This is a genomic window from Psychrobacter sp. UBA3480 (assembly GCF_002377945.1).
GTDB lineage: Bacteria > Pseudomonadota > Gammaproteobacteria > Pseudomonadales > Moraxellaceae > Psychrobacter.
In genome coordinates this window covers 173,014-224,538 of sequence record NZ_DFQV01000033.1, presented here as the reverse complement: position 1 = coordinate 224,538, position 51,525 = coordinate 173,014, and the positions used below count along the sequence as shown (strand labels likewise).

45 protein-coding genes and 1 pseudogene (1 of these 46 only partly in view) are annotated in these 51,525 nt (G+C 43.1%); 21 read left to right on the top strand and 25 right to left on the bottom strand.

Annotation, left to right across the window (positions count from 1 at the left end):
- Positions 1–93, top strand: a pseudogene (locus tag B2863_RS14645) (TerD family protein); the annotation flags it as partial.
- A 121-nt stretch (positions 94–214) separates the two neighbouring features.
- Here B2863_RS14645 and B2863_RS13885 read toward each other — a convergent pair.
- Positions 215–1,489: a TerD family protein gene (locus B2863_RS13885; RefSeq protein ID WP_296211585.1), complete on the bottom strand. Its 1,275-nt coding sequence runs from the start codon at positions 1,487–1,489 to the stop codon at positions 215–217.
- A 294-nt stretch (positions 1,490–1,783) separates the two neighbouring features.
- Here B2863_RS13885 and B2863_RS13880 point away from each other — a divergent pair, with 294 nt between their 5' ends.
- Positions 1,784–2,935, top strand: coding sequence for an ATP-grasp domain-containing protein (locus tag B2863_RS13880; protein ID WP_296211583.1), 1,152 nt, complete (start codon positions 1,784–1,786; stop codon positions 2,933–2,935).
- A gap of 128 nt (positions 2,936–3,063) precedes the next feature.
- Here B2863_RS13880 and B2863_RS13875 read toward each other — a convergent pair whose 3' ends face one another.
- Both B2863_RS13875 and B2863_RS13870 read right to left on the bottom strand, forming a co-directional pair.
- Positions 3,064–3,804, bottom strand: a complete 741-nt coding sequence (locus tag B2863_RS13875) for an MHYT domain-containing protein (RefSeq protein ID WP_296211581.1) — start codon at positions 3,802–3,804, stop codon at positions 3,064–3,066.
- Between the two features lie 124 nt (positions 3,805–3,928).
- On the bottom strand, positions 3,929–4,636 hold the full coding sequence (locus B2863_RS13870; RefSeq protein ID WP_296211579.1) for a hypothetical protein: 708 nt from the start codon (positions 4,634–4,636) through the stop codon (positions 3,929–3,931).
- 729 nt (positions 4,637–5,365) lie between these two features.
- Here B2863_RS13870 and B2863_RS13865 point away from each other — a divergent pair.
- From B2863_RS13865 to B2863_RS13845, 5 genes are all read left to right on the top strand, one after another.
- Positions 5,366–6,592 carry a S1 family peptidase gene (locus B2863_RS13865; protein WP_296211577.1) on the top strand — a complete coding sequence of 409 codons (1,227 nt, stop codon included), beginning with the start codon at positions 5,366–5,368 and terminating at the stop codon, positions 6,590–6,592.
- Positions 6,593–6,634: 42 nt separating this feature from the next.
- Positions 6,635–7,951 (top strand): phosphoribosyltransferase domain-containing protein, encoded by a 1,317-nt coding sequence (locus B2863_RS13860; protein ID WP_296211575.1) that lies wholly within the window; start codon positions 6,635–6,637, stop codon positions 7,949–7,951.
- Positions 7,952–7,993: 42 nt separating this feature from the next.
- Positions 7,994–8,824, top strand: coding sequence for an HAD hydrolase family protein (locus B2863_RS13855; protein ID WP_296211573.1), 831 nt, complete (start codon positions 7,994–7,996; stop codon positions 8,822–8,824).
- 65 nt (positions 8,825–8,889) lie between these two features.
- Positions 8,890–10,071 carry a cysteine protease StiP domain-containing protein gene (locus B2863_RS13850; RefSeq protein ID WP_296211571.1) on the top strand — a complete coding sequence of 394 codons (1,182 nt, stop codon included), beginning with the start codon at positions 8,890–8,892 and terminating at the stop codon, positions 10,069–10,071.
- Between the two features lie 65 nt (positions 10,072–10,136).
- Positions 10,137–11,201, top strand: coding sequence for an HpcH/HpaI aldolase/citrate lyase family protein (locus B2863_RS13845; RefSeq protein WP_224737724.1), 1,065 nt, complete (start codon positions 10,137–10,139; stop codon positions 11,199–11,201).
- Between the two features lie 154 nt (positions 11,202–11,355).
- Here B2863_RS13845 and B2863_RS13840 read toward each other — a convergent pair whose 3' ends face one another.
- Positions 11,356–12,168, bottom strand: coding sequence for an alpha/beta fold hydrolase (locus B2863_RS13840; RefSeq protein ID WP_296211569.1), 813 nt, complete (start codon positions 12,166–12,168; stop codon positions 11,356–11,358).
- A 338-nt stretch (positions 12,169–12,506) separates the two neighbouring features.
- Between B2863_RS13840 and B2863_RS13835 the strand changes: the two genes are divergently transcribed.
- The gene (locus B2863_RS13835; RefSeq protein WP_296211567.1) at positions 12,507–13,304 is read left to right on the top strand and encodes an enoyl-CoA hydratase/isomerase family protein; all 798 of its coding nucleotides are present in this window, start codon (positions 12,507–12,509) and stop codon (positions 13,302–13,304) included.
- Positions 13,305–13,374: 70 nt separating this feature from the next.
- On the opposite strand, the gene B2863_RS13830 is transcribed toward B2863_RS13835, so the two are convergent.
- From B2863_RS13830 to acnB, 3 genes are all read right to left on the bottom strand, one after another.
- Entirely contained in the window at positions 13,375–13,815 is a 441-nt protein-coding gene (locus B2863_RS13830) for a PACE efflux transporter (RefSeq protein ID WP_160020982.1), read from the bottom strand.
- A 206-nt stretch (positions 13,816–14,021) separates the two neighbouring features.
- On the bottom strand, positions 14,022–14,465 hold the full coding sequence (locus B2863_RS13825; protein ID WP_290164513.1) for a DUF805 domain-containing protein: 444 nt from the start codon (positions 14,463–14,465) through the stop codon (positions 14,022–14,024).
- Positions 14,466–14,684: 219 nt separating this feature from the next.
- Positions 14,685–17,288 carry a bifunctional aconitate hydratase 2/2-methylisocitrate dehydratase gene (acnB, locus tag B2863_RS13820; RefSeq protein ID WP_057760857.1) on the bottom strand — a complete coding sequence of 868 codons (2,604 nt, stop codon included), beginning with the start codon at positions 17,286–17,288 and terminating at the stop codon, positions 14,685–14,687.
- Between the two features lie 419 nt (positions 17,289–17,707).
- Here acnB and B2863_RS13815 point away from each other — a divergent pair, with 419 nt between their 5' ends.
- Both B2863_RS13815 and lipA read left to right on the top strand, forming a co-directional pair.
- A complete protein-coding gene (locus tag B2863_RS13815) occupies positions 17,708–18,118 on the top strand; it encodes a carboxymuconolactone decarboxylase family protein (RefSeq protein ID WP_296211563.1) in 411 nt (136 codons plus the stop codon).
- 148 nt (positions 18,119–18,266) lie between these two features.
- Positions 18,267–19,310, top strand: coding sequence for a lipoyl synthase (lipA, locus tag B2863_RS13810; protein ID WP_057760861.1), 1,044 nt, complete (start codon positions 18,267–18,269; stop codon positions 19,308–19,310).
- A gap of 167 nt (positions 19,311–19,477) precedes the next feature.
- Here lipA and B2863_RS13805 read toward each other — a convergent pair whose 3' ends face one another.
- From B2863_RS13805 to B2863_RS13795, 3 genes are read right to left on the bottom strand one after another with little or no spacing between them, the layout of a single operon-like run.
- The gene (locus B2863_RS13805; RefSeq protein ID WP_296211829.1) at positions 19,478–21,481 is read right to left on the bottom strand and encodes a TRAP transporter permease; all 2,004 of its coding nucleotides are present in this window, start codon (positions 21,479–21,481) and stop codon (positions 19,478–19,480) included.
- Positions 21,482–21,491: 10 nt separating this feature from the next.
- Positions 21,492–22,055, bottom strand: a complete 564-nt coding sequence (locus B2863_RS13800) for a DUF1850 domain-containing protein (RefSeq protein WP_102092356.1) — start codon at positions 22,053–22,055, stop codon at positions 21,492–21,494.
- A complete protein-coding gene (locus tag B2863_RS13795) occupies positions 22,033–23,052 on the bottom strand; it encodes a TAXI family TRAP transporter solute-binding subunit (RefSeq protein ID WP_296211560.1) in 1,020 nt (339 codons plus the stop codon). Before B2863_RS13795 ends, B2863_RS13800 begins: the two co-directional genes overlap by 23 nt.
- 467 nt (positions 23,053–23,519) lie before the next feature.
- Between B2863_RS13795 and mtnP the strand changes: the two genes are divergently transcribed.
- Complete coding sequence (gene mtnP / locus B2863_RS13790) at positions 23,520–24,413, top strand: S-methyl-5'-thioadenosine phosphorylase (protein ID WP_296211558.1); 894 nt, start codon at positions 23,520–23,522, stop codon at positions 24,411–24,413.
- Between the two features lie 162 nt (positions 24,414–24,575).
- Here mtnP and B2863_RS13785 read toward each other — a convergent pair whose 3' ends face one another.
- The 6 genes from B2863_RS13785 to B2863_RS13760 all read right to left on the bottom strand — a co-directional run bounded on the left by B2863_RS13785 (position 24,576) and on the right by B2863_RS13760 (position 30,722).
- The gene (locus tag B2863_RS13785) at positions 24,576–25,619 is read right to left on the bottom strand and encodes a methyltransferase domain-containing protein (protein WP_296211555.1); all 1,044 of its coding nucleotides are present in this window, start codon (positions 25,617–25,619) and stop codon (positions 24,576–24,578) included.
- 280 nt (positions 25,620–25,899) lie between these two features.
- A complete protein-coding gene (locus B2863_RS13780; RefSeq protein WP_296211553.1) occupies positions 25,900–26,562 on the bottom strand; it encodes a TIGR04282 family arsenosugar biosynthesis glycosyltransferase in 663 nt (220 codons plus the stop codon).
- Positions 26,563–26,644: 82 nt separating this feature from the next.
- On the bottom strand, positions 26,645–27,352 hold the full coding sequence (locus tag B2863_RS13775) for a TIGR04283 family arsenosugar biosynthesis glycosyltransferase (RefSeq protein WP_296211551.1): 708 nt from the start codon (positions 27,350–27,352) through the stop codon (positions 26,645–26,647).
- Positions 27,353–27,397: 45 nt separating this feature from the next.
- Positions 27,398–28,219 (bottom strand): DUF547 domain-containing protein, encoded by an 822-nt coding sequence (locus B2863_RS13770; RefSeq protein WP_160020971.1) that lies wholly within the window; start codon positions 28,217–28,219, stop codon positions 27,398–27,400.
- Positions 28,220–28,311: 92 nt separating this feature from the next.
- Positions 28,312–29,304 (bottom strand): arsenosugar biosynthesis radical SAM (seleno)protein ArsS, encoded by a 993-nt coding sequence (gene arsS, locus B2863_RS13765; RefSeq protein WP_296211548.1) that lies wholly within the window; start codon positions 29,302–29,304, stop codon positions 28,312–28,314.
- 221 nt (positions 29,305–29,525) lie between these two features.
- A complete protein-coding gene (locus B2863_RS13760; protein ID WP_296211547.1) occupies positions 29,526–30,722 on the bottom strand; it encodes an FAD-dependent oxidoreductase in 1,197 nt (398 codons plus the stop codon).
- 377 nt (positions 30,723–31,099) lie between these two features.
- On the opposite strand from B2863_RS13760, the gene B2863_RS13755 reads away from it, so the two are divergent.
- The 6 genes from B2863_RS13755 (at position 31,100) to B2863_RS13730 (ending at position 36,733) form a co-directional block, all read left to right on the top strand.
- Positions 31,100–32,044, top strand: a complete 945-nt coding sequence (locus tag B2863_RS13755) for an alpha/beta fold hydrolase (RefSeq protein WP_296211545.1) — start codon at positions 31,100–31,102, stop codon at positions 32,042–32,044.
- 224 nt (positions 32,045–32,268) lie between these two features.
- Positions 32,269–33,090 (top strand): 2,3,4,5-tetrahydropyridine-2,6-dicarboxylate N-succinyltransferase, encoded by an 822-nt coding sequence (gene dapD / locus B2863_RS13750; RefSeq protein WP_057760881.1) that lies wholly within the window; start codon positions 32,269–32,271, stop codon positions 33,088–33,090.
- Between the two features lie 225 nt (positions 33,091–33,315).
- Positions 33,316–34,047: a 7-carboxy-7-deazaguanine synthase QueE gene (gene queE, locus B2863_RS13745; RefSeq protein WP_296211543.1), complete on the top strand. Its 732-nt coding sequence runs from the start codon at positions 33,316–33,318 to the stop codon at positions 34,045–34,047.
- Positions 34,048–34,108: 61 nt separating this feature from the next.
- Entirely contained in the window at positions 34,109–35,260 is a 1,152-nt protein-coding gene (locus B2863_RS13740) for a multidrug resistance efflux transporter family protein (protein WP_296211541.1), read from the top strand.
- 100 nt (positions 35,261–35,360) lie between these two features.
- Positions 35,361–35,996, top strand: coding sequence for a trimeric intracellular cation channel family protein (locus B2863_RS13735; RefSeq protein WP_296211539.1), 636 nt, complete (start codon positions 35,361–35,363; stop codon positions 35,994–35,996).
- Positions 35,997–36,067: 71 nt separating this feature from the next.
- Positions 36,068–36,733: a trimeric intracellular cation channel family protein gene (locus B2863_RS13730; protein ID WP_057760888.1), complete on the top strand. Its 666-nt coding sequence runs from the start codon at positions 36,068–36,070 to the stop codon at positions 36,731–36,733.
- 81 nt (positions 36,734–36,814) lie between these two features.
- On the opposite strand, the gene recJ is transcribed toward B2863_RS13730, so the two are convergent.
- On the bottom strand, positions 36,815–38,653 hold the full coding sequence (gene recJ / locus B2863_RS13725; protein WP_296211537.1) for a single-stranded-DNA-specific exonuclease RecJ: 1,839 nt from the start codon (positions 38,651–38,653) through the stop codon (positions 36,815–36,817).
- A 317-nt stretch (positions 38,654–38,970) separates the two neighbouring features.
- Between recJ and B2863_RS13720 the strand changes: the two genes are divergently transcribed.
- A complete protein-coding gene (locus tag B2863_RS13720) occupies positions 38,971–39,486 on the top strand; it encodes a hypothetical protein (protein ID WP_057760892.1) in 516 nt (171 codons plus the stop codon).
- Between the two features lie 184 nt (positions 39,487–39,670).
- Positions 39,671–40,060, top strand: coding sequence for a hypothetical protein (locus B2863_RS13715; protein WP_201567403.1), 390 nt, complete (start codon positions 39,671–39,673; stop codon positions 40,058–40,060).
- Positions 40,061–40,158: 98 nt separating this feature from the next.
- On the opposite strand, the gene B2863_RS13710 is transcribed toward B2863_RS13715, so the two are convergent.
- The 3 genes from B2863_RS13710 to uvrB all read right to left on the bottom strand — a co-directional run bounded on the left by B2863_RS13710 (position 40,159) and on the right by uvrB (position 44,312).
- Positions 40,159–40,536, bottom strand: a complete 378-nt coding sequence (locus B2863_RS13710) for a hypothetical protein (protein ID WP_165597842.1) — start codon at positions 40,534–40,536, stop codon at positions 40,159–40,161.
- 300 nt (positions 40,537–40,836) lie between these two features.
- Entirely contained in the window at positions 40,837–41,889 is a 1,053-nt protein-coding gene (locus B2863_RS13705) for a pyridoxal phosphate-dependent aminotransferase (RefSeq protein WP_296211532.1), read from the bottom strand.
- A gap of 311 nt (positions 41,890–42,200) precedes the next feature.
- On the bottom strand, positions 42,201–44,312 hold the full coding sequence (gene uvrB, locus B2863_RS13700; RefSeq protein ID WP_296211531.1) for an excinuclease ABC subunit UvrB: 2,112 nt from the start codon (positions 44,310–44,312) through the stop codon (positions 42,201–42,203).
- Positions 44,313–44,795: 483 nt separating this feature from the next.
- Here uvrB and dps point away from each other — a divergent pair, with 483 nt between their 5' ends.
- A complete protein-coding gene (dps, locus tag B2863_RS13695; RefSeq protein ID WP_296211529.1) occupies positions 44,796–45,278 on the top strand; it encodes a DNA starvation/stationary phase protection protein Dps in 483 nt (160 codons plus the stop codon).
- Positions 45,279–45,435: 157 nt separating this feature from the next.
- Here dps and B2863_RS13690 read toward each other — a convergent pair whose 3' ends face one another.
- The 4 genes from B2863_RS13690 to B2863_RS13675 all read right to left on the bottom strand — a co-directional run bounded on the left by B2863_RS13690 (position 45,436) and on the right by B2863_RS13675 (position 48,774).
- Positions 45,436–46,524, bottom strand: a complete 1,089-nt coding sequence (locus B2863_RS13690) for a cation diffusion facilitator family transporter (RefSeq protein WP_296211527.1) — start codon at positions 46,522–46,524, stop codon at positions 45,436–45,438.
- 197 nt (positions 46,525–46,721) lie between these two features.
- Positions 46,722–47,282: an acyl-CoA thioesterase gene (locus B2863_RS13685; RefSeq protein ID WP_057760906.1), complete on the bottom strand. Its 561-nt coding sequence runs from the start codon at positions 47,280–47,282 to the stop codon at positions 46,722–46,724.
- Positions 47,283–47,433: 151 nt separating this feature from the next.
- On the bottom strand, positions 47,434–47,844 hold the full coding sequence (locus B2863_RS13680; RefSeq protein WP_057760908.1) for a DUF2177 family protein: 411 nt from the start codon (positions 47,842–47,844) through the stop codon (positions 47,434–47,436).
- 39 nt (positions 47,845–47,883) lie between these two features.
- Positions 47,884–48,774, bottom strand: coding sequence for a LysR family transcriptional regulator (locus B2863_RS13675; protein WP_296211521.1), 891 nt, complete (start codon positions 48,772–48,774; stop codon positions 47,884–47,886).
- Between the two features lie 105 nt (positions 48,775–48,879).
- On the opposite strand from B2863_RS13675, the gene B2863_RS13670 reads away from it, so the two are divergent.
- Complete coding sequence (locus B2863_RS13670; RefSeq protein WP_296211519.1) at positions 48,880–50,052, top strand: MFS transporter; 1,173 nt, start codon at positions 48,880–48,882, stop codon at positions 50,050–50,052.
- A gap of 86 nt (positions 50,053–50,138) precedes the next feature.
- Here the strand turns inward: B2863_RS13670 and B2863_RS13665 are convergent, their stop codons facing one another.
- Positions 50,139–51,525, bottom strand: the 3' portion of a protein-coding gene (locus tag B2863_RS13665) for an SAM-dependent methyltransferase (RefSeq protein ID WP_296211517.1). 65 nt of this gene lie beyond the right edge of the window; the window shows 1,387 of its 1,452 coding nt (coding positions 66–1,452); its start codon lies beyond the right edge, outside the window; it ends in the stop codon at positions 50,139–50,141.

The window sequence follows — 51,525 nt, the reverse complement described above, 5'->3', positions numbered from 1 at the left end:
CATAACAATGAATGGAAAATGCATGCGATTGGCGAGACAGCTTCTGGCCGCACCTTCCACGACTTAATGCCTGCTATCACACCGCATGCGTAATTGACTTTAGACTTTAACTGGATTATTAACAATCTAGTTAAATAGTCTATTTCAAAAAAGAGCGGCCCATCTATCAATAGATGGGCCGCTCTTTTATGTTTATTACTTATAATTAAGAATACTATTTACGTCCACGCTTCCAGCTAAAGCCCCAGTTAAATGCTTTGTCCATTTCTTGGTGACCTTTAAAGTATTGGTTGATACGCTCAACATTGATACTGCCTTGCTGATTGACCAAACGGGCAATGGCACACATTGGTAGATTACCCGCACCTTCGGTCAAACGTGTCTCAATCGGTGATTGCTCTGGCACATGGATAGTCACAACCCCATCAGTTTTTTCCCAGTTAGGTGCGCCTTCGTAAATAAATGCAAAGATAAATACCTCTTCAATCTGCGACCATTGTTGACCGTTAATATCTAGCCATTCACCGCCGCTTACCTGCCCCGTTCTATCATCCGCACGTAGGCAGACGTAAGGCGCTGATTGCAAGCTACCAAAACGATTGCCCAGCGCTTGAATCAGGGTTTTTTCACCATTTTTTAGATGAATCATAGCGCCGACATCTAGATCGATACCGCTTGATTGATGCTGCTTAAACAGATCTCCCAGTATCCCTTTCTTGGGCGCTGCTTTATCACTTGGCGGGCGTTGGTTCCAGTCTAAATTGACTGATATTTTGCCAAAATCATCACGTTTTTTAAGATTAATGCTAGATTGGTTTTTTGTTAAGGTTATTTTACTTAAGTTAATCGAAGGGTTAGCAGGAATCGGTGGCGGCTTGTTAGCTTGAGAGGTGTTGCCTGCTTTTTGCGTATTGATTGATCGCTGCGTGTTGATAGGTTGAGGTTGGCTTTGTTCAGGGTTCTGATTTTGGGCAGGTACGTCATCAGCGATTTCCACACCGAAATGCTCAGATAAAGGTTTTAACCCTCCCTCAAATCCTTGGGCGATAAAACGAAATTTCCAGCTTCCTTGTCTGCGATAGCATTCAGCCAATATAATGGCTTTTTCATTACGGCCTGCGCTACTCAGCTGACAGGTCATCAGTACTTGACTGCCCTGCAAAACTTGAATGTCCACATCGCCAACTTGCGACAGTGTTTGCGCACTAGAGAACGCTAGGGCAATTTTCTCAATAGTTGCAGGCTGTGCAGACAAATTAACATCAAAAAACCCATCACTGTCATGACCACGGAAGCTAACGCTACCATCATCGCTACGTGTCTGACCATAAAATATCATGTCTCCATCACCGCGTACTTTTCCGTCATTAGTCAGGCGATAAGCGGCACAATCGATGGCATTTTGGCTTAAAATACGAATACTAATATTGTCAGTTGGTAATGGCGCATTGGCACCTGCAATTAGTTTTTGAGGTTGGTTTTGACTCATCATACGTCCTTTAGATTATTTATTATGCTGTTGTCATTGTCATGCCGACTATCATCATATAGTAGCATGGATATTATGAAAGTTTTGAATCAGGCAATCGTGATATAAGCGATAAAGTCATCCTTACAAATCCCTATGACTATTTTATTAGAGGCGTTTATAACGCATATCATTTGTATATAATACGTCCTATTAAACCGTATACCTTTGCTAATATTACTACTAGATTTGCAGTAGCAATATTGACTTACCCATTCCCATTCCCCTACACCTAACGATAACGCTGAGAGAATTATGAATAATCTTGCTGACAATAGTAACCCTTCAATACCAGTAGCAGCGTGGTTAGCTGAAGGTCAATCTAGCCAGCGTGATATGTTGGAGAGTTTACAAAGTCTAAAGAGCAAATCAAGCAGTCCTTCAAACAACCCTTTTCAAGTTATTGCCTCACACCGTCATGATAGACCTGAGATTTTCGAATTCGCTGATATGGCTTATCGTGAGCCAACTGACTCGATTGTAGATACTGACACCCAAATGACTAGCGAACCTGCTATACCACGCTGGCAGTTCGTATTGGAACAAGCTCAAAAGCATAACGTAAAAGTACTACTGACTGGGCGCAATGGTATTGATTATGAAGTGCATCGTGATAAATTTGTCGCTGCGGGTATTCGCTTATTGACGGGAGCAACCAGCGTAGCGGCACTAGAATCAATCGATGATAAATTTGCTTTTATGCAGCATTGTCACACTCATAACATTCCAGTGGCAGACGCATGGCGTTTTGATAATACGGCGGAGCTTGAGGTTTTATTAGCCGAGCATGGTGACCAGCCTCTATGTGTCAAACCTGTCGTCGGTATTTTCGCCCAAGGGTTTTGGCGACTAGACACGGGTAAAGCAGATAGTACTGCGTACGATAGCTTTGAGCACTTATATTTCACTGAAGAGAAAAAAATAAATACAGCCCAATTTGTGAATGCCTATGCTAACAGCGAAATGGTACACGATCGCCCTATTCCAATGTTGCTTATGCCTTATCTGTCAGGGCAAGAGTACTCTATCGATGTAGTTTGTGAATATGGTGAAGTCCTAGCTGCTGTCACTCGTCATAAAACCGGAAAAATACAACATGTTGGTTATGAGCAGTCTGTCATGGATGTCGTAATCCCATTGATTAAGGCTTTTGGCTGTGATGGTATCGTCAGTGTACAGACCAAAGCTGATGATAGCGGTCAGCACCGTGTTCTTGAGATCAATAGTCGTCCATCAGGTGGTATTGGTTATACTTCTCATAGTGGAACTGACCTGACGCAAGTCGGCTTTTCTTATTGGTTGGGGTTATCAGAGAGACCTAACTTAGAGACCAATATTCAGCATATTGAACCATGCCAAGTACGCTCTATTATGATGAGTGTCAAAATTGAAAAGGATGACGAATAAATAGTCCGCTAAGCATGCATATGATTAGTAAATGATTTGAACAAACACGAAAAAAGGTTTTTAGATATTAATCTAAAAACCTTTTTTTGGCTTCGTTTCTAAGGTGTATTAAAAACGAACGCTTTGAATTATTCACCAAACGCTAGTGTTGTTTGCTTAGGTGCGTTTTTAGAAGCAATGAACCATAACAAGCTCAATACAACGGCTGAACCGATGAAAATCATAATAGATGAAGAAATTGCACCTGCCTGTGTATAGTCCATCGGCATCACATGGTCAGTCATTGTCATTTCCATCGCGGCTATACCAGTGTAATGCATACCACAAACGGCAAGACCCATGATAAACGCACTACCAAAACGCTGTAATGAACCACGCAAATTAAATGCCAACCATAGTGCAGCGATAGCGGCTGCAATAGCAATCACAATTGATACCATTAATAACGGTATATTGTATGACATGGTAGCTTCCATTTGCATAGAGGCCATACCCGTATAATGCATAGCTGCGACACCAAGTCCAGTAAGCACACCACCACCGATCAGTTTACCAATGCTTGAATCACCGCGACCTACGATAAGGACACCGACAGCAACGAAACAAATCGCAAGTAGCATTGAGACAATCGTTAACCCTAAATCATAGGTAACAGGCATTTTCATATCTACTGCCATCATACCGATATAGTGCATAGACCAAATCGCACCCCCGATTGCAATCGAAGATAGCGCAACCCAAAAATATAAATCTGTTCCTGGCTTGGCAGAAGGAACTCGAATGGCTAGGTTTAGGCCGACATAAGAACCAAACACTGCAATGGCGTATGAGACCAACACCAAAAGTAAGTTATATTCAACTTCAATCATTTTTTTGCCTTTTATCTATCATAAAAACTGAGCCAAATAACGTTACTTCAATCACAACACAGTGCGTCATTCGCTCATTAGTATTTGTTTTACACAGACATTAGATTATCTATGCATAATATTTTTACCCAATGGTAAATTCGCAAATGTTGGTACTGCCCGCACCACAATTAGTTTCTTTAACCTGAACCATATCGACAGCAGGATTGCTTGCTAAAAAGCCTTCTATATAACCTACAATAAAATGGCATCCTGAGTGATTATGGTCTGACGATTTACAAAACGGACATTTGATTAAATAAATTACATTGTTCTTTGCTTTAACTTTAGAAAGCCCCTTTAGTGCTGGCACAAGTTCGCGAGTAATCGTAGTAGGCATCTTTAACGGACTACCAAGTGAATAATCACGTTGGTAAATTCCGCCACCAACCTTACGGCCCAACTCGTGCAATGCAGTCATGCGTTGATCACTGGGCAAACTATCTTCATACTGACCGACAATATCTGCTATTTTAGGGTAGTACGCGCCGATGGCTGATAGAACGCTCTTCTCATCCAATGTCTTTTTTGCAGGGGCAGCTGACGAGCCACCCTCGTCATCTATTTCTAGATTAAAAAGCGTACATCCTTCGATCGAAGATAAGTCATCGATTAAATCTTCCTGCGTTTTAGACCCCAGACTTCTTGCAATCACGTGAATGATGTTACCACCATTCTCTGAAGCCTCCTGTCTTTGGGAGACTAGCTGATAACCTGCTTTGATAAGCGGCGAAATAACATTGACCAAACGAATACGTTCAGAAGACGTTTCTAATGCACAAGAGAATTTCATAGAGCACTCCTTTTCTTAAAATACTGCTACGCTTTCTTCTATCAAGCTCTCTACATAAAGTAATTAACAAATATGAATAACGTTTTAAAGATCCGGCCAACTGACTTTCTCACAATATAAAAAATATTCAGACATCAACCACACAATAGTTTTTGTATATCTTTTATATTATAAGAAATGAAATATATTCAGTAGATGAAACTTCAATTTTATAGTTATTAAGCATATAAACGATTTAACAACTAGAAATTCATTAATCTTAAAGCAGTAATGAGCTTGAAAACAAGATTGAGATAAATATGTTTAAATAAACTACTATTCTTAAATTCTTATGATAACACTTACTCACAGTGAAGTTACTAAATAGCAATAGATTTTGATTGTATTATTACTGGAATTTTGTTTTGTAGCAATACACTATAAGGTATTGTCCGATAAATGGCTACATTAGCCGACAAATGGCTAGACTATAGAGCCACATCGTTGTTCTATAAAAATAATGTATTATTTAAAAAATCTTGACAACTATTTATATCTATCTATTTTGATATTTCTATTATGCAATTAACCTTAACTGTTTATTAAAACATCTATTACTGTTTTCTCTTGGTAGAATGATAGATGCAAAATAAAATCAAAACCCTTTATGTGGCCAGACTTTAGTCTCAAGGATAAAATCATTAAACAATAAAAATAATTATAATCGCGCAAATAAACTAAGGAAATGTGATGTCGAAGCAAGTTGAGTTAATGCTAGGGGCCAATACGGTTATCGAAAACACCAAATGTTCGATCGCATTTTCTACTACTAAACCATTAGAGTTTGGACAGCAGCTTGGACTATTGTGGTTGCCATTAGATGCCAATCGTAAAGCAGTTTGTAGTCCTGCTTATTTACATGAGTCTAAAGACTGGGCTCAGCTCGATAACAAGGATAATCCAAGTACATGGCAGTTAGATTTACCCCAGTTATTTGATAAAAATAATGTTAGTTTCTTACAACTGATTGCTTATGTTTATCATGATCCAAGCCTAAACTTGCCAGCGGTAGAGTTAAATGACGTAAGTCTCACGCTCAACAACGGGGATATTCACTATAACTTCACAACAAACGAGCGGCATGTCAAAGCAGCGATTATATTAGAAATATATCAGCGTAATGGGCATTTCAAATGTCGGGCGCTTGGTGAGGCATCAACGCAAGGCTTGGCGAGCCTTGAGCATCATGTACAGGTTGGTCTGGATGTTCGTCTACCTAGCACACATAGGCTTATTCAAGAAGCTCAACAGCAGCAGCGTACTCAACCAAACAATGAAGCTCGCCCTCCTCGTCAAGTACAAGCAGGCGAGACTTGGACAGGAACAGCGTTTGCTATTGATCCCTATCATTTGCTCACCTGCTATCATGTGATTGAGTCAGCAGCGATGGTTGGCGTACGTCAGCAAGGTCAGCCTGATCGCGAGGCACAAGTCGTACTCAGCGATATCGGAAGCGACTCAGCTATTATTAGAGTTAGTGATCCTTTGCCTAGCTACCTTTCATTAGCGCAGCAGTGTGTTGATATATTGGGTGAGACCATCACCACACTGGGGTTTCCGTTGTCAGGACTGAGTAGCCAACTGCAAGTCACTCAAGGCTGTATATCAGGATTGACAGGTTTAAATAACGATATCCGTCATATGCAATTCACCGCACCCATTCAGCCTGGATCTAGTGGTAGTCCTTTATTATTGCCGACTGGAGAGGTGGTCGGTATGGTCACATCCAGTCTGGTTCATGAACATGCACAAAATATGAACTATGCAGTGAAATTTCAGTTATTATCTGCCCTACTAGCGAGCGCTGGCATCAGTTTGGAGCACACGACTGATTTGATCAGTGCTACGCCTCTTACAACACCTCAGTTAAGCAAGCAAAGTCGCAGTGCCTTATGGCTGGTTGGCTGTCAGGGTTAAAAATCTACGACAACATATAATTAAAAGCACCAAGGAATATGAATGTTAAATGAGCAACACAGTACGACCATTACCCTACCCCGTGGTACGCTAGATCTGACTTATCAAACCAACTCAGCCATTAATAAATCAGCCACCAATAAAAATGGCGCAGAACAACACGAGCATTATCAATTAGAAGATTTGCTAGGATTTGCCCAGCGTATTAATCCAAAGCGTGCGTTTTTGTTTGTCTCAAAAGTGCTAGGTCGTCATATTCCCGTTGCGCCGAGCACTATGCGAAACGCATTTACTGATTTGGCTGATTTAGTGCCTAGTGACTTGGCCGAGCCAGTACTAGTCATTGGTATGGCAGAGACCGCTGTTGGTCTATCTGCTGGCGTCCATCAAGCATTGCAAACGCGCTATCCTCAAGCTCTGCTATTAAACTCTACGCGTCATGCACAGCACGATGACAGTAGTGATGCAAATGGTACTGACTCCTTGCTGACGACATTTTGTGAAGACCACAGTCATGCTAGCCAGCATTTGATTTATCAGAGCAAAGAGAACATCACTCAAGCGCAGCTACTGGCTAGTAAAACACTGATTATGGTCGATGATGAAGCCTCAACGGGCAATACCTGCGTTAATGTCGTCACGGCCCTACGTGAAGCAGGACTGAGCCAGTTAGAGCAAGTGCATCTAACAACATTGGTGGACTGGTCATTAGATCAAGAAAAACCTCACCCACAGTCAGATGCTAAACCTGCACGTATGGCGGATCGTCTCGCTGGTATTGAGTTTCATCGCCATCATTTACTGTCTGGTGCATGGCAATGGACAGATGCACCCCATCCTGAACCTATTACGATGCCATCGGTTGATACTACTGCCGCTGGTAGTCAGGTGCTCGGTGATACTGGTAATTGGGGGCGTTTTCCAACACTAGACAGTACTGATGGTTTTGATGACTATCTTTCGAGTTTTCAGGCGGCCTTTACCCGCTTCAATGATCAAGAAAGCTTTGATCTCATTCAGTTGCCAAAAAGAATCCTAGTATTGGGTAGCAATGAGTTTGTTTGGTTGCCATTTCTATTGGCTGAATGGCTTGAAATAGAGTCTAAAAGACTGAGCGGAGATACAGCTACCATGGTTAATTTTAGCGCATTAACACGTTCACCGATTGCGCTTGGTGGAGCGATTACCACGATGCTGAGCTTTAGCGACAATTATGGGCTTGGTATGACCAATTTTGCTTATAACGTTGAGCCTAGTGATTGGGATTTGATTGTGTTGTGTATAGAAACATCAGCTGATAGTGTGGATGCTATGTGGCGAGGTTTGGATAACGTGCTGGTGGTGAGCCCTAGTCTTTAAATTGCTCTCTAACTTTCAAACCTATTATTTACGGACTACACCATGACTACCTCATTTTTTAAAGCCAACCCAGACATTATTAAGCCTTATGCCTTGATGGATTTGGACGACACGCTATTCCAAACCCAGCGTAAAATTGACGCATGGGATTTGCCCACTACTGAGCCTGAGACTTTGGTTTGTGCGACGGTCAATAAACAAGACGAACCACTGAGTTTTATGAGTCAGCGCCAAGCAACCTTTTTTAATTGGCTACTTGCCAGCACCGAATTAGTTGTAGTAACGGCGCGGGATCGTAGTGAAATAAAACGTGTGAAGCTGCCCTTTGATAGCTGGCAAGTATTGACCCATGGAGCGATTATTTTAACGTCTGACGGAGCACTTTTAAGCAGTTGGCAGCAGCATATGTATAGTAAGCTCGCGCCATTGCAAGATAAGCTTAATAAATTAAGCGAATTGTTTGCCAGTCATAGTCAAAGCGAGCAAAGTCATTTAGTATTTACACCGCATATCGATAACTTTAACAATGGTTCTGTTGATGAAAATCTAACCATTTATCTGGCTATCAAACATGCGCAGAAAGATCATCAAGCGCTCGTAGATTTAGCTGAGAAACTACCCACTCTGATACGTGATTTTGATCAAGATTTCTATGTACATGTGAATGCTAATAACCTAGCGATATTGCCCCATGCGGTTCACAAGCGTCATGCGGTACAGTTTTTATTAGAGCATCATTTAGACCATCAGCGTCCCAGTTTTGGCTTTGGTGATAGCTTAGCTGATCTGCCTTTCTTACAGTTATTGGACTGGTACGGTATGCCCAACCACGGCCAATTGCATGAGCAATACCAGTCTAAATTGTCAGGCTAAACCATTAGTTTAAACAGCAGCCACGCAAATCCACTGTTATCATTAAGAGTGCTATTATTCATACTATGACTTTACCTAATATACAGATAAAAAGAGCCGATTTAAAAAACTATGGCTCAGGTAGCTATCTTGCAAGCGATGTCACTGTCCTACTCGACATGGTAGATAAGGACGCGGTTGCCGATGTGCCAGTCAGTCAAAAAGAAGCGCTTATCCAAAGCGGACAACGCCATTACTCTGACATGCTGACTTTAGAGCAAGCACCTACTGCAATGCATGAGCAGCTATACATACAGGCGTTAGAGCAAGGGTCAACAAGGACCGCGACCGATATCGCTCATTTGTCTCATACGCTACATCATGTTTTTCAGCAGAATGTGAGTGATGAGCACCCACTGGTTTTGGTCAGTTTGGTGCGAGCTGGTCTACCGATTGGTGTGTTATTGCAGCGTGCGCTGTCGGATACAGACAATAGCTATCACCTGCCAAGTGTACATTATGGCATCAGTATCATTCGGGATCGTGGTCTTGATCCAGTGGCCCTGCAAATACTACTGGATGCTTATCCAAACAGTCCGATTGTATTCGTCGATGGTTGGACAGGTAAAGGCGCTATTTATCAAGAGTTGGCTCGCAGTCTAGAGACGTTTAGTGACTCAACTCATGTTAATTTTGCCAACATTTTTCATCAAGGCGCTGACGTCATTCCGCTACTGACCCTTGCTGATCCGGCTGGCGTTGCTTGGCTGGCGGCAAGTGAAGAAGATTGGTTAATCCCGTCGGGTTTGTTAAACAGCACCGTATCGGGATTAATTTCACGCAGCTTGTATACAGAGCCGTCATCAGGCCTGCATCGCAGTGTTTTTTATGATGGTTTAATTGAGGTAGATCACAGCTTGGCATTTATCGAGCATATAGATGCAACGAGACGATCATTGGCTACTACTCCAGCGCGTCTACCGACTTATAAGCAGCCACGCTACCAGACTGCAGCGTTGATAGAGACGTTGGCCGCAGATTATCATATCGTCAATCGCAACCGTATTAAGCCGACTATTGCCGAGGCAACACGTGCCATATTACGCCGTGATCCAGAGCGTATATTGCTCGCCACTGCTGAGCACCCTGATACCATATTGCTACGCCATTTATGTGCGCAACGAAACATCACTATCAGTGTATTAGGTGATAAAATACTGCCTTATCAAGCCATCACGCTTATCAAGCAGCGCTCCCAAGACACTTAATACATTTACCAGTATTAAATACTTTCTTTTTCGCTCTCTTATACTCTCTACTTATGATGCCAATTATGTCAGATATGCTAAAAACCGAGTCAGACCTTTACAATGATACCCAATCTTATGCGCATCTGATCACTGAGCGTCATGCGATGGTCAAACCGCACACGCACCATCCATATCAGCTCGGTGCTAGCTTATACATGCCTGCGACTCGCCAAGATATTTGGCAAGTCATCAAGCGAGATAAATTACCGACGATTAATAGTATTATTATCTGTCTAGAGGATGCGGTCAGTCAGCAGGATGTAGAGTTGGCGCTTGAGCGTTTGCGAACCCTTTTGGATACTTGGGCAGAACATGTGAATAGCATCAATGCGCCATCTAAATCAGCGACGATTCATGCCCAGCATCCGACGCGTCCACTGGTCTTTATACGCCCACGTAGCCCGATGATGCTACAGCAACTGGCTGACTATACCCATATCGATCTGATCGATGGTTTCGTCATGCCAAAAGTCGATATGTATAGCTTATCTAACTGGCGCATGGCGTGTCAGAACCTAAAAGTAGATCAACTACTTATGCCGACGCTCGAAACCGCAGCGCTGTTTAATCCGCATCACAATCAGGAGCTTGCCATCGCTTTTAAAGAAGCATTTAGCCAACCAGTTTTTGCATTGCGTATCGGCGGTAATGACTTATTTGCAGCATTGCGCTTACGTCGCCCAAAAAACAGTATTGTCTATGACTCGCCTATCGGTACGTTGGCTTATCAAATGCTTGGCTGTTTTGTGCCGCATGGTTTTTATCTTACCGCGCCAGTATTTGAGTACTTGGATCAGCCGACGCTGTTTATGCAAGAGCTGAACCGAGACGTCAGCTTAGGGATGGTAGGCAAAACTGTCATTCATCCAAGCCAAATCGCCCTAGTACAGCAAGCTTACTGTGTGCCATTGAGTACACTGGATGAAGCACAAGCTATCCTTCACTCAGAAGCCAAAGCGGTGTTTAAGTACAATAATACGATGCTAGAGCCTGCGACGCACCGTGCTTGGGCGACTGAAATTGTTAATCGCGCAGAAGCCTTTGGAACTATCGATGACGGACATAGCCAGTACAGCTCACGAATGTAGCTGTCGTCGCTGATATAGCTAGCTGTCTGCCGTTTAACAACTTGCACCATGCAAAAAGCCGCTATCAAATAACAGGTAGCGGCTTTTTTATATAGATATTTGCTTAGGGTTCTGTATAGATATGAGGCTTCAAAGCTTTCGAACAGTATCTATATTAAGTACAACTTTCCAAAAACTGACGAAGTACTTGGTTCACTTGATCAGGCTCTTCTACTGTCGATGTATGACCGGCGCCTTTGATAATAGCAAGCTTAGACCCAGCGATAGCAAAATGCATGCGTTCAGATTTGGCATAAGGCGTGGCGGCATCTTCATCCCCAACCACAATCAGTGTCGGCGTTTTAATTTCACCCAACTGCTCATAAGTACCTGTACGCTCAATCACACCCATTGTTGCTTTGACCACACCGCCCTTGCGATTGCTTTGTAGCATTGTTAGCCACTGCTTACGGTCAGATTTACGCAGCTTATCTGCCAAGAACGTACTGCCAAACATAATTGGCATTACCTTATTACTCACACGCTTCATACCTAACCAGCGAATCGCTTTAACCAGCTTGCGATACTGAGGTATATTTTTTGGATCTTCAGGGTCAGCAGAGGTTTCTAACAGCGTTAATGACAACAGCAACTCAGGGCGTTTGAGCGCGATACGTTGAGCCACGAACCCACCCATAGATAGCCCAACAAAGTGACATTTATCAATACCAAGCGCTGCAAGTAAACCAAGCGTATCGTCAGTCAGCGTCTCCATATCATAGCCAGATTTGGTAACTTGCGACTGACCTTGCCCGCGAAAATCAAAAGCAATACAACGATAATCTGTTTGAAAGTGTGCCACTTGCTTATCATACATCTGTGAGCTCCACAGTAGACCATGAGCAAATACGATAACGGGCTTTTGTGTGTCATTCGGTGCACTGTCTTCGTAATAAATATCAGCGTTATTTACAGTGATAGTTGGCATAACCACATCCTTGTTTGATCAATGAAAGTTCGAGCGTACCCTTGTGTCTTTTACGACTCTTTTACGCTCAACCTGGCATATTAGCATAATCCATTAGCCTCTTAGGTCATAGCCTTTTTACGAGCCAGTCGTTTTGTCTCATTAGCTAGCATCAGCTTTTACGATAGAATAGTAAAGTTTACCAGTATATAGATGTGTCTTAAGCGCCCACAAAACACGCTTTTATAATCATAGCAAGCTGCTATAGTAATCAGCATTGAACCATTTTTACCTTTATCTCAAAGTATTGTCATTGATACAGAATATTAAAACAGTCATTTAAAATAAGGAAATCTCAAATGTCACAGTCTCTCGTCGATTATCAAGTTGCAGAGCACATTGCTACCATTACCTTTAACGATCCAAAAAGCTTAAACGCTTTTGGCACACCCTTAAAAAACCAAGTCTTGATAGCGCTAGATAAAGCGGCCGCAGATGATCAAGTACGGGTGATTATTTTACAAGGGGCTGGTGGTAACTTCTCAAGCGGCGGCGATATTAAAGAGATGTTGTCTGAAGGATTAGACAAGGATATTGTTTCAAACAAATTAAGAGGTATGGTAGAAGGTGCAGGCGAAGTCAGCTTAAAATTACGTCATATACATAAGCCGATTATTGCTAAATTAGAAGGTGCCGTGGCAGGTGCTGGCATGAACTTGGCGCTTACTTGTGACTTCCGAATTGCCGCAGACAATGCAAAGTTTGTACAAGCGTTCGTTAATATTGGCCTAGTTCCAGATGCAGGTGGTATTTACTTATTAAACCAATTGGTTGGTGCAGCAAAAGCGACTGAGCTTGTAATGCTAGGTGATAAATTAAAAGCCGAAGACATGGCGCGCTTAAACCTAGTGAACAACGTGGTAAGTATTGACGAGCTAGACGCCACCGTACAAGCATTGGCGCTACGATTGAGCCAACTACCAGGCAAAGCGTTGGCAGCTATGAAAGAGAGCTTCAACGTACACGCCTTCGCTGGTTTGAGCGCGGCGTTAGATACGGAAGTAGAACAGCAGACCGTAATGGCAAAAACCGATGACTTTATCGAAGGGGTTAGCGCCTTTATCGAAAAGCGTAAGCCTGTATATCAAGGTAAGTAAGAAGATAAACAATGATGCTATCAAAAAAGGGCTGCCAATATGGTAGCCCTTTTTTTGTCAATACCTTTAATTAAGAAGCGGTCGCGGGTTTAGAATGGTGAGGTAAAGTAAATATCTTGTCAAAAATCAGAGTAAACGTAAACGTATAAACTAAGAAAAATAGCAGTAGCGCTACTTCCATCATAAAGGCTTTTACTAGACCAACATCGTACCAAATCATATATAGTGGCAAGCAGATCAACACCAGCCCACCTTCAAAACCAAAAGCATGAACACTGCGTATCCATAATGTGCGACGTACAATGCGCCTGCGACGTTCCCACGCTTCAAAAGCGGTATTATATATGAAGTTCCAAACGACGGCTGCTACCGACATCATTACGGCGATTGGTAAGGATTCTGATGCATCACTGTGACTGAGTTTCATCAATATAAGAGTAGATAAGATAATCGCGATAATTTCGAAAGCGGTCACATAAATTAAGCGACGTTTGAGCGGTGATAAGGTCATCAACCAAGACTCCAAAGCACCTGTATTTAAACAGCAAGGTGCATATCAAAGTATCGGTCCGTCCCGAGTTAGAAAAGATAAAGGAAGTGCAGAGCCACGGTTTCCGCCTGCATTTATATTATACATAAGATGGCATAAAAAATCAGCCTGTACATTTATACAGACGTAAGCCGTTTTATTAACGATTATCGCCTGTTTTAGCCGGACTATTTTGCTGGTAGACCCCATTTATTGGTTTCAGGCTTGGTATCACTCGCTAAAAATACCAGCAATATAATAGAGCCTATCAGTGGCACTATCCCTATCAAAAACCACCATCCTGAGCGGCTAGTATCATGCAAGCGGCGGATAGTCACGGCAAGACCAGGCAGAAATAAACCAAGTACTGCTACTATGTAAAATAAACCTGTCTCTGAGCTGAATATTATTGCGTCTAGCAGCATTGCAACGATCATCACCCCCATTTGCACTAGAAAAAAATACCAATACTCTTTACGGCGAGCACGGCCAGAAAAATTCGTGTAATTTCTCATACCCTTTTTAAACCAGTCAATGATGCCGTAATTTGCTTCAGCATTATGATTGTTAGCCATCGTAGATCCGGGCAATGGTGGCGGTGTCGCTTTATTGAGCTTGATATTATTTTCCATAGGGCTTTTTATCTCAGTCGTAAAAAGTAGAAATCGTCAGTTAACATTATTAATAATTGGCTTTGATTATAAATACTCAATAAAAGTTTGTAAATGAATACTACTTGTCTTGAAGCCATTAGCAAAAAACCCCGCATCATGACGATACGGGGGTTTTTTGTCTTACGTATAAAGTTTTTAGTATAAAGCTTCTAATTTTAAAAGCTTGTATACTCAAGATTAGGTCAACTGAGCAACGTTAATCTTATCTGCTTCTTCAGTATAGTCTTCCATACGGTCGAAGTTCATGTATTGATAGACTTCATCACCCATACTGTTTAGCATACCAGCATACTGCTGATACTCATCGTTAGTCGGCAATTTACCAAGTACCGCTGCGACTGCTGCAAGCTCTGCAGAAGCGAGGTATACGTTAGCGCCTTGACCTAGACGGTTCGGGAAGTTACGAGTTGAGGTCGATACGGCAGTAGATTTCGGTGCGATACGTGCTTGGTTACCCATACATAGTGAACAACCTGGCATTTCAGTACGAGCGCCAGCTTGTGCATAGATGTTGTAGTAACCCTCTTCCATCAACTGGCGTGCATCCATCTTAGTAGGTGGTGCAATCCATAGACGAGTCTTCAAGCTACCTGCTGGTACGTCTTGTAGCAATTTACCAGCGGCACGGAAGTGACCGATGTTAGTCATACATGAACCAATGAATACTTCATCAATCGTATCACCAGCCACGTCTGCTAGCGTTTTTGCATCATCTGGATCGTTCGGGCAGCAAAGGATCGGCTCTTTGATTTCGCTCATATCGATAGTGATGTCGATCGCGTATTCAGCATCATCGTCAGCACGCATGAGGCTTGGGTTAGCCAACCACTCTTGCATTTGCTCAACACGGCGGCTGATCGTACGTGCATCACCATAGCCTTCTGAAATCATCCACTTAAGCAGCGTGATGTTTGAGTTTAGGTACTCAGTCACTGACGCTTCAGACAAAGTGATGGTACAACCAGCAGCACTACGCTCAGCTGAGGCATCAGATAATTCAAATGCTTGCTCAGCGGTCAAATCTTCTAGGCCTTCGATTTCAAGAATACGGCCGTTGAACTCGTTGATTTTACCTTTCTTATCAACCGTCAAGTAACCTTCTTTGATCGCTTGATAAGGGATAGCATGTACTAGGTCACGTAGAGTGATACCAGCTTGACGCTCACCAACAAAACGAACACGAACAGATTCAGGCATATCAAGTGGCATTACACCAGTTGCAGCTGCGAAAGCAACTAGGCCAGAACCCGCTGGGAACGAGATACCCATTGGGAAACGAGTGTGCGAGTCACCACCAGTACCAACGGTATCTGGAAGTAGCATACGGTTAAGCCACGAGTGAATGATACCATCACCTGGACGTAAGCTTACGCCGCCACGGTTCATGATAAAGTCAGGTAGTGTGTGCTGAGTCTCAACGTCAACTGGCTTTGGATAAGCAGCAGTATGACAGAATGACTGCATCACTAGGTCTGCTTGGAAACCCAAACATGCCAAGTCTTTTAGCTCATCACGTGTCATTGGACCAGTGGTATCCTGAGAGCCGACAGTCGTCATCTTAGGCTCACAGTACATACCTGGACGTACGCCTGTCAGGCCACAAGCCTTACCAACCATTTTCTGTGCAAGCGTAAAGCCTTTACCAGTATCAGCTGGCTCTTCTGGCTTAGCAAAGATGTCTGAATGACCAAGGCCCATGTATTCACGAGCACGGTTAGTCAAACCACGACCAACGATTAATGGAATACGGCCGCCAGCACGAACTTCATCAAGCAATGTTGGTGAATTTAGTGAGAACGTTGATAGAACTTCATCAGAGTCATGCTTAGTGATTTTGCCTTCGTACGGATAGATGTCAAATACATCGCCCATGTTTAGGTTATCAACTGCAACTTTTTCGATTGGCAATGCGCCAGAATCTTCCATCGTGTTGAAGAAGATAGGAGCGATATTGTTACCAAGTACTAGACCGCCGCCACGTTTGTTTGGCACGTTAGGGATATCTTCACCCATCAACCACAATACTGAGTTGGTTGCAGACTTACGGCTAGAACCAGTACCAACAACATCACCAACATAGGCTAGCGGATGGCCTTTTTCTTTAAGCGCTTCGATTTGCTTCATTGGGCCAACAACGCCCTCTTCGTCAGCATTGATGCCGTCGCGAGAGTTTTTGTGCATGGCTAGTGAATGTAATGGGATATCAGGACGGCTCCATGCGTCTTGCGCAGGTGATAAGTCATCCGTGTTGGTCTCGCCAGTGACTTTAAACGTCGTGTAAGTGGTTTTCTTTGGTACTTCAGCACGGTTCAAGAACCATTCTGCGTCAGCCCAAGACTGAATCACTTCTTTAGCAATAGTGTTGCCAGCTTCTGCTTTTTCAGTCACGTCATTGAACGCGTCAAATACTAGCAAAGTTTTCTTTAATGCTTCAGCAGCGTCTTGTGCAACTTCGCTATCATCTAGTGCAGCAACTAGTGGCTGAACGTTGTAGCCACCTTGCATAGTGCCTAGAATTTCAACAGCTTTTTGCTTGCTGATAAGTGGTGATGATGTTTCACCCTTTAAGATAGCAGCCAAAAATGCCGCTTTAACGTATGCTGCTTGGTCAACACCAGCAGGGATACGGTTTTCTAATAGGTTCATCAAGAACGCATCTTCGCCTGCAGGCGGGTTCTTTAATAATTCAACCAACTCTACTACTTGTTTCTCATTTAGTGGTAGGGGTACAGTTCCTAGCTCAGCACGTTCTTCGACATGTTTACGATAAGCTTCTAACACAATAGTCGTCCTCGTCAGTTGGGGTGTAGCACATTACGTGGGTAGTCAGCATGACTGCCTGCGTCTATATACTATATGAAATAATTATCCGTGCAATCATAGCTTAAAACGCTTTAAATGTTAATGGCTCAGCCCTGAAAAGGCGCATAGTAAGGCCATATTGAACATTTATTATAAAAATAGTGCCATCAATAATATGATTGTAGCGCTCATTATAACTGGCATTTGCCTGATTACGCTTATCAATAAGTACTTGCTTTATGACTGAGCAGACACCATATGACTGATATACGATTTTGTAAGAAACAACTTCGATAAAATCTCGCTTAAAAAAATGTAGCAACTTCGATTTATTAACAGTCGATTGATTAGCAGTCGATTTGGTAAAAACATCTTGGTAAAACATTAAGGACGATAATATGACTGATAGCAATACGGACAACAATACTAACTATGACAATGGTCTCAAGGTACGCACTGAGGTCATGGGTGAGCAGCATGTCAAACGCTCGCTTGATGCGGCTACAGGATTTACCCAGCCACTGCAAGACTGGATTATTGAGCATGCTTGGGGCAGCACTTGGCAAGATGACTCAGTATTACCACGCAAGTATCGCTCATTAATCACTATTGCCTTTTTAATTGCCCAAAAAAGCCCAAACGAGTTGAAAGGTCATATACGCGGTGCCATTAACAACGGGGCTAGTGTCGCCGAGATTAGAGAAGTGCTCATGCATAGCTTGCCGTACTGCGGTGCACCTGCTACTCAAGAAGCGTTTCGCGCCGCCATAGATATACTGAATGAGTTAGAAATTAATATAGATATTTAAAACTATGGTCGTCCGAGCAATCATAGTAATCTTAACAATATTGTTTAAAAATTGACGACCAAATTTCTGCTATAATATCTGCACTCATAAAACATTCTGATAATTCCATAAACCCTTATAATATAAAGGGTTAAGAGATAACTCCATTATGACAACTGCCGTACAAACACATGTACCTGCTGCTAAGGCCAAACCAAAAAAAGCCATCCAAGGCGAAAAGCTGCGTGGCTATGACAAAGTTGCCCGTATCCCAATTAAGGTGATCCCGACTGTCGAGGCAAAGAAAAAGCCTGATTGGATTCGGGTAAAAATGTCCTCGCCTGCTGAAGTCGCTCGTATCAAAGCAACCTTGCGTGAGCAAAAGCTTTATACCGTCTGTGAAGAAGCAGCCTGCCCTAACCTGCCACAGTGCTTCGCTGATGGTACAGCCACCTTTATGATTATGGGTGATATCTGTACGCGTCGCTGCCCATTCTGTGATGTAGGCCATGGTCGCCCTAATGAGCTAGACAAAGATGAGCCGCGTCATACCGCTGAGACGATTCAAGGCCTACAGCTTAAGTATGCCGTAATCACCTCTGTCGATCGTGACGATCTAAAAGACGGCGGTGCTGGACACTTTGTGGAAGTCCTAAACGAGTCAAGAGCCCTTAGCCCAAACTGCTTGATTGAAATCCTAGTACCAGATTTCCGTGGCCGTATGGATATTGCATTGGATTTATTGACAGAGACTGCACCAGATGTGTTTAACCACAACATCGAAACGGTGCCACGTTTATACAAAGCTTTCCGTCCAGGTTCTGACTATCAGCATTCGCTAGATTTGCTTAAGATTTATAAAGAGCGTCGTCCTGATATCGCCACCAAGTGCGGCTTTATGGTTGGCCTTGGTGAGACCGAAGAAGAGATCTATGCCCTACTCGATGATCTAAAAGCTCATGATGTAGATATGATCACTATCGGTCAGTATCTACAGCCTAGTAAAAACCACGCGCCTGTCGATCGTTATGTCCATCCAGACGAGTTCCAACGCTATATGGACTACGGTAAAAAGATTGGCTTCTTTAGTATTTGGGCAGGTCCAATGGTACGCTCAAGCTACTTTGCAGATCGTCAGTACTATGGCGAAGATTGCCCAGCACCTATCCGTAGTAAAAAAGCGCTAGAAGCTGAAGGTAAACTTGGCTGCTAATTTAGCAATCAAGTGAGATGAAAGTAATTGTGAAGAACAGCCGCTAAGAACAGTAGCTAAGACAGTTATTACGACATCTCGAGAATATTAAAAAGGGTGAATAACAGATTTGTTATTCACCCTTTTTTTAGCTTTATTAGACTTACGAAGGATTCAAATCCAACGCTTTACACGGTTAAAGTTGGCGTTGGCTTTCCAGCTGTTTTTATATTGAATGCAGCAATACCAAGGACAATAATACCACCTGCAATACCAGTCGTAATCTCAGGATAAATCAATAGTAAAGCACCAATAGCTAAGATGACACGAGTTACCGTATTCATACCGCCTCTGAAGTAGCCTTCAAGTGCTGAGCTCAGCGCAATGACACCCGTCACCGAAGTCACTACCACTGTAATGATATCTACAATAGGTGGCAGCGGGAAATCTTTTGCCGTAACTGCTAAACCGGTTGGATCTATCATCAACATCGTTGGATTATAGATAAACATAAACGGCACGATGAATCCTGCGAGGGCAAGCTTGAGGGACAAGAACCCTGTTTTCATCGGATCTCCACCGGATATACCTGCACCCGCAAAGGCTGCAAGACACACAGGCGGTGTAATATTGGCAAAGATACCAAAATAGAAAACAAACATGTGCGCTGACAAGATTGGAATATCAAAACCGGCCAATGCTGGTGCAGCCATCGTCGCCGTAATGATATAGGCAGGAATAGATGGTAGCCCCATGCCCAAAACCATTGATGCCAACATCGTTAAGATAAGGGTAAAGAATAGCGATCCTGCGCCTAATGTAACGATAGAGGATGTCATCACCGTACCAAAACTGGTCAGACTCACAACCCCAATGATAATACCAACGACCGCACAAGCAGCCATGACCGCTAATGACTGGCGCGCACCATCTTCTAATGCACCCAAAATATCAGAAAAGCTCATGCGCGTTTCGGCACGTAGCATACTGATCACAACGGTAAAGCCAATGGTATAAGCTGCTGCATATCCCACAGGTACGTTTCTGATTAATAAGAAAATCAAGAAGACAATCGGCAATAGCATATGACCGCGGGCTTTCAATACCTCTTTGACCGCTGGTAAATTTTCTTTAGCAATACCTTTTAGATCGCGACGTCCAGCGCGGAAATGCACCTGCGCAATGACGCCTAAATAGTATAGTATTGCTGGCAATAATGCTGCTAAGGCAATCGTACTATACGGCAAGCCTGTTGTTTCAGCCATAATAAAGGCACTGGCACCCATAATCGGAGGCAAAATCTGTCCGCCAACCGAAGCACTGGCCTCAACTGCACCCGCGAAATCTTTGTGATAGCCGACCTTTTTCATCAATGGAATGGTAAAGGCACCTGTACTAACCACATTTGATAAAGCTGAGCCGTTGATACTGCCCATAAAGCCACTAGAGATAACCGCTACTTTTGCAGGGCCGCCTTTTTTATGACCGGCGATGGCTAGTGCCAAATCATTGAACAGCTGCCCCATTCCCGAGCGTGCTAAGAACGCGCCAAAGAGAATGAATAGGAAAATAAACGTGACCGAGGCACCAATCGCAACAGAGTACAAACCTTCTGTTTTTAAGAATAATTGACCAAAGATATCACCCATATCATAAGGGCGAGTCAAAAGCCTGTCAGGCATAAAGTCTAAATGACTGACAAATGGATAGGCCAAAAATATGCCGGCCAAGATTGGCAAAATCCAACCAGTGATACGGCGACTGCCTTCTAGTACGCAGACTACCGTAATCAAGGAAAATATCACATCGACCTGATTAGCCATACCGCCACGCGAGGTCACGATATCTTGATATTCATAAATGAGATAGCCCATACCGGATAGAGACAGGGCAAACCAAATCCAGTCATACCATGCCACTCGCTTGCGACTGCTTTTTTTGCTGGCTGGAAAAATTAGGAATATCAATGCAAAACCAACACCCACGTGTACAGAGCGCTGTAACAGTGCTGGCATTGGATTAAAAGTAATATATAAATGAAACAGTGAATAGAGTATACAAATGCCAGCAATAAAATATTTTACTGGTCCTTGAGTGATATGACGCGTGATTGACTCTCGGTCATATTTTTCCAATACTGCTCGATTGACCGCATCCGCCTCAGCATCGTTATCAACTTGAACATCTGGCATGGTAGTCACACTACCTTGATCCGTCACTTGGGAGTTCATGACAAAAGTCCTTTTTAAATCTATCAATTAAATCATACGTCTTAGGCATGATCACCACTTCAGAATAGTCTGGCACCCACTGGTGAATCAAGAAACGATGACCACCATAATCCATTTCACCTTTGGTCAGTCTAGATACGACCCAATTAAGGCGAGGCAGTTTTTCGTTGATTTGATAACCCAGATAGCCAGGCTTTTGTATAGGAGCGAGCATTTCGGTGGAGGGTGTCCCTGCACCGAACGCTTCAAAATAGGTCGTGGTCAGTAACAGCTCCGCACCTGCTGTACTGCTGCCGTCTATGCGTTGATACTGCTCTTCCCACCACTGTTTTTCTACAGAATGTATCCAACGTAGCTGAAAATCAGGCTCAGTGAAGTAACAAACCTTATCATCAGCACCGTCTACGCCTGCGACTCGCACTTCAACGACAGACTGAAGCGTAGAGCCTAACCATAGCGTAAAAAAAACCAGCGCTGCAATAAATGCCGCGCCAGTTGATAACCATAATGAATTACTTGGCTGCTTGTTCGTCATAGTACTTTTTAGCTCCAGGATGGATTGGGGCTACCATGCCATCACGAGCAGTTTCTAGACTGATATCATTGGCCGCTTGGTGAGCTGTTTTTAGACCATCTAAATTATCGAACAATGCTTTGGTTAGTTTATAACCATCCGCTTCAGATAGATCAGAGCTAACCAATAATGCATTCATGATTGCAGCAGTTGGTACGGCTGTTTCGTTGCCATAAGTGCCAGCAGGAATCTCAAAGGTTTTGAAGTAAGGCTTGGTCGCGATGATTTCTTTTAGCTTGTCTTGGTTGATAGTGACAATCTGTAAATCTAAGCCTTGCTCTAACTCCATCAAAGATGAATTTGGTAGGCCACTACTAAAGAATGCCGCTTCGATCTTACCTGCTTTCATACCATCAGCAGCTTCAGCAAAGCCTAGATAATCAACGGTGACATCATCATATGTGATACCAAACCCTTCAAGTAAAGTACGAGCATTGACTTCTGTACCAGAACCTTGATCACCTACCGCAATACGCTTGCCTCGTAAATCTTCAATGTTTTTGATACCAGATTTTTTCGAGGTCACGATTTGCACGACATTAGGGTACAAAACAGCAATCTGTTGAATGTTAGTGATTGGCTGCTCAAAGTTGTTTTCACCTTCGACAGCATCTGTCACTACGTCACTTAGTGCCAAGACCATGTCGACCTTGCCTTGGGTCAATAGATTGACGTTTTCGACTGATGCGCCAGTGGTTTGAGTTTTTGAGTTTACGCCAAAGGTTTTGACATAGACTTCAGACAATGAAGTACCAATGATGTTGTAAGGGCCAGACGCACCGCCAGTAGCGATGGTCAAAAACTTAGTATCAAGCTTATCTGCTGCAGTATCTGTTGCCGCGCTATCTGCAGATGCAGTATCACTGCCCTCTGAGCTTGGAGATGAGCATGCGGTTAGACCTAGCGCAGCACTCAACATAGCTGACAAAAGTAATGGGGATTTTAAAGAATTAAGCATTGAATTCATCCTTGAAGTGGTCGATTTTGTACGTTTAACAATATCCGTATTTATACATAAATACGTTACAGACGAGTAATAATATAGTAATTCCGCCAACAAATAAACCTTAGCTTACTTTCTCTTTTTCTTTCAATACCTTATATTTAAAGCTATTAGAGAAAATATATGTCATTCATTAATTGAGCTAATATATACGTATGTTTTGCTATGCGAAACAAAGTTTCATTTAATAAATATTAAAACAAAATTTGTTGCTATTGTAAACCTTTATCGATATGTAAAAAATATTGTCATATCGCATTATTTCTTAGGAATTTTTAGATATAGCAAATTAATAAGAATTCTCGATTTATAACTATAAGGACAAAAGTTCTGCTATATTTTATCTGAGCTATTTTTTGGTTCAGAATATTACATGGCGCTAGTCTGTATCTCTCTTTTATTAATCTACTCGGATAGTCCTTATGACAATACCTCACACGGAAGTACTGGCAACGTTATCTGCTGATCTTGCTATCATCGGTGGCAGCGGTCTCTACCAAATGTCATCACTGACCAACAAACGCAGTGTAACGATACAGACGCCTTATGGCAGTCCATCTGATGATATTGTCTTAGGTGAACTTGAGGGAGTGACCGTTGCTTTTTTGACGAGGCATGGTCAGGGTCATAGACTGACCCCGTCCGAAGTGCCGTATCGAGCCAATATCTATGCGCTAAAAACGCTTGGGGTACGCTATATCGTATCCGTATCAGCAGTTGGTTCATTGCAAGCGCATCTTAAGCCATTAGATATGGTCGTGCCTGATCAAATGATCGATATGACCAAGCAGAGAGTGAGTACCTTCTTTGGTGAGGGTGCCGTCGCCCATGTATCTATGGCTGACCCGCTTTGTCCTGCTCTAGCAGAACTCTTGACGCGTGCTTATGAACAAGCAGATATTATAGAAGGTAGCAGTCATTCTAAGGCAACTTATGTCTGCATCGAAGGGCCTCAATTCTCAACTCGAGCAGAGTCAGAATGGTATCGTCAGATGCAGGCAGATATTATTGGCATGACCAATATGCCAGAAGCCAAATTGGCACGTGAAGCCAGTATTGCTTATGCCACGTTAGCTCTGGTGACAGACTTCGACTGCTGGCATCCGACGGAAGAAGCCGTTAGTGCCGACTATGCTATACAGAACCTAATGAAAAATGCGGACAATGCTCAAAAAGTGATACGAGAAGCTGTTGCTTTGATTGCCGCTGAACTACCTGAGTCAATCGCTCACAATGCCCTCGCCCAAGCATTGATCACGCCTATAGATGCGATGGACGAGCATACCAAGATTAGACTGGCCGCCTTGCTACCTTAGACAATAAAAAGTGGTTGAATAGACGTTTATCTGAAATAAAGATAGCAAGAGAAACGTTATAATACTATGCATATAAAAAAAGGGCCGTTATATGAATTAACGGCCCTTTTTGTGGTTTTAATCTGTATATTTAGAACGTATGCTAACTATCTCTCTTTAGTATCAACAACAACCACCTGCACCAGATGCCAGCATCATAGGTTGATTAAATGGCAGTAGCTCACCGCAACCCGCAAAAATACCGTAATGGCGACTGTCATCACCGATAAACTCAAAATGCGTCGCGAAGCGCGATTCTTGCAGCATTCTAAACGTATTGCCACATACTGGGAATACCCGACCAGCTTCGATAGCATGATGTTTATCTAAATCAAACCGATGCGGTGACTGCTCGATAGTTCCTTTATATATCACCGCTTGTCCGTGATCTTCGCAAGCATCCTCAAGCGAGTCGATTTTAAATAAGCGGTAAGTCGCAGAGAAAAACTGAATATCACCAATTTTGGCTGCTAAAGCAGGATCTGTAATCTCAAGTGGGCGATCTTCAACCAGACGTATGTCTAAGAAACCTGCATCTCGTGACAAACGGTTAAAATCCTTCCAATACAATGCACCGCTCAAACATTCGCCATATAAAACGGGATCATCGATTAAGTGTTGCGGGATACGGCGATCAGCATAGACGTCAGAAAAATAAAACTCCCCACCAGGTTTCAGCAAACGCTGCACACTGGCCATAACTGCAGCTTTATCTGGTGATAAATTGATAACGCAGTTTGAGACGATAATATCAAAGCTATTAGCCTCAAGGTCTAGTTCATCTAGTTTCTCGATATAGCCATGTAAAAATGTCACATTATCATAGCCAAACTTATCGACATGATAGGCTTGATGCTGTTTGGCAACGGCTAGCTGCTCATCGGTCATATCAACACCGACTACGTGCCCACTCTCACCAACCAGTTGCGCCAATGCGTAAACATCTCGGCCTGAACCACTGCCCAAGTCTAAAATTCGGCAGCCCTCAAGCAGTGCTGGACATACCAGACCACAGCCGTAATAACGATTCAATACCTCATCGTGAATATTTGCGAGTAAGGGCTTGAGCCACTCAGGCATATTGCTGATATCACAACAAGCCGAAGTCTTTAAATCATCGGTACTCTGTAACTCTTTGCCATAGTAATTTTGTACGACGTCATGCATAACAATATCCTTATTGAATGTACCATCCAGTTGAAAGTATTAGGGCGTGTCCTCATTTTAAAAATGGTGATAAAAATGAGATAAATTGCAGTCAAACAAGGAAAATGGCGCAGATAATATCGAGATATTAGTCAGCTATTTGACGCCGTTTGGCAAGATTTAGCCATTTTTAACCCATTTAGATAACTATCGATTGAATTGAGGACACGCCCTAGTAAATCATCTTAGAATATACAACTACGTTGGTGAGTTTATTAATCCATTTTTCAATGAAGCGTTATCAGCTATTATCGACCTTAATATTGACGTGAGAATCTAACCAGCCTGACGGCAAATGTACTAGATCTTCAGGCTCATCAATGTCATGTAACGGTGTTAACAATGCCAATGTCCAACCCAAATCCGCCACATGCTGCTTGGTCACAGTGGCCACACTAGCCGTACTCCAAACAATGTCCGAAAACAAGCTTGCATCAACCTCTCTAAATCCTAACAGTACATAACCACCATCAGTCGCTGGAATCATGACCACATCCTGTTGATTTAGCTGCTGTACCGCTGTCTGAATACATCCTGACGTAAGACTAGGACAGTCCGTACCAATTAACACAACCTTTTTAAAACGTTGCAATGCTTGCTGACTGGCTATCAACATACGCAAACCCAAATCACCATCGGCCTGAGCAGACCAGCGCAACGAGTTGGGCAAATCAAGCGCCTGCCAGCATGGATCTGTTGGTGCTGGACTCACACATAACTCAACGGAAAACCCCGTATCAACGGCCTGATCAATACTATGCAGTAATAGTTGCCTTGCCATACGTGCAGCGCCATCTATACCCAGTGCTGGCTGTAAGCGGGTTTTTGCCTTATTGCGCGCTGGATATTTTGCAAAAAGAAGGATACAGGTATCTTGCTGTCTTGCAGATGAATCATCTGTCACTATAACTGTCTCTCAATTGGTCAAATGCATCAGTACGAGTTTGTTTTCGCTCTTACCTACCATGTTTATAAAATAAACAATCTCACTGCTTATAGTAGCGTTGATTTAAAACGTCAGGCGATACTCTGCGCCAATAATCAAAGCGCAAATGCCACATCAAAAAAATCGTCCGCCACGTGCCATGCTGCTGCCAACGCCGCGCTGAAGTCGTGACTTTACTTTTTAGACAAGCTGGTCGAGCAATTCGCTTGAGCCGCTTACACAGTTCGATATCTTCCATCAATGGCTGATCAGGATAGCCACCAATCTGCTCGAATATGGATTTTTTGATAAAAATTGCTTGATCGCCAGTGGCGATACTCATTAAGCGTGAGCGCTGATTTATCATGAACCCGACGATTTTTAACAATGGCTCACAGCTGTCTAAGCGCACATCGAATCGTCCCCAGTCATACTGAACTATTGCTTGTTGAACGTTATTTATCGCGTCAGCAGGCAGCTCGGTATCAGCATGTAAAAATAGCAGCACGTCACCTGTTGCTAATATAGCGCCCGCATTCATTTGCTGAGCGCGTCCTACGGTAGATTCGATAATATGCCAATCAATGATTGATTGAGCAATCTCTATACTTTCGAGCACACTTTTGGCGATAGCAACCGAACCATCCACTGAACCACCATCGACCAATATCACTTGCTGCGGTGCTGGATCGAGACGGACAATATGAGCCATAAGCTCAGGCAAGTTGTCCGCTTCATTTAATAATGGAACAATAATTGATAGGTTCAATGGATATACCGTCACATGAATCAGCGATTAAGATTAAAAACTGGCTTATTTCTTATTCAAATTCCAGTTATAATCGGTATAGCTTATTTTTATCTTGCCTTGTTTGAGATCCGCTGTCTGAGCTTTACTCAATCCTAATGACGAGCTATAACGACCCAAAAACCCTGCCAAATCTTTTGTGCCGCGCCAGTTGGTTGCAAAGTCTTCTTTATACCATTTAAAAATCGGTGACACTCTTAACGTATCGCCTTTGAGACTGTTACGGCTACTGTCTGCTAAAAATTTAGACGTTGCCTGCTCTAATTGACTGTCTAAACGCTTGCCAGTAAAGGCATCATCTTGCAATGCAGGGCAACCGATACTGGCACAATTGACCGCAAAGTGAATACGCGGATCGTTGTAGCGTTTAGAACCACGAATCAGATTGTGCTCGATATCATCAAGTGAGCGCGTCTTACCAAGTAGCGAAACAAACTCTTGCTTCCATGGTGACCCAAACAGTCCGCCGATATCTTTGATAGATTTGACGTTTGGATATTTCGTCAATACCAAATCAACCGTACCAGCGTTATAAACGTTGATTAAAAATGCCAACTGCTCGTTTTTACTCCAACGATTGAACTCTGATTGAGATACCTTGCTCGTCGCTTCTAGATAGCTTGTCAGCTTACTTTGATCTGCTTTCATGCCAGCATAATTGACCACTGAAGCTTTGCCACCGTTGGTCATGGTCACATGCTTATTTAATAGGCTATCCCAGCTCTGATGGTTAAAGTCAGCATGAGCGGCCACACTTGCTAATAAAATAGTCGTGGCAATCACTGGCTGGGCGAAAAATGTCTTCGCTGAAAAGTTAAATACTGACATAAGGCTTACTCCGTTTACACTGATTGTTTTTTATTTATGTTTTTTTATCTATGCCAAAAGTACTTATATTGAACGTACTTATATTAGAACTACTAAGGCGTGTCTACTAGCGCTGGCTCTACTGCCTCTTCTTCTAACGCGCCGCCACAGCTACTGCCCTGTCCTGCTGTACAACCATAGCAGTGGTCAGCAATGGCAATATCATCACCAGACGGGTTTTGCGTTAACAAATCACTTAGGTATTGCCGTGACTTGTTGGGGACAGGTATCTCTAACTGCTGATTGAAATCACAATCAAATAGCTCACCCAACCAATTGACACTAATGGTCGAACGGCACATGACCTCGGCTAAATTAGCAGCCATATAATTAGCTTTGAGCAAATCCATATACGGGTGGAACTGGTTTTTTGCCAATAGCACCGCCCCAAAACGCTGAATCGGCATATTTGTTAGGGCAAATAAATGATTAAACTCAATATTAAAGTGCGCTTTTAACTCACGCTTGTAATCTGCTTCAAGCTGCTGTTGATTGGGCGGCAGCGTCGCACCTTGTGGGTTGTAGACCAAGTTTAATGTTAAATTTGAATCAGGCTTGCCGTACCCCAACTGATTGAGCTTCTGCAATCCTAATATACTGTCATCAAACGCACCTTTACCGCGCTGTTTATCTACATTTTCTAGGGAATAACAAGGCAAAGAAGCCACCACTTCCACTTGGTTTTCTGCTAAAAACTGCGCCATATCCTCATAACCCTCTTCCATAAGAATGGTCAGGTTACAGCGGTCTATCACTTTGACGCCTAATGCCCGAGCGGCCTTGACCAAATACTTAAAATCCTCGTGCATCTCAGGCGCACCGCCCGTCAAATCAAGCGTATCGATATTTTGTGCTTGCAATACTTCTGGTATCAACTCGACCAATTCACGCGACATCATCTCGGTACGATAAGGGCTGGCAGCCACATGACAATGTACGCAAGACATATTGCATAAATAGCCCATATTCACTTGCAATATGGTCAGTTGACGACGTTTTATCGCTGGAAAATCCGTATGCTCAAGTAACTCAATTGTTGATTTCATGGTGGTCTAAAATCCTGTTAGCAGTACAACTAAAAAAGGATAGCAACGTAAAATTAAAGATTAGAAAACACAGATAGCGCATTGCTTTTACTGTTTATTTTTAATATTTACAACGTAAAACCTGATTGCTTACTTTACGGTTTATCTAATCAATCATACCTGATTATGAATACGCATTGATGACTAATCAGATGGATTTTATGGTTTATTCCAAATGAGCATTAACCCTTATCCGCCTCTATGAAGCGCTTATCAATATACTTTTTGAGATGCCATACCCAGCGACCTTGTAGATTTATGTTGCCCCAACTACCAATGGCATATTTATCGCCGCACGATAGCAGGTATAGCGTGCGTGACTTTGGCTGATAGCTCTTCATTACGCTCTCTTGTAGATAGGCCAATAGATTATCGGCTTCGACAGCACCACCATGTACGGAGTGAACCCCCGAGTGCGCCACGTATTTATCGATTCGTGTCGCCACATCACCAACGGCAAATACATTGGAATGAGAAACGCTCTGTTGCTTATCGTTTACCGCGACAAACCCATCACCTTCTATTTCTAAATCTGTAGAAGCCGTCCATGCCGACCCTATAACGCCAGTCGCAGCGATGACCGCATTTATGGGCAATGATTTATGCGTAGTTGATAATTTACCGTCACGATAATCGGTCGCTCGTTCTCGAACTATCGTAATGTCATGTCGATCTAGCTGCTTGATAACCCGCTGTCGAAAGCCCGAATTAAACCCTGACAATAGATTCTCACCACATACTAATGTCACTTGATGATTACGATTGATATTCCTTAGCGCGACTTTGGCTGCCATCACCAATTCTATTGCCGCAGCACCTGCCCCGATAATAGCCAATTGATACTTTTCAGACTGCTGAGCGGCCTTTAGAATCCGCTGCCATTGAATGATAAATGCTGATAACGGTCGTATGGCAATCACGTCAGTATCATTATCGGTAGCGCCAGTATTGTTATCGTTACTGTCGCTTCTGTGCTCGTTGTAGCTATTTTGGTCAGGTAGCCAACGCATATCTGTATCTGCGCCAGTATTTAAAGACAAGACATCGTAGTCAAAATCCGTTTGTTCATCGCCAGTCGTAACCACCTTGTTTGACGCTGCATTTACTTTTACAAGCGACTGCTGAATAAAGCGCACGCCTGCTCGCACACAAAGCGATTTGATATCGATACTGATATCATGCAGCTGATAATGCCCTGCCATCCAACCTGGTAACATGCCAGAATAGATGGTTTGCGGTTGCTCACTAATTAAGTGAATGTCTGCCTCTATCATATCGGCATCCTTTAAACGCGCTGCGCTAAGTCGGCGTAACATGCCAATGTGAGCATGACCTGCGCCTGCCAATAGTAGTGTCTTTTTCGGTAAAAATTTCGTCATAGATGATTTTATCAAGGCGGTTGGTTGCTGTTAGTGTTTGATCGAATGTTGATTGATATAAATGACTTTAAAAACTCATTTAAAAGTATCATATAAATAAGACCAGTCTGTTGCGGGCAAACAGTAAGAGCGTAAATGGCTCATTCGATTCATGTGACTTATACATATTCAACCATAGTCACTGCGTCAACCGTTATTAGTAGAATGATATTTTGTATAACTGAATTAAAATCATAAAATAAGGTGAAATTATTTATCATCGCCCAGTACAATAGGACATTATAAGAGCCGCAGGATAAATTGCGCTACTTGACTCATTATTTGAGAAACATCGTCAAAACCATTAATGAAAATTATAAGTAATCAAGGAACATTACATGAGTACCAGTAACGATCACATCTTGTCTTCTGACAATATTCACTACTTGCACCATGACTTTTTTGAGCCAAGTAGCAAAGACGTCGAGATTAGCGCGACTTTACTAATTGTGCATGGCATGGCAGAGCACAGCGGTCGCTATAGCGATTTTGCACAGTTTTTAGCAGACAATGGTATCGCTGTAGCGACTTACGATCATTTGGGTCATGGACAGACTATCAAGACTGAGGCCGATCTTGGGTTTTTCGGTGAAGAGCATCCGGTACAGTCACTTTTGAAAGACGTGATTGTGATGGCCGATAGCCTAAAAGAGCGTCATCCAGACGTCCCGCATTTTGTGATGGGTCACTCGATGGGCTCATTTATCGTGCGCAACGTACTTAAACATCATGCGCATAATTTCACAGGTGCCATCCTAATGGGTTCCGCAGACGCCAACCCACTGGCCAAGGTGTTATTACCTATTAACAAGCTACTGGCCAGAGTCGCCCCACGACAACCGAATACAGTTTTTGCCAAGGTGATGAATAAAGTCCTTAACAGCCAACTACCTGAACGTAATTCATCCTCACAGTTTGCCTGGCTGAGTGAAAACACCGCAAACATTGAAGCCTATGAAGCCGATCCTAAGACTGGTTTTGACTTTACCAATAATGGCTTTATGACATTGTTTACGCTTATGGATACTGGACTGAATAAAAACTGGGCTACCACTATCGCCAAAAATTTCCCGATGCTGTTTATCAGCGGTGAAGATGATCCGATTGGTGAGATGGGTCGCGGTATACGTAGGGTTGTCACGCGTCTGGACAAGCGTCATTTCAGTCATGTCGATATTCAGCTGTATCCCAATATGCGTCATGAAGTGCTGCACGAAAAGGATAAACAGACTGTTTATCAAGACATTTTAGAGTGGATAGAGACCAACACGACAGACAATTAAATCATGATAAATGAGTTGTTTTGAGAGGATACCTGAGAACAACTCATTTAATATTGTCATAATAAGATCCTCAACGTGTTTGCTAAAAGTGGTCAAATTAGCGACAATACGGCAAGCAAGTTTTTGGACCAAGCCATACCTTGAATTTTCTTTAGGCTGGGTCATATAAGTCTTTAACCATAATTTTAAGATCACCCTCCCTTTCATTCATTTTAGGAACCTTTATGTCATTACAACAAACCATCGAACAAGCATTTGAAAATCGCAACGAATACAGCCCAGCCAATATGCCACAAGACGTGCGTGATGCTATCAATCAAGTACTTGAGCAACTAGATAACGGCAGCCTGCGCGTAGCAGAAAAGAAAGATGGCGAATGGGTTGTCAATCAGTGGGCCAAAAAAGCCGTACTATTGTCTTTCCGTCTAAACGACAACTACGTCCAAGCTGCTGGCGAACATGTACAGTTCTATGACAAAGTACCGACTAAGTTTGCTAACTGGACCGAAGCACAGTTTAAAGAAGCAGGCGTACGCGTTGTACCACCAGCTGTCGCTCGTAGAGGTTCATTCATCGCAGCAGGCGCAGTATTGATGCCGTCATACGTCAACATCGGTGCATATGTCGATCAAGGCGCAATGGTTGATACATGGGCGACTGTTGGTTCATGTGCTCAAATCGGTAAAAACGTGCATCTGTCAGGCGGCGTTGGCATCGGCGGTGTATTAGAGCCATTGCAAGCAAACCCTACTATCATTGAAGACAACTGCTTCATCGGTGCGCGCTCTGAAATCGTTGAAGGTGTTATCGTTGAAGAAGGCGCTGTCATCTCTATGGGTGTCTACATCGGTCAATCGACGCGCATCTATGATCGTGAAACTGGCGAGATTCATCGTGGCCGTGTGCCAGCAGGTTCTGTTGTCGTACCAGGTAGCTTACCGTCAGAAGACGGCACGCACAGCCTGTACGCTGCTATCATCGTGAAAAAAGTTGACGCGCAAACTCGTGCAAAAACATCAGTAAACGAGCTATTACGCCTAGCCTAAATATTTGGCACGTACCATTATTTGGTACATAATATTGTTTTATATGAAGATGCTGGAGGATGACTCCAGCATCTTTTTTGCAGCTTAATATAACGCGTTACGTTATAATCCTCTTTTAGTTTGTCTTTATACAAACACAAAATCATTCGTACCATCCCCTGCCTTTTTATTACGATTGATAAGCGCTTCATCGTCTTATCGACCTTTAACTGTATTTGAAATATTATGAGTGAATCATCATTACGCACCGCCGCTATCCCTGTCACTGACCCTGAAGCAGGGTTGCGTCTGACTGAGATTTTTTATTCCTTACAAGGTGAGGCAATCACCTCAGGCTTGCCGACGATATTTGTGCGTCTAACAGGCTGTCCGCTGCGCTGCGTCTATTGTGATACCGAATATGCTTTTACTGGCGGCGAACGTCAATCATTAGAAACCATCATAGAAACCATCAAAGGTTATCCGTGCAAGCGCATCTGTCTGACTGGTGGTGAACCATTAGCACAGCCAAATGCCATTGAATTGATGAAACGTTTGCTGAGCGATGGGTATGAGATATCCCTTGAGACCGCAGGCGCACTCACGGTAGAAAACGTGCCAGCAGCAGTCAGTAAGGTAATGGATCTCAAAACGCCAAGCTCAGGCGAAGTCGATAAAAATCTATGGTCAAATCTCGACTATCTCACTCAGCATGACCAAATCAAGTTTGTCATTATGAATCGTACAGATTACGACTGGGCAAAAGCTAAATTGACCGAGTATAAGCTAAACGAATTGGTCGGTACGGTATGGTTCTCTCCGATGTTTAATGTCGCAGATGATATCGATGAACAGCTCAGCCCTGAAGTACCTGTATTGGCGCGCGAGCTAGCAGAATGGATGTTGGCTGATGCCTTGCCAGTTCGTTTTCAGCTACAATTGCATAAGATCATTTGGGCAGATGCCAAAGGCAAGTAACTATCAGCAAGTAACAAACAGAAAGTGTGAATACGTAGAGTGCCATGGATAAGGTAGCGGTATGATCAAACTCATTTTATTGGGCTTGCTAGCAGGTGCGTTTTTTAGCTCGACATTTATCTTAAATGAGCTTATGAGTAGCGCAGGTGGACATTGGTTTTGGTCAGCGAGTCTACGCTATATCTTTATGCTATTGATTATCACCGCCGTTATTACGATGCAACATGGCTTTGGTCGTATTAAAGCACTAATGAGAATTTTTCTACAGTATTGGGGTTTTTGGTGCATTACTGGCAGTATTGGGTTTGGACTGTTTTACACCGGTATTTGTTATGCCGCAGATCATGTTGCGGGATGGGTGGTAGCGGCTACCTTTATGTTTACCGTCGTCGCCAGTTTGCTTGTGCTATCGGCATTTGGTCAACGTTTTGATAAGAAATTCATCGTATATGCTGTCATTGTCTTTATCGGTGTGGCGCTCGTCAATATCAGTGAAGGTCTGCATGCTGCTTCTATAACCGACACCGTCCCCATGTCTGACATGCTGCTCTACGGTGCACTACCCGCTCTTATCGCCGCTTTTAGCTACCCAATTGGTAACCAGCTGGTTTGGCAGGCTTCTCACAATGCCCGCAAGCGCAATACTGAACTACAGAAGGCCGCAGAGTTGAACGCTCAAAAAGCCAGTATTGGTATTGATATCAGTGAGCAGAGTGAACCACTCATATCCGAAGCTTATGATTTGCCAGCTACGACATATGATGCTACCGATATTGATAGCGTACTTCAAAGTAACAACACTGCGGCAACCTCATCCCTACAAAATCTAATTGCTCATATTCCTTCTATCGAAACCACGCTACTGCAAAATGCCTTTAACAAAGTGTGGCTAATGACTCTTGGGTGTTTGCCATTTTGGCTGTTTTTGGGCATTATAGTGCGCCCTGACCAGCCCCACCCCTCACAAATAATCAATACGTTGCTCGTTGCTCTATTAGCAGGCGTGGCAGCAACCACTATATTTCTGTATGCGCGCGAGCAAGCTGTTACTTCAAGCGAGGTTGCAGGCGTTGACTCAACCCAAGCCAGTGAAGTTATCTTTGCTTTGATTGGGGGTATATTATTGTTAGATAACGCCATACCTTCGGCGATGGGACTGGTCGGTATAGGGCTAATTATTGTAGGGCTGATATTCTTTGCAAAAGATGGCTAAATGGCACTATAACACTACGCATATTTCGTCAAAGTTATGCATTGAATAACCGCCTAAAAAACACCTATCACTTTGATGATCACGATTTGACACTATAACCATGGGTAATGCTTTGATTTTTCCTGATATTCTATTATATTTATTGGACATGGTTGGCATTGTTGCCTGCGCGATTGCAGGGACTTTGCTTGCGCAGCATAAAGGCTTTGATATTGCTGGGTGTATTCTAGTGGCGATGGTCAATGCCATCGGCGGTGGTACATTACGTGATATGGCTCTCGACCGTCACCCTCTATTTTGGATGACTGATCTTAATTACGTGATCGTTATCACGGTGACCTCTCTTATCTTACAAATATTCTTTCACCTTTATCATAAGATTGACAATGCGTTAAAGCTCTTTGATGCCATTGGGCTGGCCGCTTTTAGTGTCATTGGTTTTAAGGTGGCCTTAACCCTAGACATATCTCCCCTTATTGCTATTATGATGGGTGTCTGGACTGCCATTATCGGTGGTTTGCTACGTGATATCATCTGTAATGAGATTCCGCTGGTACTACAGCGTGAGATTTATATTACTGCCAGTATCGCAGGGTCTGTAACCTATTTATGCTTACAGTATTTTGGGGTGGGTGCCAGTCTCAACGAATTTATTATGCTGTTTGTCATCTTTGCAGTACGTATGCTCGCGCTCAGATTCGACTGGCATCTGCCTTCTATTCGACTCGTAGACTGATTGATTGAGCAAGACTCTACTTAGATAGCCTTTGTTTGACTGACAATAATTGAAAATAGTGAGAACTGCCCATGTTGGCTATCGTATTGGATCCTACCGTACTGATCACTACTTTTGACCCGCGCTCTTTGATATATTTCTTTGATATGATTGGCATCATCGCCTGTAGCGTCTCAGGCACGATACTTGCAAAGCACAAAAACTTCGACGTCTTCGGCTGTCTGCTCGTGTCTATTGTCACTGCTATCGGCGGCGGTACGGTACGTGATGTCATTCTGGATCGCCATCCGTTATTTTGGATGGTAGATATGAGCTATCTGACCCTCATTACAATTTCATCGCTAGCGATGCAGATATTTTTTCATCCAAACTCTAGACGAGTAGATAAGTTCCTCAAACTTTCCGACACTATTGGTCTGTCAGCATTTACGCTGATAGGTATCAAAGTCGCTGATAGTATGGGTGCCAATGTGCCTGTAGCACTATTGTTAGGTGTGATTACCATCGTGGTTGGCGGCATCATTCGCGATATGATTTGCAATGAGATTCCATTGGTACTACAGCAAGAGATTTATATTACGGCAGCGTTGACGGGTGGTGTGCTGTACTTTGCTCTAAAGAACTTAGGCGTGACAGATTGGGTAGCTGACATCTCTACGATGAGTACGATTTTTACTTTGCGTATGCTGGCTATTCGTTACGATTGGCAGTTCCCCACACTAGAGTGGAAATACTGATACTAGGGCGTGTCTTCATTTCAAAAATACCAACGCGCCCATCTTTGAGCGCGTTGGTATTATCGATTTGGCATTGCCGTTTTAGCCTTGCTCTAGCACAGCCAAGTCTTTGACCATCAGCTGTAAGCTTTGTTTGCCATTCCATTCATTAATGTCTAGCTGAAATAACAAATGGACTTGCTTAGCACGGTAATCCCAAGCCTCATTATCAAAGTTAAAGCAAATGGCCTCTATCGGATATTGAACGTCTGGATAGCGCAGCGATAACTTAAGATGTTTGTCTTTTAAAATCTTGAAGCTCAGTACCTCAAACACACCGTCAAATATTGGTGGCGCAAATCCATGACCCCAGATACTGGCATCGGCTAAATGCTCGGCAAACCATAAGCTAAAGTCGCTCGCTTGCAAAGGTCCATCAGTGAATTTTTGTTCTGCAAATATCTCATCATCCATCTGAGCCATCACTTCGTTAAAAGCTGTGACAAATGCCTCAAAGTTGCGGCGCTTGAGGGTTAAACCTGCCGCCATCGCGTGCCCACCGAAGTGACTGATTAAGTCTGGATAACGCTCAGCAACTTGTTCAATCGCATCACGAATATGTACGCCAGCGATAGAACGTGCAGAACCTTTAATAGCACTATCTTCATCTGTTTGTTCAGTGTCTGCTGGTGCAAAAACGATACTGGGCAAATAATGGCTTTCTTTTAGGCGACCAGCGACAATGCCAATGACTCCTTGATGCCAGTCATCTTGGTATAGAATAATACTACGCGTACCTGAATTGCTAGCCTTCGCAGTAGAGACAGCTTGAATAATTGTGTCATCGTTACTCGCATTGTTGTCGCTATCACCATTCGTACTATTGTCGTTATTATCTTCATTAGCCAGTGCTTGTACGATACTGTCGGCTTGTGCGCGCATCTCGCCTTCTACATGACGACGCGTGCGATTCAACTGCTCAAGTTCTTGTGCCAATCGCTGTGCGGTGCTCCAATCTTCCGTTAATAAGCATTCGATACCGATGCGCATATTATCCATACGCCCAGCAGCATTGATACGGGGGCCTAATACAAAACCGAAATCTTGGGCATGAAGCTGCTTAGGATCACGGCCCGCTTGCTCAAGCAATGCCAGTATTCCCATACAGCAGCGGCCTTGACGAATAGCTGATAATCCATGATGTACCAAGATGCGGTTGTTTTTATCCAGTACCCCAACGTCTGCAATCGTCCCAAGTGCGACCAAATCCAAATATTGACTCACCTGTACCGTAGACTTGCCAGCTTCGCGGCGTAGCTTTGCCAATCGTCCGAGCACATAAAATGCGACTCCAACTCCGACCAGTGCTTTACTAGCAAAGTCACAACCTAGCTGATTGGGATTGACTACCGCTTCCGCAGGTGGCGTCTCTTTGGTGGTGAGATGATGGTCGGTGATAATCACCGTGATACCATCAGCTTGGGCGCGTACTACCCCTTCATGACTTGAGATGCCATTATCAACCGTCACTATCATATCTGGCTGAAAAGTCTCAATACCTAACTCGACAATCTCTGGCGTCAGACCGTAACCGTACTTAAAACGATCTGGCACTAGGAAATCAACGACCGCACCCATCTTTGTAAGCGCACGCATCATTAAGGCTGTACTGGTGGCACCATCACAGTCAAAGTCACCAACGATCAAAATACGCTGACGCTCATCAATGGCTACATCTAATAAGCGCACGGCTTCAGTGACACCGTGCAATGCCTCAGCAGGCAATAGACCTGATAGGCTAGTTTCCAGCTCATCAGGCGCAGTGATACCTCGCCCTGCATACAGGCGGGCAAGCGTGAATGATTGAGCGGCAAATGGTTGCAGCGCGTCGGGCAACTCGTCGATGCGAGTGCTGGTATAACGGGGGGTTAAATTTAGCATGAGGGTATTCTACTGGCTTTAGTAGAGGGTCACAATGACAATTTATACTACCTCTGTATATCATTAGGCATTGTGCAACCTGATGAATAATGCCTGTAAATTAGCAATAATTGATACCGCCATTTTTATAGCTCATGTAGATCACCTTCGTTTAATCACTTACAAAAAAGGTGCACAGTGTGAGTAATTTCATTCATTTTGCTACAAAGCAATGATTGTAAGCCACGCATAAATCCATAAAATAGTAAGCAACTGAAGGATTTGTTACCTATTGAACTTTTTATCATTTATATTTTAATTATTTATAAGGACACTTTATGAAAACCACGCCACTTGCTGAAAAACTTCCAAATACTATCGACCCTAACCTAGACCTTGATAAGGTTAAGAAAGAATGTCAGGGAATGGTAAAAAGACGCGCTAGAGTTTCTGCTGGTGTAGCAGTTGTGCCAGTACCATTTTTTGATGTGGCAGTTGATGCGGGGATGTTGACGCAGTTGATTCCAGAGATTAGTGAGCGTTTTGGTCTCATTGAAGACCGTCAATCAGCCATTAATTTGGAATCACGCGAAGTGCATTGGAGCGCAGTAAAAGATCGTACTGTAGATTTCGCTGGTCTCATGGCAACACGTGGTATCGTCAAAAAAACCATTCAAGGTTTCGGTGGTCGTATCGCTGCCAAACAAGTGACCAAGTTTATTCCACTTGGTGGTCAACTAGTTGCTGCAACGATGGGTTATACGATTTTTAAGAAAATTGCCAATGACCATATCAATGAATGCTATAAATTGGCAAAAGATATTCAGCAAAAAGAACACGGCAAAAACGTATAAATAAGCCAAATAGCTTAGCCTATATCAAGCCAGTTAAGTGATTACTTAGCTGGCTTTTTTGTGGTTTATACAAATAGGTTATAGAGTTCTAAAATAAAATGCGCTTGTGGTTAATGATGTCATTGCTAGGTTTTACTGATAATATACAGCTTTATTTATGACAGACACCTTAAAGGACTAACTTATGAAAAAAATCTTGGCTTCAACGATGATGCTAGCGACTTTTGCCTTGGCGGGATGTACCACAACAGGTGCTACAAACAACGGTACAGGTACAGCAATCGGTACCGCAAATGAGATTGGCATGAATGTTTTTAGAGCTGCGATCGACAACCAATGCCGTAGCCAAATTGAAAAACAAAACGCGTGGCGTGTTGCAAGCGTCGCCATGACAGAAGCACAGCAAGAATCTGTTAAAACCAATGTTTGTGGCTGCGTCAGTGAGCAAGCACCGCAGCAAGTAACGATTGTTGAGCTGGGCAATGCCGCGATTGACTCTCAGTACCGTACTCAGTTAGTTGCACAAGTCGTCGCCAAATCTTTACAGAGCTGCTATACAAGCTTTGTTCAATAGAACAATCAAATGATTCGTTAGAATAAAAAATAATAAAAAGGGTGCGTTATACATAACGCACCCTTTTTATTGCTAACAGATTAGTTCAATCAATTAGCCTAAAACTTATTTGTGTCAGCTGGTTGAGACGTTATAGAAGCCGTAAAAGGCAATGATTGGCTACGACGAAAATACTTCGAAGTACTATCAATAATTTTATCTACTTCCTTAATTAAATCATTAATCACGTCATCATAAATACCATGATATAGCTCTTTTTCAAATGCTGTAAATGGGTGCTTACGCGACGCTGAACCCACCTCAGTGACACCGTCTTTACTATAAAAAATATCTACGCGACCATCGCTATTCAACACACAATTTAATAGACCACCTTCAATCTCCATCTCTACGCGTTCTGGCATAAAAATATAGTCATCTACATTGATAAGCTTTTTTTCTACTTCTCGTTTAAAAAATGATTTGATATCGAACATAGGTACATCCCTAACTTTATAATTATAAGATACGTGAGCATGCCGAGCACTGTGATTGTTATCCAGTATTCATCTGTGTGATTAACGGGTCATGCTTTACTCAGTTATCCTATAAGATAGTGTTAGATTATTTAAGGTGCGATATGTAAAACTGCGTTTGATGTTGGTAAAAATGTGCGATTGATTTTGGATGTGACATAGACCCAATAAAATAGAACCAGAAAAATAGACTCAACAAAAAAGGAAGCGACCAATAAGCAACTTCCCTTTTTTATTATCGAACTGCATTAACTGACCTAATTAGACCCAGCCCTTTTCACGAAATGATTTGAGCACCTCTACAAATACCGCCATCTCATCAGGTCTGCCAAGTGTTAAGCGGTTAAAGCCAGTAATTGGCGCAAACTCACGCCCGACCGCAATGCCATGTTCTCGCATTCTATCGATATAGGTTTGCACATCGCCTTTTATCTCATGGAATATAAAGCTCGCTTGTGACGGCAAATAGCGTAAGCCAAGCTCATCTAATGTTTGCTCAACCAGCTGACCTGATTGATTGGCTGTACGTAAGCTCAATGCCAAAAAATCTTCATCATCGAGAGTCGCTAATGCAGCTACCGCACCTGCCAAGTTGGTATTATCAATCGAGATAAATGCTTCTAATCTAGCTATCATTTGCGGGCTAGCAACTGCATAGCCAACACGCATGCCAGCGAGTGCACATAGTTTTGAAAAGGTACGCACCACAACGATATTTTCTGAGTACTCCTCTCGTATCCATGCAACACCACTCTCAAAACTTGGATCAGTCACATACTCCGAATAAGCTTCATCGAGTAAAAAGTAATGGTTACTTGGTGCATGCCCTACCCATTCTTTTAGCTTTACTGTGTCAGTAATAGTCGACGTTGGGTTGTTTGGATTGCACAGATAAAACAAGCTAATACCGTCAAAGTCATCAGCCACTTTTTGCATGCTTTGCAAGTCAAAAGCGTAATTTTCAGTGGTCAGCGGCACTTTTACCACAGGCACATCAATGGATGTCGCATATAATTCAGCATAGGCAAAGGTTGGATGCGGCACGATAACTTGGAATTTTTTGCCTGCTACTAATGCTTGATTTTGTAGCATTTGGACGACAGTACGAATATTTTCACTAGAACCACTGCCCAGTGAGATTTGACTCTCTGTCACACCGTTTATCTCAGCGACTTTGGTAATCAGCGCTGCACGTTGGTCATCAGGATAACGAAAGCCGATGTCTAAAGAGTTAATAACGGCTTGTTTAGCAGCATCTGACATACCGAGTGAATTTTCGTTAGAGTTTAATTCTATTAAGTTGTTGGTAAGCACAGTGAATAATACGCCTAGATTATGTCCATTCCAAAAATTTAGTCTGTGTTGATAATTTGATCTATGAGAACAACAAGCTTAGCTTAACAAGAACATTACTCACGCTCGGCTTGTTTGCTTGCGACTTAAATTTTTGAAATATTATATGGATGGTGAGATTTATGCGGATATGGTAAGTGGCAATGCGCGGTATTACAAGTATTCTGTACGTTCCGATATTGTATAAACCATAAAAAAGTGAGGTACTTAAAAAGCACCCCACCTTAGCTATTGTTTAGCCTCTTTTTAGCCTCAATATTTAACCCAAGCGATCAGATTAAATGTGCTTTTAACTCTAGTACTTTGTCACGCGTTTTTGCTGCTTCTTCAAACTTCAAATCACGCGACATTTGCTGCATTTGCTTCTCTAATCGTTTGATTTCTTTGGCAAGTAGATCAGGGCTACGCAAGATATTGATATCCACATCTGGTAAGTTACTCTTAACTGGGATAGCTTGATTGTCATTGGCATCCAAGCTTTCGCCCGTATCAATCTTGTCCGTGATACTACGGCGAGCACCTTTTGGCGTGATGTTATGCTCAAGGTTAAAGGCAATCTGCTTATCACGGCGGCGATCCGTCTCATCTATTGCCTTTTGCATACTTGGCGTAATACGATCGGCATAGAGAATAGCTTTACCATTCAAGTGACGTGCTGCACGACCAATGGTCTGGATAAGCGAACGCTCTGAACGCAAGAAACCTTCTTTATCAGCATCAAATATCGCTACCAGTGATACTTCAGGCATATCCAAGCCTTCACGTAATAAGTTGATACCGACCAGCACATCATGCACGCCAGTACGCAGCTCATGAATAATCTGCATACGCTCAACAGTATCGATGTCCGAATGTAGATAGGCGACCTTTACATCATACTCTTTGAGGTAACTGGTCAAATCTTCTGACATACGCTTGGTCAATGTAGTAATCAGTACACGCTCGTCCTTTTCACGGCGTTTGGTAATCTCTGATAGCACATCGTCAACTTGCGTCAAGACAGGACGTATCTCGATCTCAGGGTCAATTAGACCCGTCGGACGGACGACCTGCTCAACGACTTGCTCGCTGTGCTCAAGCTCATACAATGCTGGCGTGGCACTGACATAAATTGTTTTGGGCTTGATACGCTCCCACTCTTCAAACCTCATCGGGCGGTTATTCATCGCACTTGGCAATCTAAAACCATAATTGACCAAGTTTTCTTTACGCGATCTATCGCCTTTATACATCGCACCAATCTGCGAAACCGTAACATGCGACTCATCAAGGAACAACAAGGCATCTTCTGGAATATAATCAAACAATGTCGGCGGCGCTTCCCCTGATGGACGACCAGAGAGATGCTGTGAGTAGTTTTCAATACCGTTACAATAGCCTAGCTGCTGAATCATCTCCAAGTCATACTGAGTACGCTCTTTGAGACGCTGTGCTTCAATCAGTTTGTTGTTATCACGGAAATACTCTAAACGCGGCTCTAGCTCAGCACGGATCGTATGGCTGGCGGCTTCTAGCTTATTACGCGGCGTCACATAGTGCGACTTTGGATAAATGGTAATACGTGGCACGCTGCGCACCGTCTTACCCGTTAAAGGATCAAACCACGTAATCTTCTCGACTTCGTTATCAAATAAATGCACACGTACGGCTAGCTGCTCAGACTCAGCAGGATAGATATCTAACAGCTCTCCACGTAAGCGATACGTACCACGGCCAAAATCCAACTCGTTACGTGTGTACTGCATCTCAACCAAACGCTTGATAGTCGCCGTACGATCGATGTTATCGCCCACAACGACATGTAATAGCATTTTAAGATAACTTTCTGGATCACCCAAACCATAGATGCAGGATACCGAAGCGACAATAATCGCATCACGACGCTCTAACAAGGCACGCGTGGCTGACAGGCGCATCTGATCAATATGATCGTTGATGGCGCTGTCTTTTTCGATAAAGGTATCACTCGCTGCGACATACGCTTCTGGCTGATAATAATCATAATAGCTGACGAAATATTCGACCGCATTATTAGGGAAGAACGATTTGAACTCACCATATAGCTGAGCGGCTAGCGTTTTATTGTGCGCCATGATAATGGTCGGACGCTGAGTTTCAGCAATGACCTTTGCCATGGTATAGGTCTTACCAGAACCAGTCACACCCAATAGCAACTGCTCGTCCATGTCCGAATTGATACCGTTAACTAGCTTTTTGATGGCTTGCGGCTGGTCGCCTGCTGGCTCAAAGTCAGTAACCATCTCAAAGGCACGACTTGATATTTGCGTCCCTGACGCATTAACACCACTAATTTCAGCTTCGCCTTGGAGCTGAGTGGCCAATTGATTTAACTGACGCGATGAGCGCGGTTCAGGCATTCGCATAATGGCTTTCTTCTTCTTAAGGTTTATAACAATATGGGGTCTGAGCAGCGGTTTTTAAAGGAGAATAAGGAGTCTTATCCTATAGTCAAAACGCTGTCTGGCTGCCTAAAAAAATGAGTACATAAATGTACGGTTTATTAAAAGTTAATGATTAATATTAGCGGATAAAACTTACATCGTTATAAAAAACGCACACAGTATTCGATAAATTTACAAAGCTTTTCACGGTTAACAAACTCGTTACACGACCACCTAACAAAGCCTAACACTCAAGGGTTCCAACACTGAGTTAAGCTGCTATTATCGTTCTTGAATTAACAAGTTGATGACTTTCAAGTACTAGTGATCAGTACTAATGAATGGATAGCTTTATAGCAATTCGTATCATTAGCTTTAACTTGATTGTCATCGAATAGAAGACCAATAAAAATACATTGAACTTTCATTCAATATAATAATTTTAAATAAATGACGGAGTAAAATATGAGAGAACGTTACGCAAGTGGTATTTCAGACGAAACTGCGAAAAAAATGATTGATTTGCTAAACGCTAACCTAGCAAATGTTATTGATTTAACCTTAGATGGCAAACAGTGCCATTGGAATCTACAAGGCACTGGCTTCATCGGTGTGCATCAGTTATTAGATGAAACATCAGATCGCATCCTTGAAGTATCAGATACTATCGCAGAGCGTATTGTGATCCTAGGAGGCCAACCAAACGGTTTGGCAAGTCGCGTAGTAAAAGAGTCTATCCTAGATGACTACCCAACTGACATCACTGAAGTAGATCAGCATGTTCGTGAGTTAACCAGCCGCTATAAGAAAGTCGCAGAGACATTGCGTGAAGCGATTGCTGCTGCTGGCGACGCAGGTGATGAAGACACCGCTGACTTATTTACAGAAGCTAGCCGTATCGTTGATAAAGATGCATGGTTCATCGGCGCAAACGCACCGAAGAAATAATAGCATTCAATTTGACTAGTCACTAAGCACTAGAGTTATAAAAAGAGCCGTCATAGTTGACGGCTTTTTTGTGTCTGTATTTTTGAATTTAGAAAGTGTACTTAAAAGCATTCGATAAGATCTACATATTACACATTCAATCCATCAAACCCCCAGATTAAATATTCTCTAAACTTAGCAGCTCAGCATTAGGTTCTGACAGCGTCAAGATAGCCTCTTGAAAGACTGGGTTACCTCTGAATAGATTTTCAATCTCTTCAAATTTCCGAGCGATATGCTCTTCTTTTTGATTGCCGGCGATATCTACTGCCGCCACCATAAATATCTTTTTTGGGCCGACCCACTCTAGGTGCAGGTAGGACACACTATCGATATCTGGATGATTTAGCAGCTCGCTTAAAACATATTCGTGCATACGGTCAGTGACTCTATGCCCGACCAAGAAATCTCGGTTTCGACTGATTAAGAATATGGCGACGACGCCCAATAGTAGACCGACGATGATAGACCCTAATGCATCCCAATATGGTTCGCCCGTATAAGCGTGCATACCCATAGCAGCAGCGGCAATCACCAAACCGATAACCGCTGCTAAGTCTTCAAAGAACACACCGCGCAACGTTGGGTTAGACGTATCTACGACATAGCCAAGTGCACTTATATCGAGCGCTTCACCATGCTTTTTACTTTGTCTGTATGCCTGAACCAATGAGATCCCTTCGAGCACAAACGCCACTGCCAATACGATAAAGCCAATCGTGTAATTAGCCTCAGACTCAGTAGCGTTCCATTCTTTAATACCCGTATAGATAGAGACAATCGAACCTGCTGTAAAGACACCAAAAGCAGCAATCATCGACCAAACATAAGACTCTTTGCCGTAGCCTAGTGGATGGCTTTTATCAGCAGGTTTGATAGATTTTTTTTCTGCGACGATGAGCAATGTACCATTGCCAGCATCTGCCCATGAGTGAGCTGCCTCGGCAATCATAGAGGCTGAGCCTGTCATAAAGGCGGCAACAGTTTTTGCGATTGCAATAACCAGATTGGCCCCAACTGCAATTAACACAGTGATCAGTGATCCTGAATGCTCATCATTGGTTTCGGGGCTTTGATTAAGGGTATGTTTTAGTTCAGGGTCGTTTAGAATTTTAGGATTACCTGCCCCACGCGCGCGAGGTGTTTGCGCTTTAGGAGAGGCTGGTAAATGGCGCTGGGGATTAGCAATAGATGGCTTTAGACTCATGCTAGACTCACTGAAATAACGTATTGATAGTAGAATTTTTGCCGTAGATAAATGGCTTGAAACATACATCAGCTTAAAATAAGCGCTCTACAATCTCAGTGTCTTTTTAGTGAGTCGTTGTATGAATTATTAATTCAATAAAACTAAATAACTTTAGATAGCTTTAAATAACTTTAGATAGCTTTGAATAACTTAGGCTATTTTTCTACCTCAGCATTTTCTTCGTTCTCGCCAAACTGCTTGTTAATCTCTTCGAAGTCGCAACTAGGACGATGCGAGCTTTCCATACGCAGCTTCTTTCGCTCTTTAGCTGCATCAGCTCGACACTGCTGCATCTTGTTTTTGATATCGAGTGGTGGTGCGGATGTCGGTTTACCATTGTCATCAATAGCCACCATCGTAAAGTAACAGCTGTTGGTATGACGTACGGTACGACCACGCACATCTTCTGCTTCGACGCGAATACCTACTTCCATTGAAGTGTTGCCAACATAATTGACACTGGCTGCAAAAGTAACCAACTCGCCCACATATATCGGCTCACGGAACATCACCTGATCGACAGACAGTGTCACCACATAATTACCACTATAGCGACTGGCACAGGCATAAGCGACCTGATCAAGCATCTTGAGCAAATCCCCACCATGCACATTGCCAATGAAATTCGCCATATCGGGCGTCATAAGTACTGACATATATAGCTCGTGGTTTAATGGGGCTTTTTTGGCAGTGGAGCTGGTATTGTATTGCGGCATAATATTCCTTAATGGTTTGACACTTATTTATTATGTCTACCATTTATACAGCAGGTCGCCGTATAGCACAAACGGCCCTCTGTCATTAGACAGTCTAAATTATGTAAATTGCGGCTATTTAAACAGTATTAAATAAGCCAAGATATAGGCGCTAGCTCAACCAGTGAAAGCGATACGCAAGCCACGCCACTATGGCGCTAACCGAACCGGTCAAAATACCACCCCATACAAAGTCAACCAACGCCGTATCTAACGTAAAGCCCTTATACAGTGCCAAATTGGTAAAGTCATATGTGCCATAAGCCATCAAGCCAATCAGCCCGCCGAGTAAGAAGATATGACCAACGGATGCGCCAGCTTTAATTTGCGGATATAGAACCAAAATACAAAGTGCCAATATATAAAACATATAAAACACGCCAGCGGCCATCATGTTTGGCTCATCAGCCAATAGATGCCCGATACGCGACTCATAAAAAGCGCCTTTCATGGTCGTCAGCCATACAGCATCGACACCCAAAAAGATAACCACAGCAGCGAGATAAATAAAAACGTAACCCATGATATTACCTCTTATAAAATGAATAAAAACGGATAAAATTTATAGTGTTAGTCGTGGTTGGATAAAGTCTAAAAATGCCAGAATACGCGAAGATACGGCACTGTTTTTGTAATATACCGCCTGTATGGCTTCACGATTGTTTGGTCTGACTATCGCCTCAGGTAACACCTCAACCAATCTGCCAGATTCCAAATCTTCACCAATCATAAAATGTGACAATAAAGCGATCCCTTGGTGATTTAAACATAGCTGACGTAAGGTCTCGCCGCTACTGGCTGTCATGTGGAAATTCAGTTTAACTGGAGTTTTTAGTGGCCAGCTATTTAGTTTTGATGCATCATTAAAGCCAATCAATTTGTGAGTGCTTAAATCATCAATATGAGCTACTTCATTATGCTGGTATAAGTATTCAGGACTGGCTACTAGCCGCAGCTTACTTTTACCTAATAAACGTGCATGCAGATTTGAGTCTTTTAAGTCGCCAATTCTGATAGCCAGATCTGTCTTGTGCTCAAGCAAATCGATGATATTGTCATGCGAGGTAAGGTCGAGAGTAATGTGTGGATATTGCGCCACAAAATCACCAACCAAAGGCGTCAATTGATGAAAGACAAACGGGCTCGCGGCGTCAATTCGTAGATGCCCACTCGGCGCTTGTTTTAACAGCTTAATCGCCTCTTCACCGGTATATAACGTATTTAAACTCTCACGCGCATATCTTATAAAGACATGCCCTTCCTCCGTCAGCTCCAAGCGCCGTGTCGTTCTATTCAATAGCGTGCATTGCAGCGTATCTTCGATTCTGGACACCGCACGAGATACTTTGGCAACCTGCTGATTCAGTAAGTTGGCAGCGCCAGTAAAGCTGCCCGTGTCTACTACCGTCAAAAATATCTCTATGTCTTCTGTTTTAGCATGTCCCATCATCATGATTACCTTTACAAAATTGACAAAGGTATTTTGTCATTTATGCTGTTTTTTGCAAACTATAAATCGGTCAAACTACGCGCATCATTTAATTATTAGGATGTCGTTATGCCACTCGCTTTATGGGCGCTTACTCTAAGCGCATTTGCAATTGGGACAACCGAATTTGTCATCGTTGGATTGGTACCAACTATTGCCGCAGATCTAGGCGTGAGCTTACCTTCAGCAGGGTTGCTCGTCAGCCTATATGCTGTCGGCGTTGCCATCGGTGCCCCTATACTTACCGCACTCACTGGCCGCTGGAATCGTAAAATAGTACTGATGAGCCTAATGGGTCTGTTTGTCATGGGCAACTTATTGGCTTGGCAAGCACCCAGTTATGAAACCTTAATACTTGCCCGTATCTTGACCGGTCTGGCGCATGGTGTGTTTTTCTCTATTGGTTCCATGATTGCTACTAGCCTTGTCAGTAAAGAAAAAGAAGCTAGCGCAATTGCCATTATGTTTACTGGACTTACTGTAGCGCTCGTCACTGGCGTACCCCTTGGCACATGGATTGGACAGCATTTTGGCTGGCGCGCTACGTTTCTAGTCGTCTCAGTACTGGGTTTAATCGCTTTAATTGGTAGCGCCATATTGGTACCGAAAAACCTAAAAAAATCTATCCCTGCAACGTTCAAAGAGCAACTACAAGTCATTGTAAAACCACAATTACTGCTGGTTTATCTAATGACGATCCTTGGCTATGGCGGTACGTTTACGGCATTTACCTACCTAGCACCTATCTTAGAGCAGCAGACCAAATTTGCACCATCAGCCATTGGTCTTATCATGCTCGTATATGGCGTGTCCGTTGCGATCGGCAATATTTGGGGCGGAAAACTTGCAGATAAACGTGGCCCTATTAGTGCGCTTAGCATTATATTTAGCGCCTTAAGTGTCATTCTTTTATTGTTCACCTTTACTATGCAATCCAAGATTGCTGCTGTGCTAACTATTCTGGTATGGGGTGCTTTCGCCTTTGGTAATGTACCAGGCCTACAAATCTATGTGGTCAAGCAAGCTGAAAAATATACACCGAACGCTGTCGATGTCGCTTCTGGACTGAACATTGCTGCATTCAATATCGGTATTGCACTGGGCTCAATCATCGGTGGTAGCGTGGTTGAAAATATGTCATTGCAAGACACAGCTTGGATCGGCGCTGTTATTTCTCTAATGGCGTTAGCGGTAACACGCTATTCAGGTCTGCGTGATAAGCGTGCCATGCAAGCATCGTAGAACTTTTCAATACATAGGTCTCAAACTGTTCATACAGTATGAGACCCTATGAAAGTTGTAAACAAACCATATCTGTATCATCAGACTTATACTGATGCTGTGTCTGCCCTATCTTCTTCACTAAACGTCTCATCGTTCAAAACCGTTTTATGATTTAAGACGGCAGATGGTAAGTCAGAAAAATGTAGCGTATCGATATTATTAGGCTTCACCGCAGTAACTTGTACCACACCGATCGTGCGCTCCAAAAAACCACCTTCGCAATAGCAAAAGTAAAACTCCCATAGGCGGATAAAGGCATCGTCATAGCCAAGCGCTTGAATCTCTGTACGCTGCGCCATAAACGCAGCACGCCAGTCACGCAGCGTGTACGCATAATCAAAACCATAATCATGCAATTGTTTGACGACCATATCGGTTTGCTCAGTGAATTGGGTCGTCAGCTCTTGGTTTGAGAGCAGACAACCACCTGGGAAAATGTGCGTTTGGATAAAATCAACCGAATCGATATAGTCTTGATAATTTTGGTCATTAAAAGTGATGGCCTGTAATACCATAAGACCTGTCGGCTTGAGCAAGCTATTACACTTGGCAAAGAAAGTCGGTAAGTATTCATGGCCCACCGCTTCAATCATCTCGATGCTGACTAGCTTGTCATATTGACCTGTCAGCTCGCGGTAATCTTGCTTGAGCAGTGTGATTTTGTCAGACAGACCTGCCGCCTCGACTCGTCGCTTCGCTTCATCATACTGGGCATCAGAGATAGTCGTGGTGGTCACATGGCAGCCGTAATGCTTGGCTGCAAAGATAGCAAAACCGCCCCATCCTGTACCGATTTCAATCACATTATCATCAGCACTAAGCTGTAAACGTTGACATATAAGCGATAATTTGTGCTGCTGAGCATCACTGAGCGTCACGTCAGGCGTAGGATAGACCGCCGATGAATACATCATCGTATCGTCCAAAAATCGCTGATACATGTCATTGCCCAAATCATAATGCGCTAGGATATTGGATTTGGAGCCAGATTTGTCATTGCTACGCAGCTGATGCTTCGCTTTTTCAAATGCTTTACTAATACCAGCAAAACGATTTTCTAGTTTATTGAGCACTGCTAAGTTACGAGCTGCCAAACGAATCAAACCTGTTAGATCATTCGTATCCCATTCACCATCGATATAACTGTCTGCTAGCGCGATAGAGCCTCCTAAAAGCAGCTGACGATAAACAGCAGGATCATGAATCTCTAACGTCACATGTAGCGAATGGCGACCAACCGCCGAGCTACTAGCGTCATTAGTAGCTACTTTGCCAAAGCTACTTGTCTTAGGTTCCTGCTCATCGAATGTCTCAATCAGCGTGAGGCTACCAAACTGAACGTGTTGTAACGCACGAAAGATAAGCTTTCTCGCTAAATGATTCACACTATTGCTGACTGGCTGTAGTACAGCGCTTTCATTAACTACTTTG

What these genes read in the sequence shown, in the direction of transcription:
- B2863_RS13710 (WP_165597842.1), bottom strand. Translation starts at nt 40,536, where the DNA reads ATGTTCGATATCAAATCATTTTTTAAACGAGAAGTAGAAAAAAAGCTT.
- B2863_RS13755 (WP_296211545.1), top strand. Translation starts at nt 31,100, where the DNA reads ATGAGTACCAGTAACGATCACATCTTGTCTTCTGACAATATTCACTAC.
- B2863_RS13865 (WP_296211577.1), top strand. Translation starts at nt 5,366, where the DNA reads ATGTCGAAGCAAGTTGAGTTAATGCTAGGGGCCAATACGGTTATCGAA.
- B2863_RS13740 (WP_296211541.1), top strand. Translation starts at nt 34,109, where the DNA reads ATGATCAAACTCATTTTATTGGGCTTGCTAGCAGGTGCGTTTTTTAGC.
- arsS (WP_296211548.1), bottom strand. Translation starts at nt 29,304, where the DNA reads ATGAAATCAACAATTGAGTTACTTGAGCATACGGATTTTCCAGCGATA.
- B2863_RS13670 (WP_296211519.1), top strand. Translation starts at nt 48,880, where the DNA reads ATGCCACTCGCTTTATGGGCGCTTACTCTAAGCGCATTTGCAATTGGG.
- B2863_RS13720 (WP_057760892.1), top strand. Translation starts at nt 38,971, where the DNA reads ATGAAAACCACGCCACTTGCTGAAAAACTTCCAAATACTATCGACCCT.
- B2863_RS13875 (WP_296211581.1), bottom strand. Translation starts at nt 3,804, where the DNA reads ATGATTGAAGTTGAATATAACTTACTTTTGGTGTTGGTCTCATACGCC.
- dps (WP_296211529.1), top strand. Translation starts at nt 44,796, where the DNA reads ATGAGAGAACGTTACGCAAGTGGTATTTCAGACGAAACTGCGAAAAAA.
- B2863_RS13730 (WP_057760888.1), top strand. Translation starts at nt 36,068, where the DNA reads ATGTTGGCTATCGTATTGGATCCTACCGTACTGATCACTACTTTTGAC.
- dapD (WP_057760881.1), top strand. Translation starts at nt 32,269, where the DNA reads ATGTCATTACAACAAACCATCGAACAAGCATTTGAAAATCGCAACGAA.
- B2863_RS13805 (WP_296211829.1), bottom strand. Translation starts at nt 21,481, where the DNA reads ATGCCAGATGTTCAAGTTGATAACGATGCTGAGGCGGATGCGGTCAAT.
- B2863_RS13715 (WP_201567403.1), top strand. Translation starts at nt 39,671, where the DNA reads ATGAAAAAAATCTTGGCTTCAACGATGATGCTAGCGACTTTTGCCTTG.
- B2863_RS13735 (WP_296211539.1), top strand. Translation starts at nt 35,361, where the DNA reads ATGGGTAATGCTTTGATTTTTCCTGATATTCTATTATATTTATTGGAC.
- B2863_RS13885 (WP_296211585.1), bottom strand. Translation starts at nt 1,489, where the DNA reads ATGAGTCAAAACCAACCTCAAAAACTAATTGCAGGTGCCAATGCGCCA.
- B2863_RS13795 (WP_296211560.1), bottom strand. Translation starts at nt 23,052, where the DNA reads ATGCTTAATTCTTTAAAATCCCCATTACTTTTGTCAGCTATGTTGAGT.
- B2863_RS13785 (WP_296211555.1), bottom strand. Translation starts at nt 25,619, where the DNA reads ATGCATGACGTCGTACAAAATTACTATGGCAAAGAGTTACAGAGTACC.
- B2863_RS13835 (WP_296211567.1), top strand. Translation starts at nt 12,507, where the DNA reads ATGTCACAGTCTCTCGTCGATTATCAAGTTGCAGAGCACATTGCTACC.
- B2863_RS13685 (WP_057760906.1), bottom strand. Translation starts at nt 47,282, where the DNA reads ATGCCGCAATACAATACCAGCTCCACTGCCAAAAAAGCCCCATTAAAC.
- B2863_RS13690 (WP_296211527.1), bottom strand. Translation starts at nt 46,524, where the DNA reads ATGAGTCTAAAGCCATCTATTGCTAATCCCCAGCGCCATTTACCAGCC.
- lipA (WP_057760861.1), top strand. Translation starts at nt 18,267, where the DNA reads ATGACAACTGCCGTACAAACACATGTACCTGCTGCTAAGGCCAAACCA.
- B2863_RS13680 (WP_057760908.1), bottom strand. Translation starts at nt 47,844, where the DNA reads ATGGGTTACGTTTTTATTTATCTCGCTGCTGTGGTTATCTTTTTGGGT.
- B2863_RS13850 (WP_296211571.1), top strand. Translation starts at nt 8,890, where the DNA reads ATGACTTTACCTAATATACAGATAAAAAGAGCCGATTTAAAAAACTAT.
- B2863_RS13855 (WP_296211573.1), top strand. Translation starts at nt 7,994, where the DNA reads ATGACTACCTCATTTTTTAAAGCCAACCCAGACATTATTAAGCCTTAT.
- B2863_RS13830 (WP_160020982.1), bottom strand. Translation starts at nt 13,815, where the DNA reads ATGACCTTATCACCGCTCAAACGTCGCTTAATTTATGTGACCGCTTTC.
- B2863_RS13825 (WP_290164513.1), bottom strand. Translation starts at nt 14,465, where the DNA reads ATGGAAAATAATATCAAGCTCAATAAAGCGACACCGCCACCATTGCCC.
- uvrB (WP_296211531.1), bottom strand. Translation starts at nt 44,312, where the DNA reads ATGCGAATGCCTGAACCGCGCTCATCGCGTCAGTTAAATCAATTGGCC.
- recJ (WP_296211537.1), bottom strand. Translation starts at nt 38,653, where the DNA reads ATGCTAAATTTAACCCCCCGTTATACCAGCACTCGCATCGACGAGTTG.
- queE (WP_296211543.1), top strand. Translation starts at nt 33,316, where the DNA reads ATGAGTGAATCATCATTACGCACCGCCGCTATCCCTGTCACTGACCCT.
- B2863_RS13760 (WP_296211547.1), bottom strand. Translation starts at nt 30,722, where the DNA reads ATGACGAAATTTTTACCGAAAAAGACACTACTATTGGCAGGCGCAGGT.
- mtnP (WP_296211558.1), top strand. Translation starts at nt 23,520, where the DNA reads ATGACAATACCTCACACGGAAGTACTGGCAACGTTATCTGCTGATCTT.
- B2863_RS13770 (WP_160020971.1), bottom strand. Translation starts at nt 28,219, where the DNA reads ATGTCAGTATTTAACTTTTCAGCGAAGACATTTTTCGCCCAGCCAGTG.
- B2863_RS13840 (WP_296211569.1), bottom strand. Translation starts at nt 12,168, where the DNA reads ATGCCAACTATCACTGTAAATAACGCTGATATTTATTACGAAGACAGT.
- B2863_RS13845 (WP_224737724.1), top strand. Translation starts at nt 10,137, where the DNA reads ATGTCAGATATGCTAAAAACCGAGTCAGACCTTTACAATGATACCCAA.
- B2863_RS13800 (WP_102092356.1), bottom strand. Translation starts at nt 22,055, where the DNA reads ATGACGAACAAGCAGCCAAGTAATTCATTATGGTTATCAACTGGCGCG.
- B2863_RS13860 (WP_296211575.1), top strand. Translation starts at nt 6,635, where the DNA reads ATGTTAAATGAGCAACACAGTACGACCATTACCCTACCCCGTGGTACG.
- B2863_RS13675 (WP_296211521.1), bottom strand. Translation starts at nt 48,774, where the DNA reads ATGATGATGGGACATGCTAAAACAGAAGACATAGAGATATTTTTGACG.
- B2863_RS13870 (WP_296211579.1), bottom strand. Translation starts at nt 4,636, where the DNA reads ATGAAATTCTCTTGTGCATTAGAAACGTCTTCTGAACGTATTCGTTTG.
- B2863_RS13815 (WP_296211563.1), top strand. Translation starts at nt 17,708, where the DNA reads ATGACTGATAGCAATACGGACAACAATACTAACTATGACAATGGTCTC.
- B2863_RS13880 (WP_296211583.1), top strand. Translation starts at nt 1,784, where the DNA reads ATGAATAATCTTGCTGACAATAGTAACCCTTCAATACCAGTAGCAGCG.